Below are 51513 nucleotides of genomic sequence, written 5' to 3' on the forward strand. Positions count from 1 at the left end.
CCGCAAGGGGGAGGGGGGCGGCGCGCCCGCATCGTGGAGTCCGCCCATGGCTGAGATCGCGGCCCCCGCCCCCTCCCCGACCCGCCCGAAGCTCGCCCTCGACGGGCGGGCGTTCCTGTCGCGCTGGGGCGCGCTCCTGGCGCTCGTCGGGCTGATCGCGTTCAACCTCGCCTTCACGCCGAACTTCGCCACCTGGCAGACCCTCAACGTCAACCTGACCCAGGTCTGCGCCATCGTGATCGTGGGCGTCGGCATGACGCTCGTGATCGCGACGGGGGGCATCGACCTGTCGGTCGGCGCCTTGATGGCGATCGCGGGGGCGCTGGCGCCGCTGATCTTCATGGGGAAGCTCTTCCCCCTGCCCCATCCGATGGTCGGGGTCGCGCTCGCCTTCGTGCTGCCGGTGCTGGCGGCGGGGGCGCTCGGGTGGTTCAACGGCTGGCTCGTGACGCGCTTCCGCATCCAGCCCATCGTCGCCACCCTCGTCCTGTTCATCGCCGGGCGCGGCATCGCGCAGGTGATGACGAACGGCAACCTCCAGGTCTTCAAGGCCCCCGAGTTCCAGTTCATCGGCCTGGGACGTGTGTTCGGCATCCCGTTCCAGGCCGTCCTCATGGTGATCGTCGTGGCGGCCGCGGCCTGGATGCTGCGGCGAACCCTGTTCGGTCGCCAAATCCTCGCCGTGGGCGGCAACGAGCGGGCCGCGCGGCTCGCCGGCATCCCCGTCGGCGCCGTGAAGCGGCGGGCCTATCTCATCAGCGGGCTTCTCGCGGGCGTCGCGGGGCTCATCGTGATCGCGCGCAACTCGGCTGCCGACGCCAACCTCGTCGGCCTCGGCATGGAGCTCGACGCCATCGCGGCGGTGGCGGTGGGCGGCACGCTGCTGACCGGCGGGCGGGCCACGATCGTGGGCACGCTGGTGGGCGCCCTCATCATCCAGCTCGTGCGCTACACGCTGCTCGCCAACGGCGTGCCGGACGCCGCCGCGCTCATCGTCAAGGCCGGCATCATCGTGCTCGCCGTCTGGCTGCAGCGCCAGAGCCACCGTTGAAGGGCGACACGATGCCATCCCCCGCGCCCCAGACCGTCCGCCGCCTCAGCCGCCACGGCGTCGTGATCGCGCTCCTGGCGCTGATCCTGTTCGGCTACCTGCGCTACGACAACTTCCTCGGCACGTTCAACGTCCTCTCCGTGCTGCGCTACAACGCCATGTTCGCCCTGGTGTCCCTCGGCATGGCCTACGTGATCATGACGGGCGGCATCGACCTGTCGGTGGGCTCCACGGCGGCGCTGGGCAGCGTGGTGGCGGCGCTGCTCTCGCCCTACGGCCTCGTGCCGGGCCTGCTCGGCGGGCTCGCCGCGGGGCTTGCGGTGGGCGCCGTCAACGCCCTCGTGATCACGCGGCTCAACATCCTGCCCTTCGTGGCGACCCTCGCCACCATGCTGGCGGCGAGCGGCTGCGCGCTGCTGCTCGCGGGCAACCAGTCCGTCTCCGTGTCCTACGAGACGGGCTTCATCGAGCTCGGCCAGGGCGACCTGCTGGGCTTCCCCGTCCCGGCCTGGATCGCGCTCGCCGCCTTCCTGGCGGGCGCCATCGCCCTCAACCTCACGGCCTGGGGCCGCACGGTGCTGGCGGTGGGCGGCAACGAGGAGGCGACGCGCCTCATGGGCCTGCCCGCCGACCGGGCCAAGGCCTCCGTCTATCTCGTGAGCGGCGCGCTTGCGGGGCTCGCCGGCGTCATCCTGGCGGCGCAGTTCGGCGCCGGGCAGCCCATCGAGGGCGTGGGCTGGGAGCTCTTCGCCATCGCGGCCGTGGTGGTCGGCGGCACGCTGCTCACCGGCGGCGTGGGGTCGGTGGGCTCGACCCTCGCGGGCGTGCTGCTGCTCGGCCTCATCTTCAACATCCTGAACTTCGAGAACGGCCTCGGCCAGATCAGCCTGTCGGCCTATTGGCAGTCCGTGGTCCGGGGCGCCTTCCTGCTCCTCGTGGTCGTGATCCAGGCGCGCCTCGCCGGGCGCACCGAGGAACCCGCCTGATCCCCATCGCATCCGGAAAACCAAGCCATGGCCCGCATCACCTCCATCGAACCCGGCTTCTACCGCATCCCCCTGCCGGAGGTTCTCACCGATTCCATGCATGGCGAGATGCGCGCCTTCGAGCTCAACACCGTGCGCCTGCGCGACGCGGACGGGGCGGAGGGCGTGGGCTACACCTTCACGGTGGGGCGCAACGGCGCGGCGATCGACGCGGTCCTCACCCGCGAGTTCCCCGAGATCATGGCGGGCGAGGAGGCCGACCACATCGAGCGCCTGTGGCAGAAGGCCTGGTGGGCGACCCATTACGGCGGCCGCGGCGGCCCGACCGTGCTGGCGCTCTCGGCCTTCGACATGGCCCTGTGGGACCTGAAATCGAAGCGCGCCGGGCTGCCGCTGTGGAACTATCTCGGCGGCTTCGACCCCAAGGTCCCCTGCTATGCGGGCGGCATCGACCTGGATCTCCCCCTCGACAAGCTCCTGAAGCAGACGGACGGCAACCTCGCCAAGGGCTTCCGGGCCATCAAGATGAAGGTCGGCCGCAAGCGCCTGTCCGAGGACGTGGCCCGGGTGAAGGCCATGCGCGAGCATCTGGGCGAGGGCTTCCCCCTCATGGTCGACGCCAACATGAAATGGACCGTGGACGAGGCGATCCGCGCCGCCCGCGCCTTCCAGCCCTACGACCTCACCTGGGTCGAGGAGCCCACCATCCCCGACGACCCGGCGGGCCATGCCCGCATCGTGCGCGAGGGCGGGCTGCCCATCGCGGTAGGCGAGAACCTGCGCACCCATTGGGAGTTCAAGCAGTACATCGCCATGGGAGCCGTGACCTATCCGGAGCCCGACGTCACCAATTGCGGCGGCGTCACGCCCTTCATGAAGATCGCCCACCTGGCGGAGGCCTTCAACATGCCCGTCACGACGCACGGCGCCCACGACGTGACGGTGCACCTGCTCGCCGCCTGCCCCAACCGCTCCTTCCTGGAGGCGCACGGCTTCGGCCTGGAGCGCTACATCGCCGAGCCCCTGGCGATCGAGGAGGGCTTCGCCCTCGCCCCCGACCGGCCGGGGCATGGGATCGATTTCGATTGGGCGGGGCTGGAGCGGATCAAGGCGTGAGCGGGCGTGCTTACCCGGGCGCTTCCTTGGGCCGCGCAGGGGCGGCGGGCGCGACCGCGACGAGGCGGATGCCATCGGCAAGCTCCCGGCGCTCCGCCATCACGGTGCTACCACCCGCGAATTCCCACTGCTCGTCCTGCGGGTCGGGGTTGTCCGGCAGCCGGTAGCGCCCATCCCCTAACGGGACGGCGTCGACGGGGCGCCAGACATCGACGCCCTCGCCCACGAGAAAGACATAAAGGGTCTCAGTATTGGAAGCCGTCGCCGCCGACATGGATCACCTCGCCCGTCGCATCGTCGATGACGACGGAACGCCCCGTCGTCGGGTGGATGTAGCGCGTCGCGGGGCCGCCCGTCGCCGCATTGCGCGCCGCGTGCCTTCGACCATGGGCGACGGCCTCCTCGATCTGCGCCGCCGTCCAGCCGCGTTTGAGCATCTGGCTGCGCAGCTTCTCCTGCGACTTGACCACGGGGCGAACCTTCGGGAAGGGGCCCGCCACGGAACGGGCGGTCGCGGGCGCCCGATCCTGAACCGTCCACCCTGTCCCCTTAAGATAACCCCTCATCATCGGACTGCAACATGACCGAGCGTTTCGATCACATCGTCGTCGGGGGCGGCTCGGCGGGCTGCGTGGCGGCGGCGCGGCTGGTGGCGAGCGGGGCGCGGGTGCTCCTGCTCGAGGGCGGTCACTCGCACCGCCACCCGCTCCTCGACATGCCGCCGGGCATCTTCAAGATGATCAACGGCAGCAAGTTCATGCGCTACCACAAGACGGTGCCGCAGGAGCACCTCGACGGGCGCCAGCACGACATCCCCCAGGCCAACGTGCTCGGCGGCGGCTCGTCGGTGAACGCGCAGGTCTACATGCGCGGGCGCTCGTCCGACTACGACGCGTGGCACGAGGTTTTGCGGGGCGACAACGCCTATCCGGGCTGGCGCTGGGCGGACGTGCTGCCGCACTTCCGGGCCATGGAGGGCAACAACCGTCTCAACAACGACCTTCACGGCGCCGACGGGCCGCTGCTGGTCTCCGATCCGGGGCACATCAACGACTTCTCGCGCTGGTTCATCCAGGCGGTGCAAGCCCTTGGCGAACCTTACAATCACGACTTCAACGGCCCGGCTCAGCGCGGCGTCGGCTTCTACCAGTTCATGAACCGGCGGGGCAAGCGCAGCTCCGCGGCCTATGCCTTCATCGCGCCACTCGACGGCGATCCGCGGTTCACGCTCCGCCTCAACGCCCGGGTCCGCCGCATCGACATCGAGAACGGCCGGGCGGTGGGCGTGACCTACCGTGACAAGGCCGGCGTCGAGCGCCGCGCCCGCACGGACGGCGAGGTGATCGTCGCGGCGGGGTCCCTCGTCACGCCGCAGCTCATGATGCTGTCGGGCGTGGGCCCCGCCGACGAGCTGCGCCGCCACGGCATCCCCTGCCTCGCCGACCTGCCGGGCGTGGGCCAGAACCTCGTCGACCACCCGGAGGTGCCGATCATCGCCATGGCGAACGGCCGGCACGGCTATTACAAGCAGGGCGTCGGCTGGCGCATGCTGCTCAACGGCCTGCACTTCAAGCTGTTCGGCTCAGGGCCGATCCTGTCGGCGGGCGTGGAGGCGGGCGCCTTCGTGAACCCCACGGATCCGGGGGCCGAACCCACGATCCAGGCCTTCTGCGTCCCCATCGTCTATCTCGACCGGGACACCCTCACCCTCGTGAAGGACACCTACGGGCTCACGGTGACCACCGTGGTGGTGAAGCCGAAGTCGCGGGGCTCCGTGCGGCTTGCCTCCGCGAACCCCGACGACATGCCCCTCGTCTCGCCCAACCTGCTGTCGCACCCCGACGACGCCAGGGCCATGATCGACGGCCAGCGCTTCTTCCTGCGCGCCTTCCAGACGAGCCCCCTGAAGGAGCGCATCGGGTCCATCGCCATCCCGAGCCCCGACGACCTCTCCGACGAGGCGCTCATGCGGCACTGCAAGCGCTTCGTGAAGACGAACTACCACCCCGCCGGCACCTGCCGCATGGGGGCCGCCGACGATCCCCTCGCCGTGCTCGACTCGCAGCTGCGGGTGCGGGGCGTGGAGGGCTTGCGGGTCTGCGACCTCTCGGCCATGCCCGACATCAACGCCGGCAACACCAACGCGCCGGCCATGATGATGGGCAGCCGCTGCGCCGCGTTCGTCGCCGAGGGCGCGGGCCTGCGGGCGGCGCCGGAGCACGACCTGCCGGTGGCGCGGGCGGGCTAGGAGGGCTGCGTCCTTCCGGAGCTTCCACCCCCTCATGCTGAGGAGCCCGCGTGAGCGGGCGTCTCGAAGCACGCAGCACGTTCGTGAGCCGGAGGGAGATCTCCGGAGCGCCCTTCGAGGCCCTGCTTCGCAGGGCACCTCAGGACGAGGGTGGAGAAGGGGAGAGGCGTCCCACCCCGGCCCCCTCAGGCGACGTTCTCTTCTTCCAGCATGGAGAGGTTAGGATCGTAGCGCTGGCGGCGGGCAGCCTTGCGCAGCACGATCTTGAGCTTCGATTTGAGGAGCGGCAGGTCGTAGGGCTTGAGCAGGAACGCGTCGACGCCCGCGAAATGCGCGGCGCTCACGTTCTCGAAGGTGACCGTGGCCTCCGTCAGGATGAAGCCCACGTCCTGGAACTCCTTCGTGGCCCGGATCTGGCGCAGGAGCTGGATGCCGTCGACGGGCTCGAGCTCGAGGTCCACGAGCATCAGCCCGTAGCGCTTCTGCTTGAGGGCGTCGATGGCCTCGGACGCGTCCCCCACCGTGTCGACGTCGTGGAAGCCCAGGCGCAGGAAGAGCTCCCGCACCAGGCGCGCGAGCTTGGGCTGGTCGTCGACGATGAGAACGGACGGGATGTTGTCTTGCATGGCCCAGACGCGCGGATGCGCTCCCCCTTAGCTGAAGAGCTCGATGCCGCGCTTCGACAGGGTCTCGGATTGCAGCGCCATGGCGAGCCCCTGGATGGCGGCCACCTTGATGCGCTTGCGGTGAAGCATCTCGGAGAAGCCGAACTTCATGAACTGGACCTCGTTCTCCGGCCCGCGGGCGAACAGGGCGAGCGAGGAGACGAAGTCGCGGCGGTTGATGTCCCGCCACTCGATGATCTCGATGTCCTTGTGCCGGTCGTCCACCGTGATCCGCTGGAAGGTCTCGTGGACCGCGGGCTTGTCGCCCTCCAGGATCTGCACGAAGTACGTCTTGTCGAACAGGAGCACGCTCGTGATGACCGAGAACTCGTTGCGCTTCTGGCTCGTCCTCACGATGTTGAGAAGCTGCACGTTCCCGTCCGGCGCCGACATGTTGATCTTCGCCAGGCTGCGGTAAATGATGCGGCTGAGCGTGGTGCGGCTGCTCATCGATCCCGGTTTCGCTTGGAGCCCGCCTCAATTGACCGCTTTTGGCTGAAGGAACCGTTAAGCGTTCCCGGCTCGGGCCTTAAGGCTTTCCCGCCGGGCCCGCCCCCGCGTTAACCGCCCGGTAACCATGAGCGCGCTCTTGTCGTTTGCGCAAACCCGGCACGCGAAGCCCCATGAACGCCAATTCCCCCGCCGTCACGACGGGCAAGTCCCTCGAGCTGCGCGGCCCCCAGCGGGCAGCCGCCATCATGCTGCTCATCGGCGAGGAATACGGCGCGCCGATCTGGTCGATGCTGGAGGAGGAGGAGGTCCGCCAGCTCACCCATGCCATGGTCCAGCTCGGCGCCATCGACGCCGACACCATGCACGAGATCGTGGTCGACTTCATCACGCAGCTCTCCGGCAGCGGCAACCTCGCGGGGAGCTTCGAGAAAACCGAGTCGCTGCTGCTCAAGATCTTCCCGCCCGAGCAGGTCACCGCCATCATGGCGGACATCAACGGGATGTCGGGGCGCCGCGTCTGGCAGCGGCTCGCGCATATCGACGCCGAGATCCTCGCCAACTACCTGCGCAACGAATATCCGCAGACCGTGGCCGTGATCCTCTCGCGGGTGAAGCCCGACCACGCTGCGAAGGTTCTCACCATCCTCCCCGACGAGTTCGCCATCGACGTGGTGAACCGCATGCTGCGCATGGAGGCGGTGCAGAAGGAGGCGCTGGAGCACATCGAGCAGACGCTCAAGACGGAGTTCGTCACCACCATCGCCCAGACCTCGAAGCGCGACGCGCACGAGATCATGGCCGAGGTGTTCAACGCCTTCGACCGGCAGACCGAGTCGCGCTTCCTCACGGCCCTCGACGACGTGAACCGGGAGGCCTCGAAGAAGATCAGGCAGCTGATGTTCACCTTCGAGGACCTCACGAAGCTCGACCCCGGCAGCGTCCAGACCCTGATGCGCTCCGTCGACCGCGACGTGCTGGCCCGCGCGCTGAAGGGCGCGCCGGAGCCCACCCGGGCGTTCTTCTTCTCCAACATGTCGACCCGCGCGGCCAAGAACCTCCAGGACGACATGCAGACCCTGGGCCCCATCCGGCTCAAGGACGTGGACGAGGCCCAGGCCAAGATGGTCAGCCTCGCCAAGGACCTCGCCGAGAAGGGCGACATCATGATCTCGAAGAACCGCGGCGAGGACGAGCTCGTCTATTGAAGCCTGGAGCTGGGTGGCGTGAGGGAGGTCGGACGCGGGGGCTTTGCCGGCGTGGCGCGTGAAGCGGCCGCGCGGCGGCGCCATGACGCCTGCACCGCGGGCGGCGTCCCATGACCCCGGATCCCGAGGCGCTCGCCCTGCGCACCATGGTGGCGGAGCTCGAGGGCGCCCTCGTCGGAGGCTCGCCGGAGCGCGCCCGCGATCTCATGGAGAAGCTCACGGTCGTGTTCCTGCGCGCGGTCGACCGGCTCGGGCCCGACGGCGCGCTCGCCTTCGACGAGGCCTTCGTGCGCCTGCTCGCCGCCAACGCGCCCCCGGCGCGGGCGCGCCTGTCCCAGGTGGTGGCCCCCTTCGCCAACGCGCCGCGCCGGACCGTGCGGCTTCTGGCCTATGACGAGGAGGCGGTGGTCGCGGGGCCGGTCCTGCGCGCCTCGCCGGTTCTCGACGAGGACGACCTGATCGTGGTCGCGCGCGAGCGCGGGCCCGAGCATCTGCTCGCCGTGTCCCAGCGCCCCGCGATCCCGGAGGCGGTGACGGACCTCCTCGTCCAGCGCGGCGGGCCTGAGATCGTGCTCTCGGCGGTGCGCAACCGCGGGGCTAAGCTCTCGAACCGGTCCTGCGCCCACATTCTCGCGTCCGCCGCGGCCACGCCCGACCTGCGCCGCGCCCTGCAATTGCGCACCGACGTGGCCCAGGCGCAGCTTGCCCGCATCGGCGCGGTGGCGCGGGCGAGCGCCCGGCCCGCCTCCCCGCCCCGCTCGGTGGCGAAGCTCGGCGCGATCTTCCGCATGTTCCTCGCCCGGGCGGAGCGCGAGACGCCCCGCCTGCGCGAGCTGTCGCAGGCGCTGCTTGCCGTCCACATGGCCTCGCAGGCCCGCCGCCTCGACGAGCCGCAGGTGGCGGACTGGCTGCGCAAGGGCGAGCACGACAAGGCCGTCGCGGCCATCGCCTTCGTGACCCGGCTGCCCGTCACCCTCGTGCAGCGCGCCCACCGCTCGGCGGAGCCCGACGGCTTCGAGCTCATCCTGTGCGCGGCGGGCTACGGCTTCGACACGTTCGAGCTCGCGCTCATGTCGAACCCCGTCTGGCGGCTGGAGCCGGAGGACGTGGAGCGCCTCGTCGTCGACTACCGCGAGCTGCGCCCCGAGGAGGCCCAGCTCGCCATCCGCCTCGCCACGGCGCATCTGCGCCGCACGGCCGGGGAGCGCCGGGCCTGAGCCGCCGCGCGGCCCCTCGCGCGCCGCGCGCCACGAGGCGCCTTGACCGTCCCCGTCCCTTCAGCCATGTGAGGCGCCTGCGCCCAACCCATCCGTCCGAGGCCCCATGACCGCCATCGCCGACATCATCGCCCGCGAGATCCTCGACAGCCGCGGCAACCCGACCGTCGAGGTCGACGTGCTCCTGGAGGACGGCTCGTTCGGCCGCGCCGCGGTCCCGTCGGGCGCCTCCACGGGCGCCCACGAGGCGGTGGAGCTGCGCGACGGCGACAAGAGCCGCTATCTTGGCAAGGGCGTCCTCAAGGCCGTGGAAGCGGTGAACCGCGAGATCATCGACGCCATCGGCGGCATGGACGCGGAGGACCAGGTCGAGGTCGACGAGGCGATGATCGAGCTCGACGGCACGCCCAACAAGAGCCGCCTCGGCGCCAACGCCATCCTCGGCGTGTCGCTCGCGGTCGCCAAGGCGGCGGCGCAGGCCTCGGGCCTGCCGCTCTATCGCTATGTGGGCGGCACCCAGGCGCGCGTGCTCCCCGTGCCGATGATGAACATCATCAACGGCGGCGCGCATGCCGACAACCCGATCGACTTCCAGGAATTCATGATCATGCCCGTGGGCGCCTCCTCGCTCGCCGAGGCCGTGCGCATGGGAGCCGAGGTCTTCCACACCCTGAAGGGCGCCCTCAAGAAGGAGGGCCACAACACCAATGTCGGCGACGAGGGCGGCTTCGCCCCCGATCTCAAGTCGGCGGAGGCGGCCCTCGACTTCATCATGCGCTCCATCGAGCAGGCGGGCTACAAGCCCGGCACCGACATGATGATCGCGCTCGATTGCGCGGCGACCGAGTTCTTCAAGGGCGGGTCTTACGTCTACGAGGGCGAGGGCAAGACGCGCTCGCCCCAGGAGCAGGCGGAGTACCTCGCGGGGCTCGTCGGCGCCTACCCGATCGTGTCGATCGAGGACGGCATGTCCGAGGACGACTGGGACGGCTGGAAGGCGGTGACGGACCTCGTCGGCGCCAAGTGCCAGCTTGTGGGCGACGACCTGTTCGTCACCAACGTGGAGCGCCTGTCGCAGGGCATCGCCAAGGGCGTGGCCAACTCGATCCTCGTCAAGGTGAACCAGATCGGCTCGCTCACCGAGACGCTCGCCGCCGTCGAGATGGCCCACCGCGCCGGCTACACGGCCGTGATGTCCCACCGCTCCGGCGAGACCGAGGACGCGACCATCGCCGACCTCGCGGTCGCGACGAATTGCGGGCAGATCAAGACCGGCTCGCTCGCCCGCTCCGACCGGCTCGCGAAGTACAACCAGCTCATCCGCATCGAGGGCGAGCTCGGCGGCCAGGCGAAATACGCCGGCCGCGCGGCCCTGAAGGCGCTTCGCTAGGAGACTTGTGTTCCCCCTCCCCCTTGCGGGGAGGGGTGAGGGGTGAGGGTCGGGACGCCACCTACCTATGGTGCAGGATAGCGCTGTACGAGCGTGCGTGCTCCCTACCTCCCCGCCGGCTTCGAGTTTTCAACCCCCACCCCTCCCCCTCCCCGCAAGGGGGAGGGGGAGCTTACGCCTCATTCCGGTCGAGCTTCGGCAGGAAGCCGCCGGCCACGTCGCCGATGGTGGGCGGGCGGGTGCCGAGATAGGGGAGCGGGCGGCAGACCGCGATGGCGGCGAGGCCGAAGCGGGCCGTCATCAGGCCGTTGAGCACGCCCTCGCCGAGCTTCGCCGAGACCCGCGCCGCGAGGCCTAGGCCCAGCACCTGCTGGAGCAGGCTGTCGCCCACCGCGACGCCGCCCGTCACCGCCAGGTGCCCCAGGGCCGCCCGCCCGAGCCGCAGGAAGCCGAGCAGGCCCGGCCGTCCGCCATAGACCCGCGAGACCTGGCGCAGAAGGCGCGCGGCGGCGAAGACCACGAAGGCGACGTCGACGATGGCGCGGGGGCTCAAGGCCGTGACCACGGACACCTGCTTCGCCGCGTTCGCGACGATGCGGGTCGCAGCGTCGTCGAGGGGCGCGAGGAGCTCGCGCTCGGCGAGGATCAGGCGGTCGTCCGCGTCGAGGATCTCGCCGTCCACGTCCGCGACCCGCGTGCGTCCCCGCGCCGCCTCGGGACGCCCGGCATAGAGGGTCGCGAGGTCCGCCGCGAGGGCGCAGGCGGCGCCGTGATCGCGGGTCTCGACGGCGCGGGCGGCGCCCGTGCGCAGCCGCTCGATCCGCTGCTCGCGCATGAGCCCCGAGAGCTCGCGCCCGACGACCGCGAGCAGGGCCACGAGCGCCGCGCCCACGAGGCCCAAAGCCACCCAGCCGAGCCCGGGATAGAGCGCGAAGAGGTCGCGCACGAGGGCGTCGACCGCAAGCCCGATGCCGAGCGACAGGAGCGCGCCCAGGGCGGAGAAGAACACGCCGAGCCAGGGGAAGCCGCGCCGCTCGCCCATCGGGACGGGGGTGCCGTCGGCCGCTTCCACGATCTCGTCGGGCTCCGGCGTCACGACCACCTGGCCGCGGGCGGGCTCGACGTCGGGCGCGCCCGTGACGACGTCCGGGTGGTCGAGGCGGAAGGCACGGGGTCGCTGGGTCATTGCAGGCGGTCGCCGATGAGGAACTCGACCGCGCGGTCGAGGCGGATATGGGGCAAGGCCGGGCGGCGCCCGCCGGCATCGGCTACGAGCCGGGGCGGGCGAAAGCGCGGGAAGCGGAACGAGCCAGGCGTCACCGCGCCCTCGAAGATCGCGCCCGCGCGCTCGGGCAGGTCGCCGGGGAAGATGGCGGCCTCCGTCTCGCCGTCGAAGATCTCGTCGCCGACCCGCTCGCCCGCCTCCGGCGTGCCGGCGACGGTGCGCAGGGTCTGGAGGCCGTCGCGCACCGTGGTCTCGCGGGTGGCGCGCACGGAGGCGAGCGCCACCACCCCGACCTTCGCGCCCGCCGCTTCCGTGCGCTTCACGGCGCGGTTGACGAGCAGGCGCAGCAGCGCCTCGAGCCGGGCGTGAGAGGTGTGGTGCACGTGATCGGCCTTGGTGGCAGCGAACAGCACCCGGTCGGCGCGCGGCGAGAACAGGGAGGACAGGATCGTGTTTCGCCCCGCCCGGAACGCCATCAGCACCCGGTCGAGGGCCGCCTCCAGCTCGGCCAGCGCCGCCGGCCCGGCATCCACCGCGGCGAGCACGTCGACGAGGACGATCTGACGGTCGATGCGCTGGAAATGATCGCGGAAGAACGGGCGCACCACATGCGTCTTGTAGGCCTCGAAGCGCCGCTCCATGAGCGCCGCGAGGCTCCCGGGCCGGATCTCCTCCCCGTCCTTCAGGTCGAGGGGCGCGAAGGTGAGGGCCGGCGAGCCCGCGAGGTCGCCGGGCATGAGGAAGCGCCCGGGCGGGGTCGTGGCCACCGCCTCGGGCCCCGCCCGCAGCGCCGCCAGATAGGCCTTGAACGCCTCCGAGGCCTCGCCGATCGCCACCTCGTCGGGCTCGCCCAGGGGATCGAGGCCGGCGAGGCGCGCGTGCCAGGGGGCGGCGAGCGCCGCCCGCTCCGGCGCCCGGCTCGCCGCGACGGTGGCGCGCGACCACTCGGCGAACCCTGCGTCGAGGAGCGCGAGGTCGAGGAGCCATTCGCCGGGATAGTCGACGATGTCCACCGAGAGGGTCGAGGCGCCGCCGCGCCAGCGGCCCGAGGGACGCTCGTACTCGATGTCGACGCGCAGCTCGCTGATCTGGGTCGTGGAGCCCGGCCAGAGCCGCCGCTCCTCCAGCGCCTTGAGATGGGCCTCGTAGGGGAAGCGCGGCACCGCGTCGTCGGGCTGGGGGCTCAGCCGCGCGCGGCGGATGCGCCCCTCGGCGGAGGCGCGGAACGCGGTGAGCGGCGTGCCCTCCACGAGATGGCGCACGAGCGCCGTCGTGAACACGGTCTTGCCCGAGCGCGCCAGCCCCGTCACCCCGACCCGCACGGAGGGCTGGAGGATGCCGGAGGCGTAGTCGGCCAGGCCGCGCAGGGCGTCGTAGGTGGTGTCGAGAACGGAGGGCGGCACGCGGCACCGGGGCAAGAGCGCGGGAGACGTGACCTCAACCTATGCATCGCGCCCGGGTTCGCCAGGGGGCGGCGGGGCTTGGGCCTCGCCCCGCGCGGAAATCGTGGAGGAATCGCTCACGGGCGCGCTTGTCCCGGCATGGTTCCTGCCTAGACTGGCCCGACGAACCAGAAAGAGGGGGTCGGCATGACGGACAGGACATTCGATCGGCGCACGTTCATCGGGCTCGGGCTCGGCGCCGCGGGCGCGGCGGCGCTGCCGGGCGGCGCGTTCGCGCAGGGCAAGGCGAAGCCCATCAAGGTCGCCTCGATCTACACGGTGCCGGTCGAGCAGCAATGGGTCTCGCGCCTCCACACGGCGCTCAAGACCGCCGAGGGCCGCGGCGACATCACCTACAAATGGTCGGAGAACACCGCCAACAACGACTACGAGCGCATCATGCGCCAATATGCCGAGGAGGGCTCCGACCTCATCGTCGGCGAGATCTTCGGCGTCGAGCGGGCGGCCCGGCGGGTGGCCGCGAGCTATCCCAAGGTCGCCTTCCTCATGGGCTCCTCCTTCGGGCCGGCCAAGCCCAACATGGCGGTCTTCGACAACTGGATCCAGGAGCCCGCCTATCTGAGCGGCATGGTGGCCGGCAAGGCCACGAAGTCGAACCTCATCGGCATGGTGGGCGGCTACGCGATCCCCGAGGTGAACCGCCTCATGCACGCCTTCATGGACGGCGCCCGGGCCGTGAACCCCAACGTGCGCTTCCTCGTGACCTTCATCAATTCCTGGTACGACCCGCCCAAGGCCAAGGAGGCGTCCTTCGCCATGATCGATAAGGGCGCCGACGTGATGTATGCCGAGCGCTTCGGCGTGTCGGACGCTGCCAAGGAGCGCAATGCCAAGGTGATCGGCAACGTGATCGACACCTCTGCCCAATATCCGGGCATCGTGCTGGCGAGCGCGCTCTGGCACATGGAGCCCACGATCGACCGCGCCATCAAGGCCGTGATGGAGGGCCGCTTCGAGGCGACCGATTACGGCCAGTTCAGCCAGATGCAATATGGCGGCGCGAGCCTCGCCATGGACGAGAAGCTCGTCTCGGCCGAGGTGGCCGCGATGGTCAAGGAGAAGGAAAAGGAGATCCAGGACGGCCTCTTCCGGGTCAACGTCAACGACGCCGAGCCGAAGTCGAGCTGACGGGATTGCCCTCCCGCGCCCGTCGTTGTCGGCGGCGCGGGAGGGCAGCCAGATCCCTCGACGGGATCGGTCCGCCAGGCCTGCCTGCGTGCCCCGCCGACAAGCCGCTCACGCGCGCCGATCTCCGGATCGGCGCGGTGCCGATCCAAGCCGCCTTCCCCGCGACCCGACGAGCTCCCGTGCCCAAAACCCCTCCCCTCGTCCTGCGCATCGACGGCGTCACCAAGCGCTTCGGCGCCCTCGTGGCCAACGACGCGATCTCCCTCGACCTGCGCGCGGGCGAGATCCTGGCGCTGCTGGGGGAGAACGGGGCCGGCAAGTCGACGCTCATGAACATCCTCTTCGGCCATTACGTGGCCGACGAAGGCACCATCGCCGTGGCGCGCGACGGCGGCGCGCCGGAGCCCCTGCCGCCGGGCCGCCCCGGCGCCGCGCTCGCGGCGGGAATCGGCATGGTCCACCAGCATTTCGCCCTCGCCGAGAGCCTTACGGTGCTCGAGAACGTGGCCCTGGGCACCCGCCCGGTCTGGTCTCCGTCGCTTCGCCTCGGGGAGGCGCGGGCGCGGCTCGGGCGGCTCATGGCCGAGAGCGGGCTCGCCGTCGATCCGGACCGGCGCGTGGGCCATCTCACGGTGGGCGAGAAGCAGCGCGTCGAGATCCTGAAGGTGCTCTATCGCGGGGCCCGCATCCTCGTCCTCGACGAGCCCACCGCGGTCCTGACCCCGGGCGAGGTCGAGGGCCTGTTCGCGGTGCTGCGCCGCCTCGTGGCGGGCGGGCTCGCGATCGTGTTCATCTCGCACAAGCTCGGGGAGGTCACGGCCATCGCCGACCGCGTCGCGATCCTGCGCGGCGGGCGCAAGGTCGCCGACCGCCCCGTCGCGGGCGCGAGCCGCGCCGAGCTCGCGACCCTTATGGTCGGGCGCGAGATCGCCCCGAGCCGGCGGGCGCCTCGGGCGCCCGGCCCTCCCCTCCTCGTCCTCGACGCCGTCGCCGTCCCCGGCGAGCGCGGACGCGCCGGCCTGGACGGGGTGTCGCTCACGGTGCACGAGGGCGAGATCGTCGGGATCGCCGGGGTCTCCGGCAACGGCCAGGGCGCGCTCGCCGCCCTTCTCGCGGGCACGGGCCCCCGGCCGGGGGGCCGCGCGACGCTGCGCGGCGCGGCCATAGGGTCCGGTCCCGGCGCCGTGATGCGGGCCGGCATCGGCCGCATCCCCGAGGACCGGCACCACGAGGGTGTCGTCCCCTCGCTGAGCATCGCGGAGAACCTCGCGATCGAGTCGCTCGGAGAGCCGTCGGTCAGCCGCCTCGGCTTCCTGCGCTGGGGCGCGATCCGGGCCCGCGCCCGCGCCGCCATCACGGCCTACGACGTTCGCTGCCCCGGGCCCGACGCTCCCATCCGGCTCCTGTCGGGGGGCAACATCCAGAAGGTGATCCTCGCCCGCGTGCTCGACCGCTCGCCCCGCCTGATCCTCGCCAACCAGCCGACCCGCGGCCTCGACGTCGGCGCGACCGCCGCCGTCCACGACCGCCTGCTCCAGGCCCGCGAGCGCGGGGCCGGGGTGGTGCTGATCTCGGAGGATCTCGACGAGATCCTGGGCCTCTCGGACCGGGTCGGCGTCATGGTGCGCGGACGGCTCAGCGCGCCGGAGCCCGTCGAGGGGCTCACCCTGGAGCGCCTCGGCCTGCTCATGGGCGGCTCGCCCGAGGAGCGCGCCGCGTGATCCGCTTCGAGCCGCGGGCGCGGGCGTCGCTTGCCTTGATCGTCGGCGCGCGCCTCGCCGCGCTTGCCACCGCCTTCGCGCTCGCCGCGATCCCCCTCGCCGCCGCCGGCGCGCCCGTGGGGCGCTCGTTCTGGCTCATGCTCCAGGGCGCGGGCGGAACGCTGTTCGCGCTCACCGAGACGCTCACCCGCGCGACGCCGCTGATCCTCACGGGGCTCGCGGCGGCGGTGGCGTTCCGGGCCCGCCTGTTCAACATCGGGGCCGAGGGCCAGCTCTATGCGGGCGCGATGGCGGCGGTGGCGGTGGGTTCCGGGGCCGTGAGCGGGGGGCCGCTCCTCCTCGTCCCGCTGGTGCTCCTCGCCGCGGCGCTCGCGGGCGCGGCGCTCATGCTCGTCCCCACCGTGCTCAAGGTGCGGCTGGGGGTCGACGAGGTGGTCACCACGCTCCTCCTCAACTTCGTCGTCCTGCTCGTCGCCCAGATGATGCTGGAGGGCCCCCTCAAGGACCCGATGGGTGGCGGCTGGCCGCAATCGGAGCCTATCCTCGATCAAGCTATGCTGCCGCCCATCGTCGAGCGCATGCGGCTGCACGGGGGCTTCCTCCTCGGCCTCCTCGCCTGCGTCGTCGCCCATGTCCTGATGACGCGCAGCGTGCTCGGCCTGCGCATCCGGGCGGTGGGGGAGAACGCCACCGCCGCGGCCTATGCCGGCATCCCGATCCTGCCCACCATGCTCGCCGTGGGGGCGCTGTCGGGCGGGCTCGCGGGGCTCGCGGGCGCATCCGAGGTGGCGGGGCTCAAGGGCTATCTCACGGCCGACCTCTCGCGCGGGTTCGGCTATGCCGGGATCGTGGTCGCCATGGTGGCCGGCTTGCAGCCGCTCGCCGTCGTGCCCGCCGCGATCCTCGTAGCGGGCGTCTTCGTCGGCGCCGACACCATGAGCCGGACGGTCGGGGTGTCGAACTACATCGCCGACCTCATCGTGGCGCTCGCCCTCGTCTGCGTGCTCGTGAGCGGCCTGTTCGTGCGCTTTCGCGTGAGGATCGCCTGATGGACGCCGTCCTCGACATCCTGCTCTCGGCGAGCTTCTGGGCCGCGGCGGTGCGGATCGCGACGCCGCTGATGTTCGGCGTCCTGGGCGCCCTCATCTGCGAGCGGGCCGGGGTGCTCAATCTCGGCATCGAGGGCATCTTCACGGCGGGCGCGATGGCGGGCTGGCTCGCGGTCTATCTCGGGCTCGACCTGTGGAGCGGGGTGCTCGTGGCCGCCGCCGTAGGGGCGAGCCTCGGGCTCGTGCTCGCCCTGCTCACGGTGCCCCTGGGCCTGTCGCAGCACGTCACGGGCATCGGCGTCACGCTGCTCGCCACGAGCCTGTCCTATTTCGTCTACCGCGTCGCCCTGCCCAACGTGTCGAGCCCGCCGCGCATCCAGCCCTTCGCGCCCGTCGCCGTGCCGGGCCTGTCGGACCTGCCCTTCATCGGCCCCGCCCTCTTCGGGCAGACGCCGCTCACCTTCCTGGCGCTGGCGCTGTTCGCGGTCGCGGCCTTCGTCCTCCACCGCACGCCCCTCGGCCTCGGCCTGAGGGCGGTGGGCGAGAACCCGGCGGCGGTGGAATCGGCGGGCCTCGACGTGCACGGCCTTCGCATCGGCGCCGTGGTGGTCGGGTCGGCCGTCATGGCGCTCGGCGGGGCCTTCCTCACCATGGCGGCCTTTAACGCCTTCTTCTTCGAGATGACGGGCGGGCGGGGCTGGATCTGCATCGCGCTCACCGTCTTCGCCTCCTGGCGCCCGGGCAAGGCGCTGCTCGGCGCCCTCCTGTTCGGCGCCTTCGACGCCTTCCAGCTGCGCCTCCAGCATGCGGTCGGCGGGGCGGTCCCGAGCCAGGTCTTCCTGATGCTGCCCTATCTGCTGTCCATCGCGGCGCTCTGCACCGTGGCGCGACGGGCCGACTATCCGAAAGCCCTGATGGTGCCCTACCTGAAGGGACAGCGATGACGCGCGTCCCCTCCGCATCTCCGCCCCCGATCCCCGCCCCTCCCTGCAAGGGGCAGGGGTGAGCGCCAGGACCGCCTATGAGCCACGACCTCCTCGTCCGCAACGCCACCCTCCCCGACGGCCGCACCGGCCAGAGCATCGCGATCCGCTCCGGGCGGATCGCCGAGGTCGGTCCCGCCGTCGCGGGCGAGGCCCGGCAGGTGATCGACGCGGGCGGGAACCTCGTCTCGCCCCCCTTCGTCGACGTGCATTTCCACATGGACGCGACCCTGTCGCTCGGGCAGCCCCGCCTCAACGAATCGGGCACGCTCCTGGAGGGCATCGCGCTCTGGGGCGAGATGAAACCCCTCCTCACCCACGAGGCCGTGGTGGAGCGGGCGTTGCGCTATTGCGACCTCGCGGTCTCGCAGGGGCTCCTGGCCATCCGCTCCCATGTCGACGTGTGCGACGACCGGCTCCTCGCGGTCGAGGCCTTGCTCGAGGTGAAACGCCGCGTCGCCCCCTATCTCGACCTCCAGCTCGTGGCCTTCCCGCAGGACGGCTATTACCGCTCGCCCGGCGCGGTGGAGAACCTGGCCCGGGCGCTCGACAAGGGCGTCGACGTGGTGGGCGGCATCCCGCATTTCGAGCGCACCATGGCGGACGGCGCGGCCTCGGTGCGGGCGCTGTGCGAGATCGCGGCGGAGCGCTGCCTCCTCGTCGACATGCATTGCGACGAGACGGACGACCCGCTCTCCCGCCACGTCGAGACGCTCGCCTGCGAGACGCAGCGCCTAGGGCTCGGGGGCCGGGTGGCGGGCTCGCACCTCACCTCCATGCATTCCATGGACAATTACTACGTCTCCAAGCTCCTGCCCCTCATGGCCGAGGCAGGCGTCGCGGCGATCGCCAATCCCCTCATCAACATCGTGATCCAGGGCCGGCACGACACCTATCCGAAGCGCCGGGGCATGACCCGCATCCCCGAATTGCGCGCCCAAGGGGTTCTCTGCGCCTTCGGGCACGATTGCGTGATGGATCCCTGGTACTCGCTGGGCTCGGGCGACATGCTGGAGGTGGCCCACATGGCGATCCATGTCGGCCACATGACCGGCCGCGACGCGATGCGCTACGCCTTCGAGGCCGTGACGGCGCACCCGGCCCGAATCATGGGGCTGGAGGGCTACGGCCTCGCGCCCGGCTGCAACGCCGATCTCGTCGTCCTCCAGGCCCGCGACCCGATCGAGGCGATCCGCCTCAAGGCGACGCGCCTCGCCGTGATCCGCCGCGGGCGCGTGATCGCCGAGGCCGAGCCGCGGGCGACCCGGCTTCACCTCGACGGACGCCCCGCCGCCGTCATGGGCGACGCCTACGCGCCGATCTGATCGGCCGCGCCGGTCCGGCGGCCGAGCCGGGCCGTGGCGTGGTCGATGAAGGCCCGCAGCTTCGGCATGACCCCGTGGCGCGTCGGGAAGTAGAGGAAGAAGCCCGGCGTCTCGGGGCAATAGGCCTCGAGCACGGGCTCCAGGAGGCCCTGCTCGCAGAGGGGCTCGGCGACCGGGGCGAGGGTGTAGGCGAGGCCCAGGCCCATGACGCAGGCCGCCATCATGATCCCCGCCTCGTTGACGATCACGGGCCCGTCGACCGCCACGGCGAAGTCGCGGCCCGCGTCCTCGAACTCCCAATGGTAGAGCCCGCCCCGGGCGCCCTGGCGGAAATTGATGCAGGCGTGGTCCCTGAGGTCGCGCGGATGGGCCGGGCGCCCGCACCGGGCGAGATAATCGGGCGATCCCACCACGGCGAGCCGGAAGGCGGGGGTGAGGCGCACCGCCACCATGTCGCCCTCGACGAACTCGCCGAGCCGGATCCCGGCGTCGAAGCCGTCCTCGACGATGTTCGCGAAGCGGTCGTCGACATGGATCTCCACCTGCACGGCGGGATGGGCGGCGCAGAACGAGGCGAGCACGGGCTCGATGAGGCTTGCCAGCGCGACGCGCGGCACGTTGAGGCGCAGGAGCCCGCTTGGCCGGTCGCCGAGGCTCGCAGCATCCTCGAACGCCGCCAGGATGTCCTGGACCGCCGGGCGCGCCCGCTCCAGGAAGCGCCGCCCGGCCTCGGTGAGCGCCACGTCCCGGGTGGTGCGCGCGAGCAGGGCCACGCCGGCCCGGTCCTCGAGGGCACGCACCGTCTGGCTGATGGCGGAGGGCGTCACCCCGAGATCCCGCGCCGCCGCCGTGAAGGAGCGCCGCTCGGCCACCTTCAGGAACGCGATCAGCCCGTCGAGATCGGCCCGGCGCATTGTGTAGCCCTGCTTACTAGCTCGTTCAGATTATCCCAGATTATCGAAAGAGCGGCGGAACGCTAGCTTCTCTCTCACCGGGGCACGCCAGGCCCCACCCGAGGAGAGACGCCATGACCACCGACAACGCCCGCCGCACCTTCCTCCGCACCGGCCTCACCGCCGGCTTCGGCATCGCCGCCGCAGTGAGCGGCGCCCGCGCCCAGACCGCTCCGGCCGGCGTGCTCGCCGGCAAGGTGGCGCTCGTCACCGGCGGCACCTCCGGCATCGGCCGGGCCACCGCGGAGCTGTTCGCCGCGGAGGGCGCCCGGGTGGCGTTCTGCGGGCGGCGCGAGGCGCTGGGCCGCGAGGTCGAGGCCGCGATCCGGGCCCGGGGCGGCGACGCCACCTTCGTCCGCGCCGACGTGCGCGACGAGGCGCAGGTGAAGGCCTTCGTCGAGGGGACGGTCGCGGCTTACGGGCGCCTCGACGTCGCCTTCAACAATGCCGGCACCGACAAGCCGCCGGCTCCCATCGCCGAGACCGATACGGAGGCGTTCGACGACCTGATCTCGACGAACCTGCGGGGCGTCTTCCTCGGGATGAAGCACGAGCTGCCGCATCTGGTGCGCAGCCGCGGCGCGATCGTCAACATGGCGTCCATCGGCGGCCGGCACGCCTTCCCTAACATCGTGGGCTACGGCGCCTCCAAGGCCGCCGTGATCCACATGACCCGCGCCGCCGCGCAGGAATATGGCCGCGACGTCCGCATCAACGCCGTCGCCCCGGGCGCCATCGAGACCGCGATGCTGGAGCGGGTGCGCCGGCAGTGGAACGTGACCACCGAGCAGCTCGTCTCCGCCTACCCCATGCGCCGCGTCGGCACGCCCGACGAGGTCGCCCGGCTCGTCCTGTGGCTCGCGAGCCCCGCCGCGTCCTACGTCTCCGGCCAGGTGGTCGGCGTCGACGGCGGCGACCTCGCCTGATCCCCGCCCCCATCTTTCAGGAGCTTACCATGAGCAAGGTTTGGTTCATCACGGGCGCCTCCAGCGGCTTCGGCCGGGCGCTCGCCGAGGCGGTGCTGGCGCGCGGCGACCGGGCGGTCCTCGCGGCGCGGCGCCGGGAGGCCCTGGAGGAGATCGCCTCCCTCTATCCCGACACGGCCCTCGCGCTCGCCCTCGATGTCACCGACGCCGACGCACGCGAGCGGGCCGTCGCGGAGGCCCTGGAGCGCTTCGGCCGCATCGACGTCCTCGCCAACATCGCCGGCCGCGGCTCGCTCGGCGCCGCGGAGGAGTTTTCGCCTCAGCAGCTTCGCGAGCAGATGGAGATGAACTTCTTCGCCGCCGCCGAGATGACCCGGGCCGTCCTGCCCGCGATGCGGGCGCAAGGGAGCGGCCACGTTCTCCAGCTCACCAGCATCGGCGGCCTCGCCTCCTTCCCGGCGTTCGCCCCCTATTGCGCCTCCAAATATGCCCTGGAGGGCTGGAGCGAGGCGCTCGCCGGCGAGGTCGCGCCGCTCGGGATCCGGGTCACGATCGTGGAGCCCGGCGCCTTCCGCACCGAGTTCGCGGGCGCCTCGAACATGCGGCCCGCCGCGCGCATCGACGCCTACCGTCCGGTGATCGAGCCCGTCGAGCGCTACCTCTACGGCTCTGACGGGCAGCAGCCGGGCGATCCCGCTCGAGCCGCGCAAGCCATGATCCAGGCCGTGGAGAGCGGGAAACCGCCCCTGCGGCTCCTCCTCGGCTCGGATGCCATCGGCCTGTGGGAGACGAAGCGGGCGGCGGTGGATGCGGATCTGGCGGCGTGGCGCAGCGTCGGCGAGGGGACGGCGTTCCCGGGCGCCGAGACGAAGCCGGTCGGGGGCTGACACGGTCGGCAAGCTTGAGGCCCCCATGCTGAGGAGCGCTCGTAGAGCGCGTCTCGAAGCACGCAGCACCTTCGTGAGCCGGAGGGAGATCCATGCAACACCCTTCGAGGCTCATGCACTCCCCTCTCCCATGGGGAGAGGGGCCGGGGGTGAGGGGGTACCACGCCGATCCAGCTGTCTTCCCGCCCCACTCATGCCCAGGAGCCTGCGCCAGCAGGCGTCTCGAAGCGCGCAGCACGCTTCCACAGCCCACCGGAGACCCCTGGAGCGCCCTTCGAGGCCCTGCTCCGCAGGGCACCTCAGGACGAGGGTGAGAATGGTAGCAATGGCCCTCGTTGGACCAGCCCCCCAGGCGCCCTCCCCTCCCATCCTCCAGGAACCGTCACGGTTCGCTTGACGGTGGGATACCCCGTGTATACCGTTCCCTCATAAGTCTCGGCGAGCCCCACCGCTCGTTGCGGATGGTCGTCGCACGCACGGATCAGGACCCATGGCAGCAACGCGCCCGGATCATGCCGCCACGCAACTCCTGATCACATTCCTGTACTATAAGGATCTCCCGCGCGCGATCCGCTTCTACGAGGACGTGCTTGGGTTTACGCTTGCCATCGACCAGGGCTGGTCGAAGATCTACCACGTCACGGGCTCAGGCCATGTCGGGCTCGTCGACGAGTCCCGCGGCAGCCACCGCGCCCATCCCGTGAAGCCGGTCCAGATCTGCTTTCGCGTCGCCGACGTCGATGCCTGGTACGCCTATCTGGCGGAGATCGGCGTCGACGCCCTGCGCCCGCCGCGCAGCAGCGAGGAGCTGAAGATCCGGGCTTTCGTCTTCAACGATCCGGAAGGCTACCAGATCGAGATCCAGTCCGCGCTCGACTGACGGCGCGCCGCTTCATTCCGGCGGCGCCCCCGGGTGCCGTCAGGGGCACAACAGGGGGAAGACCAGATGCCGATGTCGACGATTGCGGCGCGGACGCGCCGGGGCGTTCTCGCTCTCGCACTCCTTGCCGCGACGGCGGCGCCCGCGCTCGCGCAGGGCAAGGCCGTGACGGTGGCGCTCACCGCCGACGCCGTGATCCTCGATCCGCACGCCGCGAACGAGCTCACCGGCAACATCATGTTCTACCACCTCTACGACCCGCTCGTGACCCGCACGGCGGATCTCAAGTTCGAGCCGGGCCTCGCCGAGAGCTGGCAGGTGGTGGACGACACGACGTGGGTCTTCCGGCTGCGCCGCGGGGTCAAGTTCCACAACGGCGACGAGCTGAAGGCCTCCGACGTGGTCTACACGGTGGAACGCCTGAAGAAGGCGCTCATGTCGAGCCTTGTCGCCAACATCGCCTCGGCGCGGGCCATCGACGACTACACCGTGGAGCTCAAGACCCCGAAGCCCTATGCCGTGCTGCACATGGCGATGGCCGAGGTGCTCATCGTCAGCGAGAAATACGCCAAGGCGGTGGGTGACGAGCAGATGGGCCTCAAGCCCATGGGCACCGGCCCCTACCGCCTCGCCGAATGGGTGAAAGAGGACCGCATCGCCCTGGAGGCCTTCGCCGACCACTGGCGCGGCAAGGCGAAGATCGACCGCGTGGTGTTCAAGCCCATCACCAACCCCGCGACCCGCACGGCCTCGCTGCTCACCGGCGGCGTCGACGTGATCCAGGACCTCTCGGTGCGCGACGTGGCGAGCGTGCAGGCGAACCCGAGCTTCCAGGTGATCACCCGCCCGAGCCTGCTCAACCTCGTCATCGCCCTCGACACCCGCGAGAAGTCGCCCACCATCGACCTGCCCGTGAACCCCATGCGCGACCGGCGCGTGCGGGAGGCCATCACCCGGGCGATCAACGTGGAGGCGCTGCAGAAGGTCGTGATGAACGGCTTCTCGACGCCGAGCGACCAATACGTGCCCTCCTCGCATCTGGGCTATGTCGAGGGCCTCGATTTCCGCAAGACCTACCCCTACGACCTCGCCAAGGCGCGCGACCTGATGAAGGAGGCGGGCTTCGAGAAGGGGTTCGCCATGACCCTCGACACCACCAACAACCGCTACGTCAACGACGCGGCCATCGCCCAGGCGCTCGCCGGCATGCTCTCGCGCATCGGCATCACCTTGAACCTCAACCTGATGCCGCGCTCGAACTTCTTCGGCTACATCCGGGTGCCGTCGGACAAGTCGAGCTTCATCATGAGCGGCTGGGACACCCCGTCCGGCGACGCCGGCAACATGTACAGCGTGCTCATGTACAGCCGCGGCGCGAAGGCGGGCTACGGGCAGGCCAATCGCGGCGCCTATTCGAACCCGGAGTTCGACGCCTTCATCGACAAGGCCGATTCCACCTCCGACATGACGAAGCGCGACGAGTTCCTGAAGGAGGCGACGAAGATCGCCGTGCGGGACATCCCCATGATCCCGATCCACTACGAGCAGGACATCTACGCCGCCAGGAAGAGCGTGAAGGTCGTGCCCCGGATGGACAAGTTCATCTGGGCCTACGAGATGGACGTGAACTGAGCGAAGCCGCGTCGATCCGCAGGGGCGCCCGGACCGCCGGGCGCCCCGCGGCAGGGTCTTGCGAGGAGCGTCCCTCTTGTTCGGCTACGTGATCAAGCGCGCCTTCCAGATGGTGCTCGTCCTGTGGGCGGTGTCCGTGCTCGTCTTCGTGATGATGAGCTTCACGGGCGACCCGACCTACATGATGGTGCCGCTCGACGCGACCGAGGAGCAGATCGCCCAGGCCCGCCGCCTCCTGGGGCTCGATCACTCGCATCTCACCCAGTACAGGCTCTTCCTCAAGAACGTGCTCCAGGGCGATTTCGGCCGCTCCTTCGTCTTCCGCCAGCCCGCGAACAGCCTCATCCTGGAGCGCCTGCCGGCCACCCTGGAGATCGTGTTCCTCGCCATGGCGATCGCCCTCGTGGTGGCGATCCCGCTCGGGGTCTATGCGGGCGCGAACCCGAAGCGCGCGGGCAGCCATGCCGTGATGGCGGGCTCGCTCGTCGGCATCTCGCTGCCGGGCTTCTGGGTCGGGATGGTCCTGATCTTCGTCTTCGCCGTGAAGCTCCAGCTGTTCCCCTCCTCGGGGCGGGGACCGACGCAAGAAGTCTTCGGGATCCGGGTGAGCTTCCTCACCTGGGAGGGTCTGCGCCACATCATCCTCCCCGCCGTCACGCTGTCGATCGGCACGCTCGCGATCCTGATGCGGATCATCCGGGCCGAGATGATGGAGGTGATGAGGCAGGATTTCGTGCGCTTCGCCCGGGCCAAGGGCGTGGGCCAGCGCGGCGTGCTGTTCCGGCACGGGCTCAAGAACGCGCTCATCCCCCTCGTCACGGTGTTCGGCCTGATGCTCGGCGACCTCATCGCCTTCGCGACCCTCACCGAGACGATCTTCGCCTGGCCCGGGATCGGCAAGCTCCTGGTGGACTCGATCTATCGCGGCGACCGGCCGGTGATCGTCGTCTACCTGATGTTCGTGGCGCTCATGTTCGTCGTCGTCAATTTCGCGGTCGACGTGCTCTACGCGCTGATCGATCCGCGCATCAAGATCCGGTGAGCGAGCGATGAGCGCCTCCACCCTCGACCGCTTCCTCGCCTCCGAGCTCGTCCACAACTACCGCCGCAACCTGCCGGCGGTGATCGGCAGCCTCATCGTGCTCGGCTTCGCCTTCACCGTGACCTTCGGCCCGGGGCTCGTCGCGCAGGACCCCTACGACATCGCCCAGCTCGAGCTCATGGACAGCTTCAAGCCGCCCGCCTGGCTGGAGGGCGGCGACCCCGCCTATTGGCTCGGCACCGACGGCCAGGGCCGGGACGTGCTCGCGAGCATCGTCTACGGCACGCGGATCTCGCTCTTCATCGGGCTCACCGCGATGCTGGCCTCCTGCCTCCTGGGCACGACGCTCGGCATCGTGGCGGGCTTCCACGGCGGCTGGCTCGATGCCGTGATCATGCGCATCGCCGACATCCAGCTCTCCTTCCCCTCCGTGCTCACCGCGCTCTTCCTGATGTCGGCCTTCGGGACAGGCATCGAGAAGGTGCTCATCGCGCTCACCTCGGTGGGATGGGTGGTCTATGCCCGCACGGTGCGGGGCTCGACGCTGCGCGAGAAGCAGCGGGAATACATCCAGGCGGCCCGGGTCTCGGGGCTTCCCAACTGGAAGATCATCCTGCGCCACATCCTGCCCAACGTGCTCACCCCCATCATCGTCGTGGCGACGATCCAGGTCGGCACCTTCGTCCTCATCGAGGCCTCCTTGAGCTTCCTCGGGGTGGGCGTGCCGATCACGAAGCCGTCGCTCGGCCTCCTCATCAAGAACGGCTTCGACGTCCTGTTCTCGGGCCTGTGGTGGATCTCCGTCTTCCCCGGCCTCGTGATCATGCTCCTCGTCTTCGGCATCAACCTTCTCGGGGACTTTCTCCGGGACGAGCTCAATCCCCGGCTCAAATGACCGCGCACCCCATGCCCCCCTCCCCCCTGCTCCAGGTCCGCGACCTGCGAACCTGGTTCGACACCTTCGGGGGCGTCGTGAAGGCGGTGGACGGGGCGTCGTTCGACGTCGGTCGCGGCGAGATCGTCGGGCTGGTCGGCGAGTCCGGCGGCGGCAAGTCGATGGTCGGCTACTCGATCATGCGCCTGATCGATCCCCCCGGGCGGATCGCGGGCGGCCGCATCCTGTTCGACGGCACGGACCTGTGCGGCCTCGACGAGCGGGCCTTGCGCAAGATTCGGGGCCGGGAGATCGCGATGATCTTCCAGGACCCGATGACGGCGCTCAACCCGCTCTACACGATCGGCGATCAGCTCGACGAGATGCTGCGGCTCCACACGGGCCTCTCGGCGCGCGAGCGGCGGCTTCGCTGCATCGAGATGCTGCACGAGGTCGGCATCCCGCAGCCCGAGGCGCGGCTCGGCAACTATCCCCACCAGTTCTCCGGCGGCATGCGCCAGCGCGTGGTTATCGCCATCGCCATGATCGCGGGGCCGCGCCTCCTCATCGCCGACGAGCCCACGACCGCGCTCGACGTGACGATCCAGGCCCAGCTCCTGCGCCTGATGAAGCACGCGGTGGAGAAGCGCGGCGCGTCGCTCATCCTCATCACCCACGACCTCGCCGCCGTCTCGCAGATGGCCGACCGGATCGTGGTGCTCTATTGCGGCCGTATCGTCGAGCGCGGCCGGGCCCGCGACGTGATCGAGCGCCCCCGCCATCCCTATACGCGCGGCCTCCTCGACTCGATCCCGCACCAAGGCCTCAAGCGCCGACGCCTGAGCCAGATCCCCGGCACGGTGCCCGACATCCGCAAGCTGCCCCCCGGCTGCGCCTTCGCGCCCCGCTGCCCCATGGCGGCGCCCGTCTGCCGCGAGAGCGCGCCCAATCTCGTCGGGGGCCCGTCCGGCCACGCGGTCGCCTGCCACTTCCCGCTGGAGGCGAAGGCCGCATGACGCCGATCCTGCAGATCCGGGGCCTGGAGCAGCGCTTCGACGCGAGCGGCTCGATCTTCGACCGGCTGCAATGGCGCGGCGGCCGCCTTGTCGCGCCGCGCCGCATCGTGCATGCCGTCAACGGCGTGTCGCTGGAGATCGCCCGGGGCGAGGTGCTGGGCCTCGTGGGCGAGAGCGGCTGCGGCAAGTCCACCCTCGCCAAGACCGCCATCAAGCTGCACGAGCCGACGGCAGGCCGCATCGTCCTCGACGGCGAGGACATCACCGATCACGGCTTTCGCGAGATGCGCCCGGTCCGGCGCAAGATGCAGATGATCTTCCAGGACCCTTATGCCTCGCTCAACCCGCGCCAGCGCGTGCGCGACATCGTCGCCGAGCCCTATCTGGAGGGCGCCGGGATCACGAAGGCCGAGGGCGCCGAGCGCGCCCGCAGCCTTCTCGCCAAGGTGGGGCTCGGCCCCGAGCACGCGGACCGCTATCCGCACCAGTTCTCAGGGGGCCAGCGCCAGAGGATCGGCATCGCGCGGGCCATGTCGGTGAACCCCGACCTCATCATCGCCGACGAGCCCGTCTCCGCCCTCGACGTCTCGATCCAGGCGCAGATCCTCAATCTGATGATGGACCTGAAGGAGGAGATGGGCTTCTCCTACCTCTTCATCACCCACGACCTCTCGGTGGTGCGCCACATCAGCGACCGCATCGGCGTGATGTATCTCGGCTTCATGGTCGAGACGGGAACCACCGAGGCGATCTTCGAGGACCCGAAGCACCCCTATACCCGGGCGCTGCTTGCCGCGGCGCCCTCGCTCGGCGCGCCGCTGCCGCCCGCCGCGGAAGAGATCCGAGGCGAGGTGCCGAGCGCGCTCGACCTGCCGTCGGGCTGCCCCTTCCGCACCCGCTGCCCGCTCGCCTTCGACCGCTGCGCCCGGGAGCGCCCGGCGCTCCTGCCCCAGGGCGGCGGCCACGTCGTCGCCTGCCACCTGCACGAGGGCAGCGCCGTCGCCGACGCCGCCTGACCGGAGCCCGCCATGACCCGCACCATCCGCATCTCGCAGCCCCGCGTCGTCCTCGACGATCCCCATGCGTGCACCGATTCCGGCGACGTCCTCGCCGTGTTCGGAGCCGTGTTCGACACCCTCGTGCGCCGCGAGCCATCGGGCGATTACGGGCCGGGCCTCGCGACCGCCTGGACGGTCTCCGACGACGCCCGCCGCTTCACGTTCACCTTGCGCGAGGGCGTGCGCTTCCACGACGGCGAGCCGTGCGATGCGCAGGCCGTGCGCTTCTGCCTGGAGCGCATGGCGCGGCCCGACATGGGGGCGACCCTCGGCGCACCCGGCGTCTATGCCCAGTACCTCACAGGGATGCAGGTGGAGACCCACGGCGCCCACGGGCTCACCGTGACCCTCGCCGAGCCCATCGCCGACCTCTTCGACATCCTGGCCTATGGCCACGTCGTCTCGCCCAAAGCCATCGCGGGAGCCGGCGACGATCTCGCCCGCCGCGCGGTGGGCACCGGCCCCTACCGGCTGGAGCGCTACGTTCCCGGCGAGACGATCGAGCTTCGGGCGCACGGCAGCCATTTCGACGGCCCGCCCGCCGCCGACCGGCTCGTCTGGACGCGGGGCGCCACGGCGGCGGAGCGCCTGGACGCGCTGCGGCGGGGCGAGGCTGACATCGCCAACGGCCTCGACCCGACGGCGGTGCAGGCCCTCCCGGATGAGCCCGGCCTCGCCTTCGTCGCCTACACGGCCCCCACCGCCATCATCTGCATGCTGAACGCCTCGCGCGGACCCGGCCGCTCGGCGGCCCTGCGCAGGGCCCTGAACCTCGCGGTCGATCGCGAGGCGCTGATCGAGCGGGTGCTCGGCGGCGCCGGCGTGCCGCTGCACGGCTTCGTGAGCCCCGCCCATTTCGGCGCGGATCCCGGGGCCCCGCCCTACCAAAAGGACCGCCGGGAGGCGGCACGCCTCCTGGCCGAGGCGGGCTTCGGCGATGGCCTCACCCTGGAGGTCTATTGCCCGACCCGGCTGCCCGACGAGGCGCAGGCCCTCGTGGCGCAGATCGAGGCGCAGCTCGCCGATCTCGGCATCCGGTTCGAGGTGCACCTGGAGCCCGACCGGACGCACTACGCCAACCAGGTCCGGCTGAAGAACATCCACGACCTCTGCGTCTTCGATTCGAGCCCGATGAGCGTCTTTCGCGTGCTGCACGAGAAGATCGATTCCCGGGTCCGGGGGAGCTGGTGGGAGGGCTACGCGAACCCGCGTGTCGAAGCCCTTCTCGACGAGGCGCGCCGGACCGTCGACCGCGCGCGGCGCGAGGCCTTGTTCCAGCAATGCTACCGGCTGCTCCAGGAGGACCCGCCCTGGATCTACCTCTATTGCCACCGCCGCACCCTGGGCTTCCGGGGAGCCGATCCCGCCTGGACCATGCGGGCCGACGGCGTGCTCGACATGCGCCGCCTGCCCACCCTCGCCCGCGACGCCCGCCCATGAAGCGGATCGCCGCCTGGGACGAGGCGCCCGCCCCGGGGCTCGGCCACGCCACCTACGAGCGGCTGCGCGACCTGATCCTCGGCGGCGCGCTGCCCGCCGACACCGCGCTCCAGGAGAAGCGGCTCGCCGATCAGCTCGGCGTCTCGCGCACCCCCGTCCGGGAGGCGATCACGCGGCTCGTGGCGGAGGGCCTCGTGGTGCGCAACGGCGGGCTCACCCCCGTGGTCCGCCGGCTCTCGATCGGCGATTTCGTGGAGATCCTGCACGTGCGCCGCCTCCTGGAGGTGGAGGCGGCGGGGCTCGCGGCGGAGGCGGGCGGCTCGCCGGAGCTGGAGGCGGTTCGGGCGCGGATCGAGGGGTTCCGGCGGGAGGCGCCGAGCCCTGACGAGCATGTGGCGGTCGACGACCTGCTTCACGCGACGATCACGAGCCTCGCCGGGTCGCGGCTCCTCACCGATCTCGTCCAGGGGCTGCGCCAGCGCACCAAGATCTTCGACATGGGCCAGATGCCCCACCGCTTCGAGCCGGGTATCGTCGAGCACCTCGCCATCATCGACGCGGTGCTCGCCCGCGATCCCGACGGCGCCAAGGCCGCCATGCGGGCCCATCTCGATAACGTCCTCGCGAGCGTCATCGCCCGCGTCCATCGCCTCGCCTGACGTCCCCCGGAGTGAAGGACCCGCCATGGCCGACATCCTCATCGTCAACGGCATCGTCGTCACCATGGACGCGGAGCGCCGCGTCATCGAGGACGGGGCCGTCGCCATCACGGGCGACCGCATCGTCGCGGTGGGCCCCACGGCGGAGGTGGCGGCCGCCCATCCGGCCGGGCGCACCATCGACGCCCGCCGCAAGGCCGTGATGCCGGGGCTGATCGACGGGCACGCCCATGCCGGCCACGGGCTCATCAAGACCATGGGCGGGGGCCGCTCGGACCTGTGGTACCGCGCCTGCGAGCTCGCCTATACGGTGGGCTCGACGGAGGGCTTCTGGCGGGCGGAGGCGCAGCTCGCGGCGCTGGAGCGCCTGCGCTTCGGCGTCACGACGGGCGTCTCGCTGCTCGGCGGCGGCGACTCGATCATGCGCACCGACGACCCCTCCTATGCCGACGCCCACATGGACGGGGTGCTGGAGGTCGGCACCCGCTCCGTCGTCGCCATCGGCCCGACCCGCCCGCCCCATCCGCGCACCTATGCCCGGGTGAGCGGCGCGGAGCGGCACGAGTACCCCGTCACGTTCGAGCGCCAGATCGAGACCTGCCGCACCCTCATCGACACCTGGCACGGGCGCAATGGCGGGCGCACCAGCATCGCGCTCCTGACGCCGACGCTGCGCGGCGAGCACGCCCGGGATCTCAGCGCCGCCGACTTCGAGGAGGCCAAGCGCCAGGCCGTGGCGACGCGGGCGCTCTCGCGCGAGCGCGGCGTGATCTTCACCCAGGACGGCCACACCCGCGGCAGCGTGAAGCTCGCCCACGCGCTCGGGCTGCTCGGCCCCGACGCGCTCCTCTCGCACGCCACGAACCTCACCGAGGAGGAGATCGCGATCTGCGGCGAGACCCGCACGGCCATCGCCCACAACCCGAGCGCCATCGCCTCCGTGCTCGGGCGCTGCCCCGCGCCGGAGCTCATCGAGGCGGGCGCCACGGTCTGTCTCGGCTCCGACGCCACGGCGCCGGACCGCTCAGGGGACATGTTCCGGCACATGCAGCAATGCATGCACTATCACCGCACGCATTTTCGCGACCCCTCCTGGATGCCCGCGGGCCGGGTGCTGGAGATGTGCACCGTGGACGGGGCGCGGGCGCTCGGCATGGAGCGCGACATCGGCTCCCTGGAGGCGGGCAAGAAGGCCGACGTGGTTCTCGTCGACCTGCGCCGCCCGCACCTCTACCCCCTCAACATGCCCGTCTTCCGCCTCGTCGACTTCGCCAACGGCAACGACGTCCACACCGTGATCGTGGACGGCCGGGTCGCCCTGGAGGACCGCCGGGCGACGCTCGTGGACGAGGACCGGGTCCTGGACGCCGCGCAGGCGGAGGCCGAGGCGATGATCGAGCGGCTCGGCCTGCGCGCGCTCCTCGACACGCCCGAGACCTTCTGGGGCCACACCCGGGCGACGGACCAGATCCGGGAATGAGCATCGGCGCATTATGCGCCCGCGCGCGCCTGGCATACGCTTTGCGAAACACAAGGTTCGGCCGGCGACAACGACACGGGAACGGCCCGGCCGCCATCGGAGGGAGAGCCGACATGATACGTTTCTGGGCAGGGCCTGCCGCTCTGGTCATCGGCATGGGGGTGGCGGGCGCCGCCCTCGCGCAAGGGGCGCCGCTGAAGACCGCGGTCGACGGCACCTTCGCGCCCCACGCCTTCCCGAACCTTCAGGGCGGTGTGCAGGGCTTCAACGTCGACCTGGCGCAGGAGATCGGCAGGAAGCTCAAGCGCGAGGTCACGGTCGACTCGGCCCAGTTCTCAGGGCTCCTGCCCGCCCTTCAGGCCGGAACCTACGACTTCATCATCGCCCCCGTGACCGTGAACAAGGAGCGGGCCGAGAACTACCTCTTCCCCGAGGGCTACCTGAACACCGACTTCCAGCTCGTCGTGAAGCGGGATGCGCCCGAGATCGCGAAGCTCGACGACCTCAAGGGCAAGGTGGTCACCGTCAATCGCGGCTCGGCCTACGACACCTGGGCGCGCGGCCTGGAGAAGGAGGTCGGCTGGACGGTCGAGTCCTACGGCACGCAGACCGACGCGGTCCAGGCCGTGCTCTCGGGGCGCGCGGTCGCCAACATCACGGGCAACACCGTGGCGGCCTGGGCCGCGAAGCAGAACCCGGGGCTCAAGCTCTCCTACCTGCACTCGACGGGCCTCGTCTGGTCGGCCGCCGTGCGCAAGGACCGGCCCGAGATGCGCGCCATGCTGGAGACCGCCATCGAGTGCATGAAGCAGGACGGATCGCTGGCAAAGATCCACGAGAAGTGGTTCGGCTATGCGCCGAAGCCCGGCTCGGCCGCCGCCACCGTCTTCCCCGGCGCGGGCGTGCCCGACATGCCGGGCTACGACCCGGCGGCGCGCCCCGCGGGCTGCTCGTGAGCCTGCGGCCGCGGCCTTGAGCCCGCCCGTGCCCGCTCCGATCCTCGACGTCCGGGCCCTGCGCAAGAGCTTCGGGCCGCTCGAGGTGCTGAAAGGCATCGACCTCTCGGTGCGGCCGCAGGAGCTCGTGTTCCTCGTCGGCCCGTCGGGATCGGGGAAGAGCACGCTGCTGCGCTGCTGCAACCGCCTGGAGGAGCCGGATTCCGGCTCCATCCGCCTCGAGGGCGTCGAGCTCATGGACCGGGCCTGCGATCTCAACGCGGCGCGCCGGCGCATCGGCATGGTCTTCCAGGGCTTCAACCTCTACCCGCACATGACGGCGCTCGGGAACGTGACGCTCGCCCTGCGCAAGGTGCTCGGCAAGTCGCGCCGGGAGGCGGAGGAGATCGGCCGCGCGGCCCTCGACCGGGTGGGGCTCGCCGACAAGGCCGCCTGCCATCCAGGCGAGCTCTCGGGCGGCCAGCAGCAGCGCGTCGCCATCGCCCGGGCGGTTTCCCTGGAGCCCACCTTGATGCTCTTCGACGAGCCCACCTCCGCCCTCGACCCGGAGCTCGTCGGCTCCGTCCTCGCCGTCATGCGCTCCTTGCGCGAGGCCGGCATGACCATGGTCGTGGTCTCCCACGAGATGCGCTTCGCCCGCGAGGCGGCGGACCGGGTGGTGTTCATGGAAGGCGGTGCCATCGTCGAGGAAGGCCCGCCCGCCGCCATGTTCACGGAGGCGCAGCATCCACGGACGCGCGCCTTCCTGCAGGAGATCGGTCGGTGAGGGGGGACGCGGCTCCATGACCGATCTCGATCGCTTCCTCGCGACCTTCCTCAACCCCGCCGTCGCGGGCCAATATGCCGGCGCCATCGCGGCAGGTGTTCTCGTCACCATCGAGGTCGCCGTGGCGGTGCTCGTCACGGGGCTGGCGCTGGGCCTCGGGCTCGCCGTCCTGCGGGCCTACCGCATCCGCCCGCTCAACGCCCTCATCGTGATCTTCGTCGACGTGTTCCGGGCGCTGCCGCCCCTCGTCGTGATCCTGCTCGCCTATTTCGGCCTGCCCAATGTGGGCGTCACCCTGTCGGCCTTCGCGGTGCTCTGGCTCGTCCTGTCGCTGGTGCTCGCGGCCTTCGCGGAGGAGATCGTCTGGGCCGGGATCCTCTCCGTGCGCAAGGGCCAGTGGGATGCGGCGCGCTCCACGGGGCTCGGCTTCGCCCAGACGCTCTTCTACGTCGTCCTGCCCCAGGCCGTGCGGCTCGCCATCCCGCCGCTCACCAACCGGGCCATCGCCACCACGAAGAACACGGCGCTCGGCTCCGTGATCGGGGTCGGCGAGATCATCAACCAGGCCCAGACGGCGGTCGCGGTCACGGGCAACGCCACCCCGCTCCTCATGGGGGCGCTTGCCTACATCATCGTGTTCGTCCCGGTGCTGATCCTCGCCGGCCGCATCGAGCGGCGCTTCGCATGGAGGCGGGCGTGAGGGGGTGGTGCACTGATCCCCCTCCCCCTTGCGGGGAGGGGTTAGGAGTGGGGGTCGGGACGCGAGAGGCCCCGGTCCAGAAAAGGGCTGTACGCGCGTGCGTGCTCCCCCTCCCAATCTCCAGCTCCGACTTTCCGACCCCCACCCCCGACCCCTCCCCGCAAGGGGGAGGGGAGATGGGAGCCGCCTGATGGACGCGCTGCTCCAGCAGTTCTTCAACCTCGACGTCATGGCCCAGGCCTGGCCCCTGGTCCTGAAAGGCCTCGGCATGACGGCTTTGCTGTGCCTGGCCGTGATCCCGCTGGGGCTCGGGGGCGGGCTGCTCGTGGCGCTGGCGAGCCTGTCGGGGAGCCGGGCCCTGCGCTGGAGCGTGCGGGTCTTCGCCGACCTGTTTCGCGCCCTGCCGCCCCTTGTGCTGCTGATCCTGATCTATTCCGGCCTGCCCTTCGCAGGCATCCGCCTGTCGCCCTTCGCCGCCGTGTGCCTCGCCTTCCTGCTCAACGCGTCGAGCTTCTACGGCGAGATCTACCGGGCGGGAATCGAGTCGGTGGGGCGCGGGCAATGGGAGGCGGCGCGCTCCACGGGCCTCACCGCGGGCCAGGCCTTCGGTTACGTGATCCTGCCGCAGGCGGTGCGCAACGTCCTGCCCGACCTCGTCTCGAACACGGTCGAGGTGGTGAAGCTCACCTCGCTCGCCAGCGTCGTCTCCTTCACCGAGCTGCTCTATGCCGCCGACATGGCGCGCTCGGTCACCTACAACGCCTCGCCCATCGTGCTGGCAGCCCTCATCTATCTCGCGATCCTGTGGCCCGTGGTGCGCCTCACGAGCCGCCTGGAGCACCGCATCGCCGCCTGAAGGAGACCCCATGTCCCGCATCGTCACCGTTGCCGCGGCGCAGCTCGGCGCCATCCAGAAGGACGACAGCCGACAGGCGGTGGTCCGGCGCATGATCGACCTCATGGACGAGGCGAAGCGCCAGGGCGCCGACCTCGTCGTCTATCCGGAGCTCGCGCTCACCACCTTCTTCCCCCGCTGGTACCACGAGGACCGCGCGGAGGCCGATCACTGGTTCGAGCGCGAGATGCCCAACGCCGCGACGGGGTCGCTTTTCGCGCGCGCCCGCGAGCACGGCATGGCCATGTCCTTCGGCTTCGCCGAGATCACCCCCGAGGGCCGCCACTTCAACACCTCGATCCTCGTCGAGCGGGACGGGACGATCACGGGGCGCTACCGCAAGGTCCACCTGCCGGGCCACGACGAGCACGATCCCGAGCGCACCCACCAGCACCTGGAGAAGCGCTATTTCGAGCCGGGCGACCTCGGCTTCCCGGCCTGGCGGATGCTCGGCGGTGTGGTCGGGATGTGCATCTGCAACGACCGGCGCTGGCCCGAGACCTGGCGGGTGCTCGGCCTGCAGGGCGTCGAGCTCGTGGTGCTCGGCTTCAACACGCCCTCCGTGAACTCTCAGAAGGGCGCCGAGGGGCTGGAAAAGCGCATGTTCCACCACAAGCTCTCCCTCCAGGCCGGCGCCTACCAGAACTCCACCTGGGTCGTGGCGGTGGCGAAGGCCGGCACGGAGGACGGGCACCACCTCATGGGCGGCACCTGCATCGTCAGCCCGGACGGGGAGATCGTCGCCGAGATCGCGCACGAGGACGACGGCATCGTCGTCCACCCCTGCGATCTCGACGCCACGATCTTCGGCAAGGAAACGATCTTCGACTTCAAGCGCCACCGCAGGATCGAGCATTACGGCCCGATCACCGCGCAGGCCGGGGTGATCACCCCGAAATAGGGAGCCGTCAGTCCTGGAGGTAGGTGATCCGGCCGTCCGACCCCTTCTTCCAGGTATAGACCACGTAGTCGGGCCGGGTGCGGTCGCCCTTCTTGTCATAGGCGATGTCGCCGACCACCGTCTTGAAGGTCATGCCCGAATGCATGACGTCGGCGACCTTCTTGGGCTCGAGGGAGCCCGCCTTCTCGGCCGCCTGCTTCAGCACCTCGACGGCGGCGTAAGAATAGAGGGTATAGGCCTCGGGATTGAACCGTCTCTGCTCGACGAAGCGTTTCACGATCTCGGCCACCTCCGGGCGCTTGCGGGGGTCGGGCGGGAAGGTCATCTTCGTGCCCTCGACGCCCGGCCCGCCCACCGCCGCGAACTCGTCCGAGGTGATGCCGTCGGCCCCCATGGCGACCGTGTTCAGGCCCTGGTCGCGCGCCTGGCGCACGATGAGGCCGAGCTCCGTGTGCAGCCCGCCCCAGTACATCAGGTCGACATTCGCCTGCTTGAGCTTGGAGACGAGGGCGGAAAAATCCTTCTCGCCGGGGTTCACGCCCTCGTAGAGCACCTCCTGGAGACCGCCCTTGTTGATGGCCTTCTTCGTCTCGTCGGCGAGGCCCTTGCCGTAGGGCGTCTTGTCGTGGAGCACCGCGACGCGCTTGGCCCTGTAGTTCTGCAAGATCCAGGCGCCGGCGATCTCGCCCTGCTGGTCGTCGCGCCCGCAGGTGCGGAAGGTATTCCACAGACCGCGCTCGGTGAGGCGCGGGTTGGTCGAGGCGGGCGTGATCTGGAGGATGCCGGCCTCGGCATAGGCGTCGGAGGCCGGGATCGAGACGCCCGAGTTGAAGTGGCCGACCACGAAGCGCACGCCCTCGGACGCGAACTTGTTCGCCACCGAGACGCCCTGGCGCGGATCCGACACGTCGTCGCCCTGCACGGCCACGAGCTTCTGCCCGAGGATCCCGCCCGCCGCGTTGATGTCGGCGATGGCCTGCTCGGCGCCGTTCACGAGCTGGGCGCCGAAGGCGGCGCTGGACCCGGTGATCGGGCCGCCGATCCCGATCTTGACCTGGGCCTGGGCCGCCTGGGCGAGGCCCGCCACGGCCATGGCGGCGAGCAGGAGGGGTTTCAGCGTTCTCATGGGGCTCGTCTCTCGTTCGTTCGCGGCGCGGCGCCGCCATAACCATCGAAACAGCTTTTGCAGGTTATTACAACCGCTCAGGCCTCGCCTGATTGCAGGCAGGCGCGTAACCACCTAAATCTCCTTTCATGGCTGCTCTTCACACCGACGATCCCTCCCGGGCAGGCTCCCTGTCGCTCGTCGGGCAGGCGCTCGCCCTCGACTTCGCCAACACCGCGAGCGGGCGCGGCGGCGCGCATGGCCTCGACCACATGCGCGCGCCCGAGCACGTGGTGGACTGGGCGGAGCACGCGGGCGTCGTCGACGGGCCGACCGCCGCCGCCTTGCGCGAGCGGATCGCGGCGGAGCACCGCTGCGTCGCGGGGCTCCTGCCCGACGCGCTCAGCCTTCGCGAGGCGATCCACCGCGCCGTCGCGGCCTTGGCCGCCGGGCAAGGGCCCGATCCGGCCGACCTCGCGCACCTGAAAACGGCCTGCGCCCGCGCCATCGCGGCGGCGGAGCTCGCGCCGGGCGCGGGCGACTTCCGCTGGACCTGGCCGACCGATCCCCCCGTCGCCGAGACGGTGCTGGGCCCGATCGCCCTCTCGGCGGTGGGCATCCTGCGGGAGGGCGACCTCTCGCGGCTGAAGCAATGCGGCGGCGAGCATTGCGGCTGGGTGTTCTTCGACCTCACCAAGAACCGCTCGCGCCGCTGGTGCGACATGGCCGTCTGCGGCAACCGCACCAAGGCCCGCCGCCACCGCCAACGCCAAGCATTCAGCGCCGACGACCCGGCCTCTTAGCTGCGTCAGGAGCCCATAACCGGCTATCCTGTCTTTACAAGTTAGGTCGGCCTCGGTATGTCCCGCGCCCCGCTCGACGCCGGGTCGAGTCGGAGAGGCAGGCGGAGCGAGGGCGTCGTGGGCGGGGACTTGCAGACGGAAGCGGTCGTCGAGATCGCGCTCGACCCGGCATCGGCCCTCCGGCGCCTCGCCTTCGAGACGGGATGCTGGTGGCCGGCATGCTATGCGTGGCAGCCCACGCCAGCAGGCGCGCGGCCCGGAGAGGACTGGTGCGATCTCGGCCGGATCGTGCGCCTCGAGCCCGCGGCCGGCCTCGCCCTGAGGTGGGACCTCGGGCATGGTCCGGCAGGCGCGCGGGAGGCCGGCGGCCTCGTGGAGATCACGGTCGAGCCGGTGGCGGCGGGCCGCAGCCGCGTCCGTGTCCGCCATCGCTGGCCTCCCCCGCTGGAGGCCGACGCCCGCTTCCTCCACGAGGCGCTTGCCTCCGGCGACGGATGGGCGACCATCCTCGCCGCCTATGCCGACTCGGCGGGGGCGGAGCGGGTGCGGCGGCTGGGAGGCGCACGGTGACGCGGCGGATCGAGCTCGTTCTCCTCGACGACTTCGCCGATTGGGAGGGTGCGGCCCTCGCGGCGGCGGCGCGAGCCTGGCTCGGGGCCGAGATCGGCTACCGGACGCCGGGCGGCACCGCCGTGCGCTCCATGGGCGGGGCTTGCCTCCAGCCCACGGGCGCGATCGAGACCCTCGATCCCGGCGCCCTCGACGCCCTCGTCCTGATCGGCTCCAGCCGGTGGGAGGACGCCGCGGCCCCCGACCTTGGCGGCCCCTTGCGCGAGGCGGAGCGCCGTGGCCTCGTCATCGGCGCGATCTGCGGCGGGACCCTCGCGCTCGCCCGCGCCGGGCTCCTCGACGCGCGGGCGCATACCAGCAACGCCCTCGATTATCTCGCCAGCCATGCGCCGGCCTACCAGGGCGCGTCGGCCTATCGCGACATCCCGACGGCCGCGACGGCCGGGCGGATCGTCACGGCACCCGGCAGCGCGCCCGCGACCTTCGCGGCCGCCCTCCTCGGCCTCCTGTGGCCCGGCGATCCGCTTCCAGGCTACCTCCTGGCCCTCATGGGGCGCGAGCACGCTGCACCCGCGAGCGCAAGCTCACCGCCATGAGACCTGTGGCCCGCCGGGGCGTTTCGGTCCGCGGGCGTCTCGCCGTCGCGGGGCTCGCGGCTGTGGTCGCAGCGTTCCTCGCGCTCGCGCTCGACCGTCCGCGTACGCCGCCGATCCTCGACGAGACCGGGCGCCCCCTCCCCGGGAGCGTCGCCGAGATGACGACCGTGCGGCTCGGCGGCATGCCGCAGGCCGTGTGGTTCCGGGCCACGGACACCCGTCATCCGCCGCTCATCCTGCTGCATGGCGGCCCCGGTACGAGCGAGTCCGCCCTGTTTCGCGCCTTCGTGCCCGAGCTGGAGCGGCATTACCTCGTCGTCTCCTGGGACCAGCGCGGGACAGGACGGTCCCTGTCCCCGTCGATCCCGCCGCAGAGCATGACGGTCGACCGCATCATGGGCGATCTCGACGAGCTCGTGGGCTACGTGGCGGCCCGCTTCGGGCACGAGCGGGTCGTCCTGCTCGGCCATTCCTGGGGCACCGTGATCGGGCTTCTCTACGCGCACCGGCACCCCGAGCGCGTTGCCGCCTATCTCGGGCTGTCGCAGATCGCCGACATGCCGGCGGGCGAGCGGATCGGCTGGGCGTGGGCGCTCGCTCAAGCACGCGCCGCGGGCGAGACCCGAGCCATCGCCGAGCTGGAGCGGATCGGACCGCCGCCGCACGACGTCGATGCCATGCTGACCTCGCGGCGTTCGGTCGAGCGTTTCGGCGGCTCGCTGCGGGGCGGTCTCTCCACGGGCGCCCTGATCTGGGCGGCCCTGCGTCAGCCCGAGGCGACGCTATGGGACCTCGTCCTGTTCGGTCGCGGCAACCGCTTCTCCCTCGACCATCTCTGGCCGGCGCTGCGGGACCTGCGCTTGACCGGCCTGACCACGTTCCGCGTCCCGATCGTCTTCCTGCTCGGCCGGCACGACCGGCAGGTCCCCTCGGAGGTGGCGACGAGCTATTTCGAGACCATCCAGGCCCCCTGCAAGCGCCTGATCTGGTTCGAGCGCTCGGCGCACAACGCGCCCTTCGAGGAGCCCGACGCCTTCGTCGCGGCGCTCGCGCGCGACATTCCCGCCCTCCTCGCCGGCTGCCCCCGGGCGCAAGGCGAGCCTTGACCAGGGGAGAGCATGACGGACGGCACACAGCATCACGACGGCCTCGCGCGGCTCCTGGGCACCTGGGAGGGCGAAGGCGAGATCCACCCGAGCCCCTGGAGCGCGGGCGGGCCGGCGCGCGGCCGCTGGAGCCTCCGGCTCGGACCTGGCGGGCACTGCCTCGTCGGCGACTACGCCGAGGAGCGGGCGGACGGCGAAGCGTTCGCGGGCCACGGGATCCTCGCCGTCGACCGGGAGCGCGACGAGCTGCTCTGGTTCTGGTTCGACAGCCTCGGCCTCCCGCCGGTCGAGCCCGCCCGCGGCGCCTGGCACGGCGACGCCCTCGTGCTCGTGAAGCGCACGCCCCGCGGCGTCGGGCGCACGACGTTCGACCTTGCCGGAGACGGCCTCGTCCACGCGGTGACGTTCGAGCCGCCGGAGGGCGGGCCCGCACGCCCGGTCGCGACGCTGGCCCACCGCCGGATCGACACTTGAGCGTGGGCGCCCCTCACTCGGCGGGCGCCGGGAGGGGCCGTCCCCCGATCGGGGCGGCCGAGCGGGTCGGGCGCGGCCAGGCGAGGCGGCGCATGGGGACGCGCCTGAGCGCCGCCTGGAGCCGTTCCATGGCGAGATAGACCACGGGCGTGACGAAGAGCGTGAGCACCTGCGACACGGCGAGGCCGCCCACCACCACGAGCCCGAGGGGCTGGCGCAGCTCGGCGCTTGCCCCCGTGCCGAGCGCGATCGGCAGCGCACCCAACATGGCGGCGAGCGTCGTCATGAGGATGGGGCGGAAGCGCAGGAGACAGGCCCGGTAGATCGCCGCTTCCGGAGCGTAGCCCTCGCGCTGGAGCTCGAGCGCCACGTCGATCATCATGATGGCGTTCTTCTTCACGATGCCGATGAGCATGAGAAGGCCGATGATCGCGATCACCGACAGGTCCATCCCGAACAAGGTCAGGGTCCCCAGCGCCCCCACCGCCGCCGACGGCAGGCCCGTGAGGATCGTGAGCGGGTGGATGAAGCTCTCGTAGAGCACGCCGAGCACGATGTAGATCGTGAGGATCGCCGCGATGATGAGCGTCCCCTGGTTCGAGAGCGACTGCTGGAAGGTCTTGGCCGTGCCCGCGAGGCTTGTCGCGACGGTGGGCGGCATGCCCATACCCGCCCGGATCTCGTCGATGCGGTGCACCGCGTCGCCGAGCGCCACCCCGTTCGCGAGATTGAAGGAGAGGGTGACCGCGGGGAGCTGGCCGAGCTGGTTGACCGTGACGGGCCCCAGCGTGCGCTTCACCGTGGCGAAGGCGGAGAGCGGCACGAGCGCGCCCGTGGTGCGGGAGCGGACCCGCAGCAGGTCGAGCCGGTCGGCCGTCCAGCCGAGCGCCGGGTCGAGCTCGACGATGACCTGGTAGCTGTCGGAGGTCGTGTAGATCGTCGCGACCTGACGGGCGCCGAAGCCCGTATAGAGCGTCGAACGCAGCTGGTCGGCGGTGATCCCGAGGGACTGGGCCTTGTCGCGGTCGACCTCCAGCGTCGCCTGGAGGCCCTTGTTCTGGAGATCGGTCGAGACGTCGGTGAAGAACCGGTCGCGCCGCAGGGCGTCGAGCATCCGCCCGGACCACTCGTCGAGCTGCCCCTGATCGAGGCTCTGCATCACGTATTGGTACTGCGCGCGGGAGGAGCGGGCGCCGATATTGAGGTTCTGGACCGGCACGATGTAGGTCGCGATGCCGGGGATGGCGGCGGCCTGCCGGCGCAGGTCGGCGAGCACCGTGGCGAGCGGCGGGCGCTCCTTCTGGTCCTTGAGCTCCACGAAGAGCCGCCCCGCGTTCATCCCTGAGGCACCGTAGCCAGAGCTGCCCCATGAGCTCGCCACCTGGCGGACGTAAGGAGAGTGCCGGAACACCGCCTCGACCTGCGCCTGGAGCCGGCCCATGGCCTCGAACGAGATGTCCTGGCGCGCCTCGGTCTGCACCTGGAGCTGGCCGATGTCCTCCTGCGGGAAGAAGCCCTTGGGGATGGACATCGTCATCCAGGCGGTCGCGCCGCAGGTGGCGAGGAAGACGAGGAGCACGAGGCCCTGGTGGCGTAGGCTCGCCCGCAGGCCCGCCCGGTAGGCCCGCAGCAGCCGGTCGAAGCCGGCCTCGAGCCACCGCCCGAAGCGGCCCTCCCCCGCCCCGTGCCCGCCGCCCTTGAGAAGGCTCGCGCACATCATGGGGGTGAGGGTCAGCGAGACGAAGGCCGAGACGAGGATCGCCACCGTCACGACGACGGCGAACTCGTTGAACACGCGGCCGATCACGCCGCCCATGAGGAGCACGGGCAGGAAGACCGCCACGAGGGAGAGCGAGATCGAGACGATGGTGAAGCCGATCTCGCGGGAGCCCTTGAGGGCCGCGTCCCAGGCGGACAGCCCGTCCTCGTCCATGTGCCGGATGATGTTCTCCAGCATCACGATGGCGTCGTCCACCACGAGGCCCACCGCGAGGGTGAGGCCGAGCAGCGAGACGTTGTCGAGGGAGAAGCCCAGCGCGTACATCGCCCCGCAGGTCGCCACGAGCGAGATCGGCACCGCGACGGCCGGGATCACCGTGGCGGCGAGCCGCCTCAGGAAGAGGAAGATCACCAGGACGACGAGGCCGATGGTGAGCCCGAGGGTGACCTGCACGTCCTCGACCGCGTGGCGGATCGAGACGGAGCGGTCGTTGAAGCCCGCGATGTCGACGGAGGCGGGCAGCTGGGCCTTGAACGTCGGGATCGCGGCCTGCACCTGGTCGACCACGTCCACCGTGTTGGCGTCGGGCTGGCGGAAGACCGCGACGACGATGGCGCGGCTGCCCTCGAAGGTGCTGGCGGTCTGGAGGTTCTCCACCGAGTCGATGACGCGCGTCACCTCGCCCAGGCGCACGGGCTTGCCGTTGCGGGTCGCGATGACGAGGTCCCCGAACGCGGCGGCGTTCTGGAGCTGCGTGTTCGCCTGGATGACGAGCACCTGGTTGGCGTTCTGGAGCGAGCCCACGGGCGCGTTGTTGTTCGCGCTCGCGATCGCCGTCTGCAGCTCGTCGATGCCGATGCCCCGGGCGGCGAGCGCCGTCGGGTCGATCTGGATGCGCACCGCGTATTTCTGCGAGCCGAAGATCTGGACCTGCGCCACGCCCTCGATGGTGGAGAGCGTCGGGGCCACCACCTGCTGCACGAAGGCGTCGAGGTCGGAGAGCTTCGCCGTGTCGCTGCGCAGCGAGAGGAGCAGGACGGGGGCGTCGGCGGGGTTGAACTTGCGGTAGCTCGGCGGCGTCGTCATCTCGACGGGGAGCTGGCGCTGCGCCCGCGCGATGGCGGCCTGCACGTCCGCGGCCGCGGCGTCGATGTTGCGCGAGAGCACGAACTGGATCGCGATCGACGTGGACCCTTGGGCGTTCGTCGAGGTGATCGTGTCGATGCCGGCGATGGTGGCGAACTGCTTGATGAGCGGGGTCGCGACCGAGGTCGCCATGGTCTCGGGCGAGGCGCCCGGCAGCTGCGCCGAGACGTTCACCACGGGAAACTCGGCGCGCGGCAGCGCCGCGACGGGCAGGGCGCGATAGGCGAAGACGCCCGCGAGCACGAGGGCGATCGACATCAGGATCGTGGCGACGGGGCGCCGGATGCAGAACTCGGAGATGTTCATCGGGCGGCTCCACCGCGGATCGTTGCGGACGCGTCGGCCTCGGCGCGGGGCGCGGCGGGCGCCTCCCGCACGCGCGATCCGTTGACGAGGCGCATCTGCCCGTCCACGACGACCCGGTCGCCGGGCTGGAGGCCCGAGGCCAGGGCCGTGCGGTCGCCCTCCCCCGCAGCCACCGTCACGGGACGCACCTCGACGCTCGCGTCGGGCTTGACGAGGTAGACGAAGGCGCCCGCCTGCCCGGGCTGCACCGCGACGGTCGGCACGGACACGGTGTCCGGCAGCCGCTCGGTGGCCACGTCCACGTCGAGATAGAGGCCCGGCCAGAGCGCCCGGTCGGCATTGTCGAACACCGCCTTCACGGTGATCGTGCCCGAGGCGACGTCGACGGCGCTTTCCACGAAGGCCACCTTTCCGACCGCGAGCGGCTCGTGGTGCCCCGGCAGGAAGGTCCGCACCTGGGGCGCCTCGCCCCGGGCCAGCGCCGCCTGAAGCGCCGGCAGGTCGCGCTCGGGCACGGCGAAGCTCACGCGGATGGGGCTCACCTGCGTGATCGTGACGAGGGGGGTGGCGTCGTTCGCCTTGACGAGGTTGCCGGGCGTCACGGCCACGGTGCTGGCGCGCCCGGCGATGGGCGAGGTGATCGTGGTGTAGCCCAGGCGCACCCGGTCGAGGGCGAGGCTCGCCCCGTCGGCCTGCACGGTCGCGGAGGCCGTGGCCTCGTCGGCGACCGCCTGGTCCACCTGCTGCGGCGTCGCGGCGCCCCGCGTGGCGAGGTCGCGCTTGCGCTCCAGGTCGGCGCGGGTGCGCTCGAGCGTGGCCCGGTCGCGGGCGAGCACCGCCTCGTCGCGGGCGACGCCGGCCTTGAGCTCGCGGTCGTCGAGCACGAACAGCATGTCGCCTGCCTTGACCTCGGAGCCGTCGCGGACCCGCTGCTCCATGATCTGGCTGTCGACCCGCGCCTTCACGGCGGCCATCGCAAGGGGCTCGGCGAAGCCGATGGTCCGGCGCCGGACCACGACGTCGCGCCGCTCGGCTTCCGCCGTCGTAACCGTGATCGGCGGGCCGCCGCGCCCCGAGCCGGCCCGTCCGGCCGGGGCCGGCTCGGGCCGGGCGTGGGTGAGCGCAACCAGGCGTGCCGAGACCTCGGGGGGCAGCCATGCGGTCGCCTCCGGGGGAAGCCAGCCGCGCCCCGCCGCGACGGCTCCGCCGGTGCCGGCGACGAGCAGGACGATGATCACGGGGGTCAGCTTGGGCATCGGGCTTCCTTGAGCGCGGAACGGGGTGCGCCGGCACGGCCCGGCGGGGTCTCCCCCCCGCGCGCGGCGGCGCGCCCGCCGCGCGGGTCGGGGGTGGCGAGATGGGCACGGCGGGGTGGGCGGAGGACCATGCCCCCTTCATACGGGAGGCAAGCTGACAGGCGGCTGTCAGCCGATGCCAGGCACGGGGCCGTCCGTCAGGCCACGAGGCCGCGGATCGGGGCGACGTGCTCGGTGCCGGGGAACACCTCGCGGGCAAGCGTGGCGGGCGAGACGCCGTAGAGGTCGGCCAGCACGCCGCCGAGCACCGCGCGCAGGTCGAGCGTCGGGCGCAGGTCGCGCCCCTCGTGGAGCGCCGCGGGCGACAGGCCCGGCCAGTCGGCGAGCACGCGCCCGCCGCGAACCGCCCCGCCGACCAGGAAGGCGACGGTGCCGGTGCCGTGGTCCGTGCCGACCGTGCCGTTGACCCGGGCGGTGCGGCCGAACTCCGTCACAATCGCGATCGCGGTATCGGCCCAGAGCGGGCCCAATCCCTCCTCGAAGGCGGCGATCGCCCCGTCGAGGCCGCCGAGGAGGTTCGCGAGCGGGCCCGTCGCGCCGCCCTCGTTGGCGTGGGTGTCCCAGCCATCGAAGGCGAGCGCGGCGATGCGGGGCCCGTCCGGCGCCGCCATGAGCTTCGCGGCGCCCTCCGCCGTCACGCGCATCGCGGCGCCCCGCGGGCGGGCGCCCGCCATGCCCTGCGCGGCCGCGAGGCGCTCCGTCGCGAGCCCCCGCCCGAGAGCCTCGGCGAGGCCTGGGTCGCGGGCCGCATAGAGATCGAGGACCCGCCGGGCGAGGTCGTCGGAGGCCCGGGGGAGGACGGGCGGTGCCCAGCCGGTGATCGGGGCGGCGCCGCGCACCACGAGCGGCGGGACCGGGCCGACGCCGAGCGCCCCGGCCCGGGTGACCGCCTCGCCCGCCGGCAGGGCGGCGACGAGCCGGTTGAGCCAGCCGCTCTGGACGATGCCAGGGCCGGGCTGGCCGCTCTCCAGGACGTCCTGCCCGTCGAAGTGCGAGCGCTCGCGATAGCCCGTCGCGGTCGCATGGACGACGAGGGCGGACCCGGCGCCGTAGAGCCGGCGCAGGTTCGGCATGGCCGGGTGGAGGGCGAAGAAGCCGTCGAGGGGGAGCGCCGGGGCCGGGCCGTCGAGCGAGAGGGCGATGCCCTCCCTCAAGGCGATGTAGCCCGGGTCGCCGATGGGCGCGACGGCGGAGAGCCCGTCGAGGGCGCCGCGCAGGACGATGCAGGCGAAGCGCGCGTCACGGGCCCCAGCCGCATGGGCGAAGCGGGGCATGAAGCTCCAGGCGAAGAGCGCGCCCGCGGCGCCGAGCACCGAGCGGCGGGTGGGGGCGCGCTCGCACAGGTCGGCCATCGCTCATCTCCTCTGGAACTCGGGCGCCATCAGCGCGATGGCGAGCCCCTGCGCGCGCGTCTCGGCCCGGCGCACGGCGGAGCGGGTCTCGTCGGAGGCGGCCGCGCCGAGCACGTCGTCGAGGAACCGCAGGGGGTCCGCGTCGGGCAGGCGCGCGACGAGGCGGGCCGCGACGTCGAGGCGGGTCTTCATCCCCTCCGGCGTCGCCCAGGCGTCCACGTTGTCGGGAAAGCCGTTCGGGCCCGGCGGCGTCCAGAGCGGCTGGCCGAGGGCCGCGAGGGCGCCGAGCACCTGGCCCGGATCTGGTGCAGCGGGGCTTAAAGCCCGCAGGGCCGCGACCACGAACTCGATGGGGCTGCGCACCTTAGCGGGAGTCGGCTCCCAAGCCTCCGGAGCCTCGATGAGCGCCAGGGCGAGCGCCGCGAGGTCGCCATCCGTGTCGAGGAACACCCGCTCCAGCCGGGCCACGAGAGCGGGCGGCGGGCGATCGGCGACGAAGTGGCGGGCGAGCTTGCCCGCGATGTGCCGGGCGGTCGCCGGATGGCGGGCCAGCGCATCGAGGACCGCCCTGCCCTGCTCCTCAGCCGATCCGTCATAGGCGACCGAGAGGACAGGATGGGCGCCCGGCTCGTGCCAGGCGGGATTGACGGCAAAGGTGCCGGCTGAACCAAGCCGCTCCGCCTCGCCCGTGACCGTCCATCCCGTGAGGATGCAGGCAAGCGACGTCACGTCGGCCTGCCCGTAGCCGCCCTCGACGCCGAGCGTATGGAGTTCCAGGATCTCGCGGGCGAGGTTCTCGTTGAGCCCCCTGCCCCGCCGCCGGCCGGCGGGCGAGGACGGGCCGACGGATTGCACGTTGTCGAGATAGATGAGCATCGCCGGATGCGTCTCGACGGCGGCGAGCATCGCGGCGAAGCGCCCCAGCACGTGGGGCCGGATCGCCTCGCGCTCGAAGGCGCCCGCGAGCACGCGCACGGACTGCCCCTTGGCGGCCGAGACGGCGAAATGGTTCGACCAGAACCAGACCAGGCGCTCGACGAAGCCCACCGGCGCCGCGAGCGCCGCCGCGAGCCGCGCCGCCGCCTCGGCCCGGTAGACCCGCTGGGGCACGGAGGGTTCGTCGCGCGCGGGCGACGGGCGGGCGGCGCCGTCGGGGGCGGGGCTTGCCGGCTGCATGGCCCGCGCCTCGCGCTCGCGGCGCGCCTGGGCCCGCAGCTCGCCGAGCACCTCCGCCGAGCCCGGCAGCTCGGGCATCGCCACGGCGCGCGCCCGGATCTCGTCGGTGAGCCAGCCCCTCGGATCGCCGGCCGCGGCCGCGAGCGTTCCCGGGCGGGGGCCGAGGCCGAAGCGGGCCAGGGCGATCGGCGCCGTGGTCATGGCGATCTCCTCCCGCGCAGTCGACCCGATGCCGGGCCGATTGTCGAGGACGGGATTTCAGGGCCGCGCCTCAATGGGCGTGGGCGTCCCGGACCGCGAGGCGCTCGCCCACGACCTCGTCCTGGGTGAAGCCGAGGAGGGCCGCGATCCGGGCGAGGGTCGCGGTCTTGACCGCCGTGCGCGTGCCGCCCTCCTCCAGCTCGCGCGCCAGCGCCCGCAGGATCGGCCAGCGCTGCTCCCGGTCCAGCTCGGTCTTGATGGCGTGGGTGAAGCGGTAGGAATCCACCGACTGCCACTGGGCGGCCTCCGCCTCGCGCAGCACGCCCTGCACCTCCCAGGGGCCGAGGCCGAAGATCTCGACGAGGGCCGCACGGATGCGGTCGTGGCGATCCTCCTCCGGCTCGGCGCCGCACTCGGCGAGCTCGATCAGGAGCGCCGCCACGGCCACAGGAGCCGACACGGCGGCCGGAGCGGGACGGCCGGTCCAGAGGTCGGCGAGGTTGAGGGAGAGGAACGACGACATGGCAGCCTCGGGGGATCTGCGGGGTGAGCGGCACGAAAGGCGCGACGAGGCCGGCCTGCCATGCGGCACCGTGCAGGATTAGTACCCGCAGCCTGACAGAACGCTGACACCCCGGCGCGTCAGGACCAATCCTTGTCGGAGCGCATCTGCAGGCGCTTGGCCGCCGCGACGATGTCGGCGAGGTCGACCGGGTCGCTGAGCGGGTCGTCGTCCAGCTCCGTCACGCGGTTGAGGCGCTTCTGCCAGCGCCGCAGCTCGGCCACGTAGGGCTCGAACGGCACGCGCCGGAGGTCCCCGTCCTCCTCCACGAGGTCGCAGATGCCGTTGTGCAGCCATTCGCCCGTGTGCCAGTCGGGCATGTCGATTGCGGGGAAGAGGCAGACGCCGTGGAGGTCGATGCCGCGCAGGACCGCGGCGAGGGATTCCTCGATTATGTCGCGCAGCCAGGCGGGACGGCCGGCGCCGAGCCCGCTGGTCTCGCCCACGATCATCGGGCGCCGGTAGCGCTCCCAGGCGAAGGTGAGAAGGTCGCCCAACGGGCGGATGCGGTCGTCGTCCGGGGGCAGGGAGGCATGCGGCCCGTGCTCGCGGTACTCCATCTGGCCGAACGAGTAGCAGTTCACCCCCACGATATCGAGGATGTCGGGCCCGCCGCCGAGCTCGGGGTGCCGCAGGCCGCCGATGACGTCCCAGGCGTAGAAGGCGTCCACGAAGGTCTCGTCATGGGCCTCGTCCGCGAGGTCGGGTCGGTCCCGCGGCGGCACGACGAGGATCAGCGGGTCGATGTGCACCATGCGGGCCCCCGGATCGACGGCCCGGATCGCGCGCACGGCCGCGATGTCGGCGCCGCAGAGGCTGAGCCGCAGGGCATGCCGGTCGGCCTCGGACGTGCGGAACGGCGCCGTCCAGCCCCACTCGCCGCCCATGAAGGCGAAGAAGGTGATCTCGTTGATGGGGGTGAAGAAGTGCGGCCCCCCGACCCGCGCCGTGACATATCGCGCGGCGGCCCCGGCATAGGCCGCGAAGCGCTCGGCGAAGGCCGGATCGAAGGGGTCGAGGTCGTCGGGATAGCCGTAATGGCACAGGTCCCAGATCGGCAGGACGCCGTTGCGGTTCATGGCGGCGATGAAGGGGTCGAGGGTGGAGAAGTCGTAGGCGCCGCCGCGATCGACGAACGGCCACGGGATGCCCTGGCGGGCGACCCCGATCCCGAGCGAGCGCAGGTGAGCGTAATCCTCCTCGGCATGCTCGGCGTGGCGGGTCTCCCGGGTCAGGTCGCGCCGCCCCTGATCCTTCCAGACGAAGGTGGAGCACTCGAAGCCGGAGAGGAAGAAAGTCGGGAAGATGCCGTGATGCGGGCCTTGGGCAGCTTGCGTCGGCGAGGCGGTCTCGGTCACGGGTTCCTCCCGGGGCTCGGGGTCGCGGCGGCAGCCGGATGCCTGTGCCGGCCAAGGTGCGAACCCGTCGGCGGCGGCAACGTTCCGCGGCGACGCCGTGCGGCAGCCCTCGACGGGGAGCCTAAGGCAGAGGCGGCCCCACGAACTCGAGGCCGTAGCGGCCCGCCAGGGCGACGATCTCGGGCATGTTCCGCGCCGGGTGCAGCCCGAGCCGGTCCACCTCCTCGAAGAAGCCCTCCGCGCCGCCCGGGCTCATGGTGATGAGGAGCCGGCCGGTCTCGGCGCCGATGTTCTTGAACGTGTGGGGCGCGCCGGGCGGGATCAGGATCGTGTCGCCCTCGCCGAGCTCCACCTCCATGCCGGAGCACACGAAGCGGTAGCGGCCCGACAGGATCCGGAACATCTCGCGCTCGCGATGATGCACGTGCAGGGGCGGCCCGGCTCCGGCGGGCACCTCCTCGACCCAGTGGGACAGCTCTCCGCCGGATTCCTCCGAGCGGATCAGGAACGTGCGGGGCAGGTCGAAGGCGCGGTTCACGGCGCCCTCCCCCGCCCGCCTGACGAGGGGTCCGTTCGTGCCGCCGGGATGTGTCATGGGCTCGCGTGCCTCCGCCTCTCGGGCCCATTGTCCTGGCCGTCGAGCCGAAGGCAAGAGCGCGATGTCAGGCACGCACGGCCCCTGCCGGCCGACGATCCAGCCCACCGGAAAAGGGAAGCCCCGCCGCGTAAAGGGAACGCAGGCGGGGCCCGGGGCCTGATACGCAACGCGGCCTTGGGCTCACGATCGCCGCAGCGGATGAACGCCGGGTTACCGGCGCGCCGTCAGAGGCGCTGGCCCTCGCGCGGCTGGGCGCCCGCGATCGTGCGACCCTGAGCGTCGATGGGCGGACGCCCGGCGTCGCCCTCGAAGGCCCGGGCCGCGAGGTCGCGGTTGCGGCGCTTGCGCAGGAACCAGCCGAACGCGACGATGGCGAACAGCAGGGTTACCGCGATCGTCATGAACATAAGCGAAGGCACAAGCTGATTGGCGGTCATGGTGCAATCCTCGTGGGGAGCCTACGGCCTGCCTCAAGCATCAAGGACCGATGGCCGCGCCGGCGACTGGCGGAACAAGGCTTGCCCGGCGTCGCTCCAGCGCAATTTCGACCGAGGTGCAACAATCGAGCACACCGAAAGTTTCGAGAGACCACCGTAATTTGTCAATTCATGTTGACCCTCGGGAGGGTGAGGTCACTTACCCTTGCGGGGGTCGCTCATCTTACTTGGCTATATGGGATCGCTTAGGCTTCGTGACCGCCACGCCTGGCGCTCGTCTTCACCGCGAGCGGCGACATCGGGGAGTCCGACGGGACAACGGGCGCCTATCCCAGCCTCACCCCTCGTCCTGAGAGGCTGGCTCATAAGTCGGGCCTACCCTCCGTCCTCGTCCTGA

General features: G+C 71.4%; 49 protein-coding genes. 33 read left to right on the forward strand and 16 right to left on the reverse strand.

All coding sequences use genetic code 11. The annotated features are described in order from the left end of the window. The first annotated feature begins 46 nt into the window (after window positions 1–46). From F0L46_RS16395 to F0L46_RS16405, 3 genes are read left to right on the forward strand one after another with little or no spacing between them, the layout of a single operon-like run. Complete coding sequence (locus F0L46_RS16395) at window positions 47–1051, forward strand: ABC transporter permease (protein ID WP_149819452.1); 1005 nt, start codon at window positions 47–49, stop codon at window positions 1049–1051. A gap of 11 nt (window positions 1052–1062) precedes the next feature. After that, window positions 1063–2037 (forward strand): ABC transporter permease, encoded by a 975-nt coding sequence (locus F0L46_RS16400; RefSeq protein ID WP_149819453.1) that lies wholly within the window; start codon window positions 1063–1065, stop codon window positions 2035–2037. Window positions 2038–2064: 27 nt separating this feature from the next. Further along, window positions 2065–3153, forward strand: a complete 1089-nt coding sequence (locus F0L46_RS16405; RefSeq protein WP_149819454.1) for a mandelate racemase/muconate lactonizing enzyme family protein — start codon at window positions 2065–2067, stop codon at window positions 3151–3153. 10 nt (window positions 3154–3163) lie between these two features. On the opposite strand, the gene F0L46_RS16410 is transcribed toward F0L46_RS16405, so the two are convergent. Both F0L46_RS16410 and F0L46_RS16415 read right to left on the reverse strand, forming a co-directional pair. Then, window positions 3164–3427 carry a hypothetical protein gene (locus tag F0L46_RS16410; protein ID WP_149819456.1) on the reverse strand — a complete coding sequence of 88 codons (264 nt, stop codon included), beginning with the start codon at window positions 3425–3427 and terminating at the stop codon, window positions 3164–3166. Beyond that, a complete protein-coding gene (locus F0L46_RS16415) occupies window positions 3399–3623 on the reverse strand; it encodes a colicin E5-related ribonuclease (protein WP_188312004.1) in 225 nt (74 codons plus the stop codon). The genes F0L46_RS16410 and F0L46_RS16415 overlap by 29 nt, the downstream gene beginning before the upstream one ends. 110 nt (window positions 3624–3733) lie before the next feature. Between F0L46_RS16415 and F0L46_RS16420 the strand changes: the two genes are divergently transcribed. Further along, window positions 3734–5401 (forward strand): GMC family oxidoreductase, encoded by a 1668-nt coding sequence (locus F0L46_RS16420; RefSeq protein WP_149819460.1) that lies wholly within the window; start codon window positions 3734–3736, stop codon window positions 5399–5401. 185 nt (window positions 5402–5586) lie between these two features. On the opposite strand, the gene F0L46_RS16425 is transcribed toward F0L46_RS16420, so the two are convergent. Further along, window positions 5587–6027, reverse strand: a complete 441-nt coding sequence (locus tag F0L46_RS16425; RefSeq protein ID WP_149819462.1) for a response regulator — start codon at window positions 6025–6027, stop codon at window positions 5587–5589. 27 nt (window positions 6028–6054) lie between these two features. Next, window positions 6055–6516 (reverse strand): BLUF domain-containing protein, encoded by a 462-nt coding sequence (locus F0L46_RS16430; RefSeq protein WP_149819464.1) that lies wholly within the window; start codon window positions 6514–6516, stop codon window positions 6055–6057. Window positions 6517–6689: 173 nt separating this feature from the next. Between F0L46_RS16430 and fliG the strand changes: the two genes are divergently transcribed. The 3 genes from fliG (at window position 6690) to eno (ending at window position 10331) form a co-directional block, all read left to right on the forward strand. Next, window positions 6690–7724, forward strand: coding sequence for a flagellar motor switch protein FliG (fliG, locus tag F0L46_RS16435; protein WP_149819467.1), 1035 nt, complete (start codon window positions 6690–6692; stop codon window positions 7722–7724). Window positions 7725–7834: 110 nt separating this feature from the next. After that, entirely contained in the window at window positions 7835–8941 is a 1107-nt protein-coding gene (locus F0L46_RS16440) for a DUF2336 domain-containing protein (RefSeq protein WP_149819469.1), read from the forward strand. Window positions 8942–9047: 106 nt separating this feature from the next. After that, window positions 9048–10331 (forward strand): phosphopyruvate hydratase, encoded by a 1284-nt coding sequence (gene eno, locus F0L46_RS16445; RefSeq protein WP_149819471.1) that lies wholly within the window; start codon window positions 9048–9050, stop codon window positions 10329–10331. A 172-nt stretch (window positions 10332–10503) separates the two neighbouring features. Here eno and F0L46_RS16450 read toward each other — a convergent pair whose 3' ends face one another. Together F0L46_RS16450 and F0L46_RS16455 are read right to left on the reverse strand one after the other, a co-directional pair. Beyond that, window positions 10504–11517 (reverse strand): YcjF family protein, encoded by a 1014-nt coding sequence (locus F0L46_RS16450; RefSeq protein WP_149819473.1) that lies wholly within the window; start codon window positions 11515–11517, stop codon window positions 10504–10506. Continuing rightward, a complete protein-coding gene (locus F0L46_RS16455) occupies window positions 11514–12923 on the reverse strand; it encodes a YcjX family GTP-binding protein (protein ID WP_438646688.1) in 1410 nt (469 codons plus the stop codon). The genes F0L46_RS16450 and F0L46_RS16455 overlap by 4 nt, the downstream gene beginning before the upstream one ends. Before the next feature lie 222 nt (window positions 12924–13145). Here F0L46_RS16455 and F0L46_RS16460 point away from each other — a divergent pair, with 222 nt between their 5' ends. The 5 genes from F0L46_RS16460 to F0L46_RS16480 all read left to right on the forward strand — a co-directional run bounded on the left by F0L46_RS16460 (window position 13146) and on the right by F0L46_RS16480 (window position 19225). Beyond that, window positions 13146–14147, forward strand: coding sequence for a BMP family protein (locus F0L46_RS16460; protein WP_149819477.1), 1002 nt, complete (start codon window positions 13146–13148; stop codon window positions 14145–14147). Between the two features lie 179 nt (window positions 14148–14326). After that, window positions 14327–15868, forward strand: a complete 1542-nt coding sequence (locus tag F0L46_RS16465) for an ABC transporter ATP-binding protein (protein ID WP_149819479.1) — start codon at window positions 14327–14329, stop codon at window positions 15866–15868. Further along, a complete protein-coding gene (locus F0L46_RS16470) occupies window positions 15865–16917 on the forward strand; it encodes an ABC transporter permease (RefSeq protein WP_149819481.1) in 1053 nt (350 codons plus the stop codon). Before F0L46_RS16465 ends, F0L46_RS16470 begins: the two co-directional genes overlap by 4 nt. Continuing rightward, on the forward strand, window positions 16917–17861 hold the full coding sequence (locus F0L46_RS16475; protein ID WP_149819483.1) for an ABC transporter permease: 945 nt from the start codon (window positions 16917–16919) through the stop codon (window positions 17859–17861). The genes F0L46_RS16470 and F0L46_RS16475 overlap by 1 nt, the downstream gene beginning before the upstream one ends. A gap of 77 nt (window positions 17862–17938) precedes the next feature. Then, window positions 17939–19225, forward strand: coding sequence for an amidohydrolase family protein (locus F0L46_RS16480; protein WP_149819485.1), 1287 nt, complete (start codon window positions 17939–17941; stop codon window positions 19223–19225). On the opposite strand, the gene F0L46_RS16485 is transcribed toward F0L46_RS16480, so the two are convergent. Then, on the reverse strand, window positions 19210–20139 hold the full coding sequence (locus tag F0L46_RS16485; RefSeq protein WP_149819487.1) for a LysR family transcriptional regulator: 930 nt from the start codon (window positions 20137–20139) through the stop codon (window positions 19210–19212). The two genes, F0L46_RS16480 and F0L46_RS16485, sit on opposite strands and share 16 nt — an antisense overlap. A gap of 113 nt (window positions 20140–20252) precedes the next feature. On the opposite strand from F0L46_RS16485, the gene F0L46_RS16490 reads away from it, so the two are divergent. The 16 genes from F0L46_RS16490 to F0L46_RS16565 all read left to right on the forward strand — a co-directional run bounded on the left by F0L46_RS16490 (window position 20253) and on the right by F0L46_RS16565 (window position 36290). Then, window positions 20253–21104, forward strand: coding sequence for an SDR family NAD(P)-dependent oxidoreductase (locus tag F0L46_RS16490; RefSeq protein WP_149819489.1), 852 nt, complete (start codon window positions 20253–20255; stop codon window positions 21102–21104). A 29-nt stretch (window positions 21105–21133) separates the two neighbouring features. Next, window positions 21134–21991: an oxidoreductase gene (locus F0L46_RS16495; protein ID WP_149819491.1), complete on the forward strand. Its 858-nt coding sequence runs from the start codon at window positions 21134–21136 to the stop codon at window positions 21989–21991. A gap of 490 nt (window positions 21992–22481) precedes the next feature. Then, entirely contained in the window at window positions 22482–22871 is a 390-nt protein-coding gene (locus F0L46_RS16500) for a VOC family protein (RefSeq protein ID WP_149819493.1), read from the forward strand. 66 nt (window positions 22872–22937) lie between these two features. Next, window positions 22938–24503: an ABC transporter substrate-binding protein gene (locus F0L46_RS16505; protein WP_210247647.1), complete on the forward strand. Its 1566-nt coding sequence runs from the start codon at window positions 22938–22940 to the stop codon at window positions 24501–24503. Between the two features lie 76 nt (window positions 24504–24579). Beyond that, entirely contained in the window at window positions 24580–25545 is a 966-nt protein-coding gene (locus F0L46_RS16510) for an ABC transporter permease (protein ID WP_149819494.1), read from the forward strand. 7 nt (window positions 25546–25552) lie between these two features. Continuing rightward, the gene (locus tag F0L46_RS16515; RefSeq protein ID WP_149819496.1) at window positions 25553–26440 is read left to right on the forward strand and encodes an ABC transporter permease; all 888 of its coding nucleotides are present in this window, start codon (window positions 25553–25555) and stop codon (window positions 26438–26440) included. Window positions 26441–26451: 11 nt separating this feature from the next. Next, a complete protein-coding gene (locus tag F0L46_RS16520) occupies window positions 26452–27435 on the forward strand; it encodes an ABC transporter ATP-binding protein (protein ID WP_149819498.1) in 984 nt (327 codons plus the stop codon). After that, complete coding sequence (locus F0L46_RS16525) at window positions 27432–28451, forward strand: ABC transporter ATP-binding protein (RefSeq protein WP_149819500.1); 1020 nt, start codon at window positions 27432–27434, stop codon at window positions 28449–28451. The genes F0L46_RS16520 and F0L46_RS16525 overlap by 4 nt, the downstream gene beginning before the upstream one ends. 12 nt (window positions 28452–28463) lie before the next feature. Then, entirely contained in the window at window positions 28464–29933 is a 1470-nt protein-coding gene (locus tag F0L46_RS16530) for an ABC transporter substrate-binding protein (protein ID WP_149819502.1), read from the forward strand. Next, the gene (locus tag F0L46_RS16535; protein WP_149819505.1) at window positions 29930–30592 is read left to right on the forward strand and encodes a GntR family transcriptional regulator; all 663 of its coding nucleotides are present in this window, start codon (window positions 29930–29932) and stop codon (window positions 30590–30592) included. The genes F0L46_RS16530 and F0L46_RS16535 overlap by 4 nt, the downstream gene beginning before the upstream one ends. Window positions 30593–30617: 25 nt before the next feature. Then, the gene (locus F0L46_RS16540; protein ID WP_149819507.1) at window positions 30618–32072 is read left to right on the forward strand and encodes an amidohydrolase family protein; all 1455 of its coding nucleotides are present in this window, start codon (window positions 30618–30620) and stop codon (window positions 32070–32072) included. A gap of 113 nt (window positions 32073–32185) precedes the next feature. After that, window positions 32186–33028, forward strand: a complete 843-nt coding sequence (locus tag F0L46_RS16545; RefSeq protein WP_188312005.1) for a transporter substrate-binding domain-containing protein — start codon at window positions 32186–32188, stop codon at window positions 33026–33028. Between the two features lie 28 nt (window positions 33029–33056). After that, window positions 33057–33794 (forward strand): amino acid ABC transporter ATP-binding protein, encoded by a 738-nt coding sequence (locus tag F0L46_RS16550; RefSeq protein WP_276315587.1) that lies wholly within the window; start codon window positions 33057–33059, stop codon window positions 33792–33794. Between the two features lie 16 nt (window positions 33795–33810). Further along, window positions 33811–34494, forward strand: coding sequence for an amino acid ABC transporter permease (locus F0L46_RS16555; RefSeq protein WP_149819511.1), 684 nt, complete (start codon window positions 33811–33813; stop codon window positions 34492–34494). A 190-nt stretch (window positions 34495–34684) separates the two neighbouring features. Beyond that, the gene (locus F0L46_RS16560) at window positions 34685–35350 is read left to right on the forward strand and encodes an amino acid ABC transporter permease (protein WP_149819512.1); all 666 of its coding nucleotides are present in this window, start codon (window positions 34685–34687) and stop codon (window positions 35348–35350) included. Window positions 35351–35360: 10 nt separating this feature from the next. After that, the gene (locus tag F0L46_RS16565) at window positions 35361–36290 is read left to right on the forward strand and encodes an N-carbamoyl-D-amino-acid hydrolase (protein WP_149819514.1); all 930 of its coding nucleotides are present in this window, start codon (window positions 35361–35363) and stop codon (window positions 36288–36290) included. Window positions 36291–36297: 7 nt separating this feature from the next. Here F0L46_RS16565 and F0L46_RS16570 read toward each other — a convergent pair whose 3' ends face one another. Continuing rightward, window positions 36298–37407, reverse strand: coding sequence for a branched-chain amino acid ABC transporter substrate-binding protein (locus tag F0L46_RS16570; RefSeq protein WP_149819574.1), 1110 nt, complete (start codon window positions 37405–37407; stop codon window positions 36298–36300). 137 nt (window positions 37408–37544) lie between these two features. Here F0L46_RS16570 and F0L46_RS16575 point away from each other — a divergent pair, with 137 nt between their 5' ends. The 5 genes from F0L46_RS16575 to F0L46_RS16590 all read left to right on the forward strand — a co-directional run bounded on the left by F0L46_RS16575 (window position 37545) and on the right by F0L46_RS16590 (window position 40944). Beyond that, the gene (locus tag F0L46_RS16575) at window positions 37545–38198 is read left to right on the forward strand and encodes a CGNR zinc finger domain-containing protein (protein ID WP_149819516.1); all 654 of its coding nucleotides are present in this window, start codon (window positions 37545–37547) and stop codon (window positions 38196–38198) included. Between the two features lie 117 nt (window positions 38199–38315). Beyond that, window positions 38316–38768: an SRPBCC family protein gene (locus tag F0L46_RS26235; RefSeq protein ID WP_188312007.1), complete on the forward strand. Its 453-nt coding sequence runs from the start codon at window positions 38316–38318 to the stop codon at window positions 38766–38768. Then, window positions 38765–39364: a DJ-1/PfpI family protein gene (locus F0L46_RS26240; protein ID WP_188312008.1), complete on the forward strand. Its 600-nt coding sequence runs from the start codon at window positions 38765–38767 to the stop codon at window positions 39362–39364. The genes F0L46_RS26235 and F0L46_RS26240 overlap by 4 nt, the downstream gene beginning before the upstream one ends. Then, a complete protein-coding gene (locus tag F0L46_RS16585; protein ID WP_149819520.1) occupies window positions 39361–40470 on the forward strand; it encodes an alpha/beta fold hydrolase in 1110 nt (369 codons plus the stop codon). Before F0L46_RS26240 ends, F0L46_RS16585 begins: the two co-directional genes overlap by 4 nt. Window positions 40471–40482: 12 nt before the next feature. After that, on the forward strand, window positions 40483–40944 hold the full coding sequence (locus F0L46_RS16590) for a DUF1579 family protein (RefSeq protein ID WP_149819522.1): 462 nt from the start codon (window positions 40483–40485) through the stop codon (window positions 40942–40944). Between the two features lie 13 nt (window positions 40945–40957). Here F0L46_RS16590 and F0L46_RS16595 read toward each other — a convergent pair whose 3' ends face one another. The 8 genes from F0L46_RS16595 to F0L46_RS16630 all read right to left on the reverse strand — a co-directional run bounded on the left by F0L46_RS16595 (window position 40958) and on the right by F0L46_RS16630 (window position 51116). Then, window positions 40958–44116, reverse strand: coding sequence for an efflux RND transporter permease subunit (locus F0L46_RS16595; RefSeq protein WP_149819524.1), 3159 nt, complete (start codon window positions 44114–44116; stop codon window positions 40958–40960). Next, window positions 44113–45372: an efflux RND transporter periplasmic adaptor subunit gene (locus tag F0L46_RS16600; protein WP_149819526.1), complete on the reverse strand. Its 1260-nt coding sequence runs from the start codon at window positions 45370–45372 to the stop codon at window positions 44113–44115. Before F0L46_RS16600 ends, F0L46_RS16595 begins: the two co-directional genes overlap by 4 nt. A gap of 197 nt (window positions 45373–45569) precedes the next feature. Then, window positions 45570–46784 carry a DUF1501 domain-containing protein gene (locus F0L46_RS16605; RefSeq protein ID WP_149819528.1) on the reverse strand — a complete coding sequence of 405 codons (1215 nt, stop codon included), beginning with the start codon at window positions 46782–46784 and terminating at the stop codon, window positions 45570–45572. Between the two features lie 3 nt (window positions 46785–46787). After that, complete coding sequence (locus F0L46_RS16610) at window positions 46788–48161, reverse strand: DUF1800 domain-containing protein (RefSeq protein WP_149819530.1); 1374 nt, start codon at window positions 48159–48161, stop codon at window positions 46788–46790. A 70-nt stretch (window positions 48162–48231) separates the two neighbouring features. Beyond that, window positions 48232–48684, reverse strand: coding sequence for a tellurite resistance TerB family protein (locus F0L46_RS16615; RefSeq protein WP_149819532.1), 453 nt, complete (start codon window positions 48682–48684; stop codon window positions 48232–48234). Between the two features lie 119 nt (window positions 48685–48803). Beyond that, on the reverse strand, window positions 48804–50081 hold the full coding sequence (locus tag F0L46_RS16620; RefSeq protein WP_210247648.1) for a glycoside hydrolase family 1 protein: 1278 nt from the start codon (window positions 50079–50081) through the stop codon (window positions 48804–48806). A 121-nt stretch (window positions 50082–50202) separates the two neighbouring features. Next, entirely contained in the window at window positions 50203–50676 is a 474-nt protein-coding gene (locus tag F0L46_RS16625) for a cupin domain-containing protein (protein WP_149819534.1), read from the reverse strand. Window positions 50677–50903: 227 nt separating this feature from the next. Continuing rightward, complete coding sequence (locus F0L46_RS16630) at window positions 50904–51116, reverse strand: hypothetical protein (RefSeq protein ID WP_149819536.1); 213 nt, start codon at window positions 51114–51116, stop codon at window positions 50904–50906. Window positions 51117–51513: the final 397 nt, after the last annotated feature.

Origin of the sequence: Salinarimonas soli, from assembly GCF_008386575.1 — a bacterium.
Lineage (GTDB): Bacteria > Pseudomonadota > Alphaproteobacteria > Rhizobiales > Beijerinckiaceae > Salinarimonas_A > Salinarimonas_A soli.

What these genes read in the sequence shown, in the direction of transcription:
- F0L46_RS16395 (WP_149819452.1), top strand. Translation starts at nt 47, where the DNA reads ATGGCTGAGATCGCGGCCCCCGCCCCCTCCCCGACCCGCCCGAAGCTC.
- F0L46_RS16400 (WP_149819453.1), top strand. Translation starts at nt 1,063, where the DNA reads ATGCCATCCCCCGCGCCCCAGACCGTCCGCCGCCTCAGCCGCCACGGC.
- F0L46_RS16405 (WP_149819454.1), top strand. Translation starts at nt 2,065, where the DNA reads ATGGCCCGCATCACCTCCATCGAACCCGGCTTCTACCGCATCCCCCTG.
- F0L46_RS16410 (WP_149819456.1), bottom strand. Translation starts at nt 3,427, where the DNA reads ATGTCGGCGGCGACGGCTTCCAATACTGAGACCCTTTATGTCTTTCTC.
- F0L46_RS16420 (WP_149819460.1), top strand. Translation starts at nt 3,734, where the DNA reads ATGACCGAGCGTTTCGATCACATCGTCGTCGGGGGCGGCTCGGCGGGC.
- F0L46_RS16425 (WP_149819462.1), bottom strand. Translation starts at nt 6,027, where the DNA reads ATGCAAGACAACATCCCGTCCGTTCTCATCGTCGACGACCAGCCCAAG.
- F0L46_RS16430 (WP_149819464.1), bottom strand. Translation starts at nt 6,516, where the DNA reads ATGAGCAGCCGCACCACGCTCAGCCGCATCATTTACCGCAGCCTGGCG.
- fliG (WP_149819467.1), top strand. Translation starts at nt 6,690, where the DNA reads ATGAACGCCAATTCCCCCGCCGTCACGACGGGCAAGTCCCTCGAGCTG.
- F0L46_RS16440 (WP_149819469.1), top strand. Translation starts at nt 7,835, where the DNA reads ATGACCCCGGATCCCGAGGCGCTCGCCCTGCGCACCATGGTGGCGGAG.
- eno (WP_149819471.1), top strand. Translation starts at nt 9,048, where the DNA reads ATGACCGCCATCGCCGACATCATCGCCCGCGAGATCCTCGACAGCCGC.
- F0L46_RS16450 (WP_149819473.1), bottom strand. Translation starts at nt 11,517, where the DNA reads ATGACCCAGCGACCCCGTGCCTTCCGCCTCGACCACCCGGACGTCGTC.
- F0L46_RS16460 (WP_149819477.1), top strand. Translation starts at nt 13,146, where the DNA reads ATGACGGACAGGACATTCGATCGGCGCACGTTCATCGGGCTCGGGCTC.
- F0L46_RS16475 (WP_149819483.1), top strand. Translation starts at nt 16,917, where the DNA reads ATGGACGCCGTCCTCGACATCCTGCTCTCGGCGAGCTTCTGGGCCGCG.
- F0L46_RS16480 (WP_149819485.1), top strand. Translation starts at nt 17,939, where the DNA reads ATGAGCCACGACCTCCTCGTCCGCAACGCCACCCTCCCCGACGGCCGC.
- F0L46_RS16485 (WP_149819487.1), bottom strand. Translation starts at nt 20,139, where the DNA reads ATGCGCCGGGCCGATCTCGACGGGCTGATCGCGTTCCTGAAGGTGGCC.
- F0L46_RS16490 (WP_149819489.1), top strand. Translation starts at nt 20,253, where the DNA reads ATGACCACCGACAACGCCCGCCGCACCTTCCTCCGCACCGGCCTCACC.
- F0L46_RS16495 (WP_149819491.1), top strand. Translation starts at nt 21,134, where the DNA reads ATGAGCAAGGTTTGGTTCATCACGGGCGCCTCCAGCGGCTTCGGCCGG.
- F0L46_RS16500 (WP_149819493.1), top strand. Translation starts at nt 22,482, where the DNA reads ATGGCAGCAACGCGCCCGGATCATGCCGCCACGCAACTCCTGATCACA.
- F0L46_RS16505 (WP_210247647.1), top strand. Translation starts at nt 22,938, where the DNA reads ATGCCGATGTCGACGATTGCGGCGCGGACGCGCCGGGGCGTTCTCGCT.
- F0L46_RS16515 (WP_149819496.1), top strand. Translation starts at nt 25,553, where the DNA reads ATGAGCGCCTCCACCCTCGACCGCTTCCTCGCCTCCGAGCTCGTCCAC.
- F0L46_RS16520 (WP_149819498.1), top strand. Translation starts at nt 26,452, where the DNA reads ATGCCCCCCTCCCCCCTGCTCCAGGTCCGCGACCTGCGAACCTGGTTC.
- F0L46_RS16525 (WP_149819500.1), top strand. Translation starts at nt 27,432, where the DNA reads ATGACGCCGATCCTGCAGATCCGGGGCCTGGAGCAGCGCTTCGACGCG.
- F0L46_RS16530 (WP_149819502.1), top strand. Translation starts at nt 28,464, where the DNA reads ATGACCCGCACCATCCGCATCTCGCAGCCCCGCGTCGTCCTCGACGAT.
- F0L46_RS16535 (WP_149819505.1), top strand. Translation starts at nt 29,930, where the DNA reads ATGAAGCGGATCGCCGCCTGGGACGAGGCGCCCGCCCCGGGGCTCGGC.
- F0L46_RS16540 (WP_149819507.1), top strand. Translation starts at nt 30,618, where the DNA reads ATGGCCGACATCCTCATCGTCAACGGCATCGTCGTCACCATGGACGCG.
- F0L46_RS16545 (WP_188312005.1), top strand. Translation starts at nt 32,186, where the DNA reads ATGATACGTTTCTGGGCAGGGCCTGCCGCTCTGGTCATCGGCATGGGG.
- F0L46_RS16555 (WP_149819511.1), top strand. Translation starts at nt 33,811, where the DNA reads ATGACCGATCTCGATCGCTTCCTCGCGACCTTCCTCAACCCCGCCGTC.
- F0L46_RS16560 (WP_149819512.1), top strand. Translation starts at nt 34,685, where the DNA reads ATGGACGCGCTGCTCCAGCAGTTCTTCAACCTCGACGTCATGGCCCAG.
- F0L46_RS16565 (WP_149819514.1), top strand. Translation starts at nt 35,361, where the DNA reads ATGTCCCGCATCGTCACCGTTGCCGCGGCGCAGCTCGGCGCCATCCAG.
- F0L46_RS16575 (WP_149819516.1), top strand. Translation starts at nt 37,545, where the DNA reads ATGGCTGCTCTTCACACCGACGATCCCTCCCGGGCAGGCTCCCTGTCG.
- F0L46_RS16585 (WP_149819520.1), top strand. Translation starts at nt 39,361, where the DNA reads ATGAGACCTGTGGCCCGCCGGGGCGTTTCGGTCCGCGGGCGTCTCGCC.
- F0L46_RS16590 (WP_149819522.1), top strand. Translation starts at nt 40,483, where the DNA reads ATGACGGACGGCACACAGCATCACGACGGCCTCGCGCGGCTCCTGGGC.
- F0L46_RS16595 (WP_149819524.1), bottom strand. Translation starts at nt 44,116, where the DNA reads ATGAACATCTCCGAGTTCTGCATCCGGCGCCCCGTCGCCACGATCCTG.
- F0L46_RS16600 (WP_149819526.1), bottom strand. Translation starts at nt 45,372, where the DNA reads ATGCCCAAGCTGACCCCCGTGATCATCGTCCTGCTCGTCGCCGGCACC.
- F0L46_RS16605 (WP_149819528.1), bottom strand. Translation starts at nt 46,784, where the DNA reads ATGGCCGACCTGTGCGAGCGCGCCCCCACCCGCCGCTCGGTGCTCGGC.
- F0L46_RS16610 (WP_149819530.1), bottom strand. Translation starts at nt 48,161, where the DNA reads ATGACCACGGCGCCGATCGCCCTGGCCCGCTTCGGCCTCGGCCCCCGC.
- F0L46_RS16615 (WP_149819532.1), bottom strand. Translation starts at nt 48,684, where the DNA reads ATGTCGTCGTTCCTCTCCCTCAACCTCGCCGACCTCTGGACCGGCCGT.
- F0L46_RS16625 (WP_149819534.1), bottom strand. Translation starts at nt 50,676, where the DNA reads ATGACACATCCCGGCGGCACGAACGGACCCCTCGTCAGGCGGGCGGGG.
- F0L46_RS16630 (WP_149819536.1), bottom strand. Translation starts at nt 51,116, where the DNA reads ATGACCGCCAATCAGCTTGTGCCTTCGCTTATGTTCATGACGATCGCG.